The following is a 57,671-nucleotide window of genomic DNA, read 5'->3' on the forward strand; positions in this document are numbered from 1 at the left end:
AAGCGCTTTGCCGATCCGGAATGGAAGTCGAACCAGTTCTTCGATTTCGTGATGCAGCTCTATCTGCTCACGACCAAATGGGCGCAGGAGCTGGTGCGCGACGCCGAAGGGCTCGATCCGCACACCCGCCGCAAGGCCGACTTCTACGTCCAGCAGGTCACCAACGCGCTTTCGCCATCGAACTTCGTGCTGACCAATCCGGAGGTGCTGCGCGAGACGGTGGCGTCCAGCGGCGAGAACCTCGCGCGCGGCCTCAAGATGCTGGCCGAGGACATCGCGGCCGGCAAGGGCATGCTGAAGATCCGCCAGTCCAATCCGGACAATCTCGTCGTCGGCGTCAACATGGCGACGACGCCGGGCAAGGTGATCTACCAGAACGAGATGATGCAGCTGATCCAGTATTCGCCGACCACGGAGAAGGTGCTGCGCACCCCACTCCTGATCGTGCCGCCCTGGATCAACAAATTCTACATCCTCGATCTCAAGCCGGAGAAATCCTACATCAAGTGGTGCGTCGACCAGGGCATCACCGTATTCGTGATCTCATGGGTCAATCCCGACAAGCGGCTCGGCAACAAGGGCTGGGAAGACTACATGAAGGAAGGCCCGCTCACGGCGATGGACGTGATCGAGAGGGTCACCGGTGAGATGAAGGTCCACACCGCCGGCTATTGCGTCGGCGGCACGATGCTCGCGACCACGCTGGCCTGGCTCGCCGAGAAACGCCGCCAGCGCGTTGCATCGGCGACGTTCTTCGCGGCCCAGGTCGACTTCACCCACGCCGGCGATCTCCTCGTGTTCGTCGACGAGGAGCAGATCGCAGCGCTCGAGCACGACATGAAGACGGCCGGCGTGCTCGAAGGCTCGAAGATGGCGATGGCCTTCAACATGCTGCGCTCCAACGATCTGATCTGGTCCTACGTCGTCAGCAACTATTTGAAGGGCCAGCAGCCGAGCGCGTTCGACCTGTTGCACTGGAATTCCGATGCGACGCGCATGACCGCGTCGAACCATTCCTATTATTTGCGCAACTGCTATCTGGAGAACCGGCTGTCGACCGGCACGATGGTGCTCGACAACACCCTGCTCGATCTCTCCAAGGTCAAGGTCCCGGTCTACAACCTCGCCACCCGCGAGGACCACATCGCGCCGGCGGAATCGGTGCTGTACGGCTCGCAGTTCTTCGGCGGCCCGGTGAAATATGTGCTGTCGGGCTCCGGCCACATCGCCGGCGTGGTCAATCCGCCGGCCTCGAACAAATATCAGTACTGGACCAACGACAACATCAAGGACGTCAACGTCGCGCAATGGATGAAGGGCGCCGTCGAGCACAAGGGCTCGTGGTGGCCGGACTGGCGGCAATGGCTGGGTGCACTCGATCCGGAGGAGGTCCCGGCGCGCACGGTCGGCAGCGACGCCCTGCCCCCGATCGAAGACGCGCCCGGTAGCTATGTCACGGTCCGCGCATAGCGCATGATCCGGAAAAGTGCGAAGCGGTTTTCCGAAAGCGTCATGCGCAAACAAGGCATCCTTGCGCATGGCGCAATCTTGCGCGCTTTCGTATAGACTCGCTCTCACCACCGTGACGACAGAGGGGACCGAACTATGACGCGCGAATTGTTCTGGCTGACACTGACGGTGATCCTGACCGGTATCCTCTGGATCCCCTACATCATCAACCGCTGCCAGGTCCGCGGTCTTTCCGGGGCTATGGCCAACCCCTCGCGCAGTGACAAGCCGCAGGCCGAATGGGCCACCCGGCTGATGTTCGCGCACGACAACGCGGTCGAGAATCTCGTGATCTTCGCGCCGCTAGTGCTGATCCTGAATGCGATCGATTATTCCACCAAATGGACCGTGCTCGCCTGCACCGTCTATTTCTGGTCCCGCGTCGCGCATCTGATCGTCTACGCGCTCGGGATCCCGGTGTTCCGCACGCTCGCCTTCACCGTCGGCTTCCTCGCCCAGGCCGTGCTGGCGCTGGCGATCTTCGGGGGGGTTTAAGTTCGCCCGGATGCGGGCTCATGCATAGCGAAGGCGTACCTTCTGCACGCGCAGAACGCCCTTCTCGAATGGATCGCCGCTTAGCTGGCGCCGGCAGCTTTCAAGACTTCCGATGGATCAAGCCACCGGCTTGCGAACGACGAAATTGAGCATGTTGGCTGGCGTTTCATCGAAGCTCTGGATCACGTTGGTGTCGGATGACAGCGTGATCCACGGCCCCGCGCTGGCGTAGGCCGCCTCGAGCCACTCGGGCGACACATAGCTGTAGTAGCGGCCGAGGCTGTCGCGGCCGTCACCCTCACCCATCTTGTAGCTGGCGTAAAACACACCTGACGGCTTGAGCGCGCGATGGATCCGCTTGAGGATTCCGGCGAGCTCGTCGCGCGGGACGTGCAGCAGACAGGCGCTCGCCCAGACGCCGTCATAGGCCTGTTGCGCGTCGAGTTCGTCAAAGCGCATCGCCTCGACGGGATGCCCCAGCCGCTGCGACGCGATCTTCGCCATTTCGGGCGAGCCGTCGGTGGCGCACAGCGAAAAACCTTCCGCCAGCATCACCGCCGCATGATTGCCGGCGCCGCAGCCGAGTTCGAGGATTGCGCCCCCTCGCGGCAGCAAGGCGAGAAAGCCCGGCAGCCGCGTCGACGGCGCTTTCGCCCAGTCCGCATAGGACTGGGCGTTACTCCGATAGAATTGCAGCGTGGTTTCGTCCATGACTACATCCCACTTACGGAAACAGCGCGATCTGCTCCAGGCCCGCAGTCTCGGGGAAGCCGAACATCAGGTTCATGTTCTGGATCGCCTGTCCTGCCGACCCCTTCACCAGATTGTCGAGCACCGAGATCACGATAGCCCGGTTCTTGATGCGGTCCGGGAATACGCCGATCTGCACGTAGTTCGAACCGCGCACGTTCTGGGTCTGTGGCATCACGCCCTTGTTTGCGACATGGACGAACGGCTCGTTGCCGTAGGCCTTCTCCAGCGCTGTTCGCAAATCGTCCGGCGTCGCGCCGTTGAGCTTGACGTAGGACGTACAAAGCTCGCCCCGCGCCATCGGAATGAGATGTGGGGTGAAGTTGACGGTCACAGCGTGGCCAGCGGCAACCCCGATCTCCTGTTCGATCTCGGGCGCATGCCGGTGCGTGCCTACCGAGTAAGGTGACAGCCCCTCACCCACCTCGCTGAACAGCGTGCTCTGTTTCAGCCCGCGGCCGGCGCCGGTGACGCCCGATTTCGCGTCGATCACGAGGTCATCGACGTCGATCAGTTTTGCTTTCGCAAGCGGCACCAGCGCGAGCAGCGCAGCAGTTGGATAGCAGCCGGGACAGGCGACCAGCCGCGCCGACGCGATCTTCTCGCGATAGAATTCGGTGAGACCATAGACCGCTTCGCCTTGTAGTTCGAGCGCCCGGTGCTCATGGCCGTACCATTGCGCATAGGTGTTCTTGTCCCGCAGCCTGAAATCGGCGGACATGTCGAGGACCTTGATTTTGGGATTTGCCTCGAGGACCGCGGCGATGATTTCCTGCGTGGTGCCGTGCGGCAGCCCACAGAACACCGCGTCGAGCTTGCTCCAGTCGACCTTTTCCCATTCCACGAGTTTCGGCAGGTCCAGCATAAAGAAATGAGGAAACACGTCCCCCATCGACTTGCCGGCGTGGGTGTTGGCGGTGAGCGCGACGATCTCGGCATTCGGATGCCGCGCCAACAGGCGCACCGCATCGGCCCCGGTGTAACCAGAGGCGCCGAGAATGCCGATCTTCTTCGAGCTCATCACGCGTACCTTTCAGGCGTCATTCGATTGTCTTGCCGGGGTAGAAAGTTGCAGCGTCGCTTCGTCCACCAGACTGGCCTCGCGAGCAACGCTCGATCAGCTACTCCTCCGGCAGTCCCAGCATCAGGCGCATGTTCTGCACGGCCGCGCCTGATGCACCTTTGCCGAGATTGTCGAGCCGCGCGACCAGCACCGCCTGGTGATATTTGTCGCTGGCGAAGACGTAGAGCTCGAGCGTGTTGGTTTCGTTGAGCGCCTCCGGCTCGAGCCGGCCGCCCTTGGTCGCCTCGTTCTGCAGCGGCATCACCTTGACGTATTTTGAATCGGCATACCGCTTGGCCAGCGCGGCCTGAAGGTCGGCACCGCCAGGCTTGCCCGGCAGCGTGTCGAGCTGGAGCGGCACCGAGACCAGCATGCCCTGCCGGTAGTTGCCAACCGAGGGAATGAAGATCGGCCGCCGCGTCAGGTTCGAATAGAGTTGCATCTCCGGCAGATGCTTGTGCTCGAAGCCGAGACCGTAGAGCTCGAAGGACGGCGCACTGCCGTCTTCGAAGCTCGCGATCATCGATTTGCCGCCGCCGGAATAGCCACTCACGGCATTGACGGTGACGGGATAATCCTGCGGCAGCAGGCCGGCATCGACGATCGGCCGCAATAGCGCGATCGCGCCGGTCGGATAGCAGCCGGGATTGGAGACCTTTTTCGCGGCGTTGATCTTGCCGGCCTGATCCGGCGTCAGCTCGGGGAAGCCATAGGCCCAGTCGGGCGCGACCCGATAGGCGGTGGAGGCGTCCAGCACCTTCGGTGCGGAGGCGCCCATGCTGTCGACGAGAGCGACCGTCTCCCTGGCGGCATCGTCGGGCAGGCAGAGGATGACGAGATCCACCTCCTCCATCAGCGCCTTCTTGGCCGCGGGGTCCTTGCGCTTGTCGTCGGCGATGGTCTTCACCGCGACGTCGCCCTGGAGCTTCAGCCGCTCGTTGATGCCGAGCCCGGTGGTGCCGGAGCCGCCGTCGACGAAGACGGTTGCGGGCTTCTTCGCCGCGCTGGTGGTCGGGGCTTTGGTGGTGTCAGCGAGGCTCATGGCGCGCTCCCTTCGAGCATGTTCGTATCGTTTGCAAAAGCTTGCGGCCGGGCCTGCCGCATCAAATGTGCGATCTGCTTCGCATCGGCATCGCCGGCGCCAAGCGCATTGGCGATCGCCGTATAGTCGGCGTCCGATTTGTGCTGGTTCAGCTTGAAGCTGCCTTCGACCTCCTCAACCGTCATCACCAGACCCACGATCGCCTTCTTCATTGTCTCGAGCCGGCCCGCCGTCATCTTGCCTGATGTCCACGGCTTTTTCGGCAGCAACCAGTTCTCGAACTTGTCGCTGAGCGTGTCGATCTGCAGCGCCAGTTCGTCGTCCGATAGCAGCCGCACCGGCCCGCTCAGATGCACCGACTGGTAGAGCCAGGTCGGCACCTGATCGGGCGAGACGTACCAGTCCGGCGATACATAGGCATCGGGACCATTGACCGCGAGCAGCCAGGACGCATCACCGCCCGCAAGCTTTAGCAGCGGATTGTGACGGGCGACATGAAAGGCGGCCTGCGGCGTGCCGTCAGCGGCATAGGTCAGATAGAACGGCAGCGGGGACGCGACCGGCTTGCGACCATCGAAGGCGCACATGGTGCCGAAGCCGCGCTCCTCGGCGAATTTCAGGCTCGCGGCGCGGTCCTGCTTGAAAAAGGGTGGCGTGTACATCGTGGTCTCCTGCTGGGCCTCCTTGGGAAGCCGCCGGATCAGATCGCGCTGACAGGAGAGAAAATGCCGCGGACCGGATCCAGCGGCAAAGACGATGATCTCAAACGCGATCGACCGCCCAAACCGCTAAAGAGCGGCGGCGGCGACGGGCGAACAGAATGGTCGCAGCGTTGATCATGGCGCGCGGCTATAAGGCCAGATCCGGTTCCCGTCAAGGTTTCACGGCCTCAGAGGAGGCGCCAGATCCATTCCATCAGCTTCGCGATCACGTCGCCGAACAGCAGCAGCGCCGCGGACCAGACCAGTGCCGAGACGAAATTGGCGATCTGGAAGCTCCAATAAGGCATCTCGAAGATGCCGGCTGCGAGCGGCACCGAGGCGCGCAAGGGGCCGAAAAAGCGGCCGATGAAGATGCTGGGCACGCCCCAGCTCCGCACGAAGACCTCGCCCTTGGGCAGGAGCTCCGGATAGCGCGAGAGTGGCCACATCTGGGCGACGCTCTCCTTGTAGCGGTAGCCGAACCAGTAGGAGACCCAGTCACCCAGCGCCGCGCCAAGGCCGCCAGCGATCCAGACCGGAAAGAAGCTGATGCCGCTCACCCCGATCAGCGCACCGATCCCCACCAGCGCGCCCCAGGCCGGAACCAGCAGCGAGATGAAGGCAAGCGACTCCCCGAAGGCGAGCAGGAACACGATCGGCGCCGCCCAAGCCTGGTGAGCGCGCACGAAGTCGGCCAGGGCGTGCGCAAACTGCTCCATTCCAGATTAGCCTTCCGCCCTGTCTCAAGGTGCTGCTCGATGAAAAGGACTGGTAAGCCAAGGACTTGTGTGACATCAAGTCACAAAACCCGCCCCAAGGTCGGCCGGGACGTCAAATTGCCGGGAACAGGCGGGTCTGCGGCGTAAAATCGCCGGGATTGGCTCCCAACCACACGGCCCGACAGGCCGAGCTGTAACCTTTCCGAGTCAGAAGTGGCATAGTCGGCCTAACCGATTCGCCGCTCCTGCGGCCCTCAAAACGTATCAAGAAATATGTCCAAGCAGTTGAAAACCAAAGCGAAAGACGATCTGTTCGGCGCCAACGAGCCAAAGTCCCGTGCGTCCGCCGCCAAGACGGCCTCGCGGGGCAACGGGGAAGCCGATTACACGGCGGCCGACATCGAGGTGCTTGAAGGCCTGGAACCGGTGCGGCGCCGACCCGGCATGTATATCGGCGGCACCGATGAGAAAGCGCTGCATCACCTCTTCGCCGAAGTCATCGACAACTCCATGGACGAGGCGCTGGCCGGGCACGCGACCTTCATCGAGGTCGATCTGAGCGCGGACGGGTTCCTGACCGTGACCGACAACGGACGCGGCATCCCGATCGATCCGCATCCGAAATTCCCGAAGAAGTCGGCGCTCGAAGTCATCATGTGCACGCTGCATTCGGGTGGCAAATTCGACTCCAAGGTCTACGAGACCTCGGGCGGTCTGCACGGCGTCGGCATCTCCGTGGTGAACGCCCTCTCCTCGCGCCTCGAGGTCGAGGTCGCGCGCAGCCAAAAGCTCTACCGCATGACGTTCGAGCGCGGGCACCCCAAGGGCAAGCTCGAGGATCTCGGCAAGGTCAACAACCGCCGCGGCACGCGCGTGCGCTTCAAGCCCGATACCGACATTTTCGGCGCCAAGGCCTCGTTCAAGCCGCAGCGCCTGTTCAAGATGACGCGCTCGAAGGCGTATCTGTTCGGCGGCGTCGAAATCCGCTGGAACTGCGCGCCCGAGCTGCTCAAGGGCGTCGAGGACGTGCCGGCGGAGGCGACGTTCCACTTCCCCGGCGGTCTCAAGGACTATCTCGCTGCGGCGATCCACGCCGACACGCTGGTGCATCCCGACATCTTCTCCGGCAAGTCCGGCCGTAACGGTGCCCATGGCGCCTGCGAATGGGCGGTGGCGTGGACCGCCGATGCCGACGGTTTTCTCTCCTCCTACACCAACACCGTGCCGACGCCCGATGGAGGCACACATGAATCGGGTTTGCGCAGCGCGCTGCTGCGCGGCCTGAAGGATCACGCCGAGCGCGTCGGTCAGGGCAAGCGCGCCGCGTCCGTCACCTCCGAAGACGTGATGGTCGGCGCCGCCGTGATGCTCTCGGTGTTCGTGCGCGAGCCTGAATTCCAGGGCCAGACCAAGGACCGCCTCGCCACGGCAGAAGCGCAGCGCATCGTCGAACAGGCGATGAAGGATCCGTTCGACCATTGGCTGTCGGGCAATCCGAACATGGCCAACAGGCTGCTCGACTTCGTGATCGATCGCGCCGAGGAGCGGTTGCGCCGGCGCCAGGAAAAGGAGACTGCGCGCAAGAGTGCGGGCAAGAAGCTACGTCTGCCTGGCAAGCTCGCCGACTGCACCGATGCCGGCACCGAAGGCTCCGAGCTCTTCATCGTCGAGGGCGACTCGGCCGGCGGTAGCGCCAAGCAGGCGCGCGATCGCAAGACCCAGGCCGTGCTGCCGTTGCGCGGCAAGATCCTCAACGTCGCCTCCGCCGGCAAGGACAAGCTGACGGCCAACGCCCAGCTCTCCGATCTCGTGCAGGCGATCGGCTGCGGCCAGCTCTTGCATTATCGCGAAGAGGATTTGCGCTACCAGCGCATCATCATCATGACCGACGCCGACGTCGACGGCGCGCATATCGCTTCGCTGCTGATCACTTTCTTCTACCGGCAGATGCCGCGGCTGATCGACGAAGGGCACCTCTTCCTCGCGGTGCCGCCGCTCTACAAGCTGACCCACGGCACCAAATCGGTTTATGCCCGCGACGACAAGCACAAGGAAGAGCTGATCAAGAGCGCATTCAACGCCAACGCCAAGGTCGAGGTGAACCGCTTCAAGGGCCTCGGCGAGATGATGCCGGCGCAGCTCAAGGAAACCACCATGGATCCGAGCAAGCGAACGCTGCTCAAGGTGGTGCTGCTTGCCGACGATCGCGACACCACGGCGGATTCGGTGGAACGCTTGATGGGCACCAAGGCCGAGGCGCGTTTCGCGTTCATCTCGGACAAGGCCGAGTTTGCCAGCGAGGAACTGCTGGACGTCTGACCCGCCAGCCTCACGCTGCCGCGTCCCATCAAGAGCCCCGGTTTGACCGCCGGGGCCCTTTCGCTTGTGAGGACGACACTGCCTCCCCGACAACCTTACCGGTGGTCCGCCAGGACGCGGCTGATTCCCACCCTTCGCACTGCGACTCGGCCAACGACTCACGGGAACCAAAGCTGAGGCAGGATTGCCTCCATTCCGCACGAAGCCGATTTCGTTAACGAGAGGTTGCCAGATTCCAAGTTTACACCACCAGCATCCAACTCATTGATAGAATGTAGTTATTTTATGAAATAGCCCTCTCAAATCAGATCTCTGCCGATCGGCGTTTTCCGGCGAGTGTGCCTGCCCAGCAACAGCATTTCGGCCGGAAACGTCTATAGTCCGGGTATCAGATCACACGAACTTACAGCGCGCTCGCGCCGGCTACGACAGACCAAGGGTTGGGGATTTTAACATGAAGAAGACTTTGCTCGCTCTGACCGCGGTTGCGGCAATGACCGGTTCGGCCTCGGCCGCTGACCTTGCTGCCCGTCCCTACGTGAAGGCTCCGGTGCCCGCGCCGGTCGCCAACTGGACCGGCTTCTACATCTTCGGTGGCGCCGGGGGCGGCGTCTGGGATGCGGACTCCCACACCAACTTCGTTGGCGTTCCCGTGACGATCGATCAGCGTGTTGGCGGCGATGGCTGGTTTGGAACGGTCGGTGCCGGCTACGACTGGCAGTTCTCCGGCACCTGGGTGGCTGGCGTGTTCGCCGATGGTCAGTTCGGCAGCCTGCGCGGCAGCATCAACGATGAGTTTGCCGCGCTGACCGGCCGCATCAAGATGCAGGACGCTTGGGCCGCGGGTGTTCGCCTCGGCTATTTGGTTGCTCCGAACGTTCTCTCCTACGTCAATGGCGGTTACACTGGATCGCACTGGTCGGGCGCTGGTTTGACGAATCTCGCCGGGACGGCTTCGGGCTTCCACACCGACTCGTTCAACCGCAATGGCTGGTTCGTCGGCGGTGGCGTCGAAAACAATCTGAACATTTTCGGCATCACGGCGCCGGGCTGGTTCATGAAGACCGAATATCGTGCTGCCTACTACGATCGTAAGGACATTGCCGTCCGCACCGACGTCGGCAACGTCGTGACCACCGACTCCATCAGCTTCAAGCCCTTGGTGCAGACCATCAGCACCTCGCTGGTCTACCGCTTCAACTGGACCGGTCCGGTCGTCGCGAAGTACTGATCTGACCTCCCGTTCAGACGTCAAAGCCCCGGCATCGTCCGGGGCTTTTTCGTTGTGGGCCTGTCAACGGCCGACGCACGCCTCAGGTGTATGCATCGACGAGGCCGCGCTTCCACCACCGCCGATCGGCATCCCTGATCGCCTTCGGCTCGAGTGCTTGTCCAGAAGCATAGCCTCCTCCCCCGCACGCCGGCTTGTCCCGGCGCTGCCATTGTATCCGAACCGAAGCTACGGTTAGTGTGCGCTCAAGCCTTCGCGGCGGCGGCGATCCTTCGTCGTCGTGTCGCGACAGAAGCGGACTGATGGGAGGAATGCATGCGCAGATTTCTGCTGATCGCAGGCCTGTTTGCGACTGCCGTCGGGCTGCTCTGGATCGGACAGGGCACGGGCACGCTTGCCTGGCCCCGATCGAGCTTCATGGTCAACCAGCTGCAATGGGCCGGCTATGGCGCAGCCATGGCCGGCTTCGGGCTGGTGCTGATCTGGCAAAGCAACCAATAGAAGAAACCAAGGAATAAAAGCATGACATCCAGCCGGTTCGATCTTCGCGGCAAGGTCGCCGTCGTAACAGGAGGCAATGGCGGCATCGGGCTTGGCATGGCCCGCGGCCTTGCCGACGCCGGCGCCGACATCGCCGTGGTCGGACGCAACGAAGCCAAGTCCGCCGCCGCCGTGGCCGATCTCAGCCAGCGCGGCGTGAAGGCAATCGCCATCACCACCGACGTGACTGACAAGGCCGCCGTCGCTGCCATGATCGATCGCGTCGTCAGGGAGCTCGGCCGCATCGACGTCCTCATCAACAATGCCGGGATGAGCATCCGCAAGCCCCCGCACGAGCTCGAGCTCGATGAATGGAATAAGGTGATCGACACCAACCTCACCAGCGCCTTCGTGTGCTCGAAGCTGGCCTATCCGGCGCTGAAGGCATCCGGCAACGGCAAGGTGATCAATATCGGTTCGATGATGTCGATCTTCGGCGCGAGCTTCGCCACCGCCTATGCGGCGAGCAAGGGCGGCATCGTGCAATACACCCGCGCCTGCGCCAACGCCTGGGCGCCCGACAACATCCAGGTCAACGCCATCCTGCCGGGTTGGATCGACACCGACCTCACCCGCGGCGCACGGCAGCAAGTCTCGGGGCTGCACGAGCGCGTGCTGGCGCGCACGCCAGCGGGACGTTGGGGCGACATCGACGACTTCGCCGGCATCGCCGTATTCCTTGCCTCACCCGCCTCGAACTTCGTCACGGGCACCGCGATTCCCGTCGACGGCGGCTTCTCGGTGATGGCCTGATACGCTGCAGCTCATCGAAAAAGCCCCAGCGTGAGAGCTGGGGCTTTTGATGCAGTCCACGCGAAGAGATCAGTATCTCGCGACCACCGGTCCGCCGAAGCGGTAATTCACGCCCACGCGAGCGGCATCAACGACATGATTGAAGCGGTACGTCGCGGACTCGGCCGGGAAATTCACAGGGTCGAACATGGTCACATTCGAACGGCCAAGATCGACATGCAGATATTCGCCCCGCACCGTCCAGTTGGGCGCGAAGCCCCATTCGACGCCGGCGCCGGCAGCCCATCCGATCCGCGTGCTGCTGTCGCTGCCGAAAAAGCTACCCGCAGCGGCGGGCGTAAAGACATTGCTGATGTTTGTCCTGACGCCACCATAGGCAAGACCGCCTGTCGCGTAGAACAACGCCGGACCGGCCGTAACGCCGACACGGCCGCGGAGAGTCCCGAACCAGTCGATGTGATCCCGACCGGTCGAAACGCTCGGAAATACCGCCCCGCCCGGGAAGATGATGGTTGAGGTGCGACCGATATCCGCTCCCTGGATGTCGGCTTCCACACCAACCAGCCAGTTGGCCATCTGCCAATTGTAACCAACCTGGCCACCGCCAAATCCGCCTTCATGCTTGGCACCGAAGAAGGTCGGCGTGCCTCCGGCGGCAATCGCGCCTGCGAAGCCCGGAGTAGACGCCACCAGGCTTCCGGTAGACGAAGCGTCAAATGCCCAGCCGCCATTCACGCCAGCATACCAGCCGGTCCAGTTGTAGACCGGTGCTGGAGCCGGCAAAGCCGGCCTTGCCTTCACAGCCATATCAGCCGCAGAGGCAGCGCCCACGCTGGCAAGTGACAGGAGCGAAGCGGTGGTAAATGCCCACACGAAAAATCGTCTCATGACCCAATCCCCAATGCATAGAAACAATTGGTCATGAACGTAGCGAAAAAGCGGGGCGCGGCCAGATGGAAAAGCCGTCGGATATGGATACGCATTCACTTTTCACGCGCAAGTTGCACGTGGGCCACACACATATGTAAGATGTACTTCCCTAATGTAGAAGGATACGCATCATAATTCTGATGTCGGAATAGCTTTGAGCGGCTCGCTTCACGCCGTCGTTCGCGTGAATCGTGAATAAGAGAAGCCCCGGGCTCGGTACCCGGGGCTTTTGAGTTTGGCAGTGATTTTTTTGTATGTGCTTGGTCGTTCGCTGCTCAGTAGCGACCGATGACCGGCGCGTCGAACTTGTAGCTCGCGCGCACGACGGCCCACTGGATGTCACGCGGCTTGGCATCGAAGGTGTAATTGCCCGCCGTGCCGCCGAGCTGATAGGTCTGGCTGCCGAAGGCCGCGTAGTTGTATTCGAGGCCGACGATCCAGTTGCGGGTGATGCCGTATTCCCAGCCGGCGCCGACGGTCCAGCCATTGGCCCAGTGAGTCTGTCCGCCCGTACCCGCTACGACCGGGTCGGTGACCGAGAGCCGGTTGTTGACCCCCGCATAGCCGCCCTTGATGTAGAAGAGGTTGTTCTGCACGGCAAAGCCGGCACGACCGACGACCGTCGCCAGCACATTGGCCCGCCAGGAGAACACGTCGTTCGCCGGGGGGAACGCGGTGTTCACGACCGTACCCTTGTTGTCGAGGCCGGAGATCGTGCCTTCCATGCCGAACACAAAGTTGTTGGCCTGCCAGTTGTAGCCGATCTGCGCGCCCCCGATGACGCCCGAGTTGCGTTGACGATAGCCTTCTCCCGGTAGCAAATCGCCGAACGCCGCGCCGGTCCCGTTGTTGATGAACTGCTCGTTGGTCCATGCGCCACCGATGTGGCCGCCGACATAGAAGCCGGTCCAGTTGAACAGCGGCTCGACATAGGCGGGCGCCTTCGTGTAGCGCGCAGCGAGATCGGCGGCGGAAGCCGCGCCGGTCGAAACCAGAGCCGTCGTGCAGGCGAAGGCGGCAATCAATTTCTTACGCATGGTACACCCCGTGTCCTTTGATGGGCGCACGGTCACAGACGGCTCTTACTAAAATTGAAATCAACACGGTTAACGTGACAAGATCGACACGGGATGGTCCGTGAATCCGTTTGTGCTGTTGCACGTGCGCAACGCGCTGCGCGCGCTTTAACGCAGCGTTATCCCTAGCGATGTCTTGCGCTACGATGGCGGCGCGACCTTCGACTGCACGTGCTCGGGCCGAACGCCGAGCGCAAGCAGGCGCGCCGGAATGCCCTGGAGCCAGGGCAGCGCGGTGATGAGGCGCAAGATCAAGGGCACCTTCAGCGGCCGGTTGCCCGGCTGCAAGGCGCCGCTGATGATGTTGTTCTGCATGATGACCTGCATTCGCTGCGTCATCTTCACCGGGAACTCTCGCCGGCGTCGCACCGCATCGAGCTCGTTCTCCGATGGACAACCGTGCTGCATCTTGTCGGCCAGCAGGTTTGCGGTCGCGACCGCGTCCTGCACGGCGAGATTGACGCCGACGCCGCCGACTGGCGACATCGCGTGCGCGGCATCGCCGATGAGAAGCAGGCCCGGCAATGTCCAGCGCGTCAGGCGGTTGATCGCGACGGTGAGCAGCTTGATGTCGTCAAAGCTCTTCACTTCAGCGATGCCGGATCGAAGGATCGGCGCCATGCGCACGACGTCGTCGAGCAGCGCCTGCAGTCCCCTCGCCTTCACCGCATCAAATTGCCCCTTGGCGATGACATAGGCGCATTGCCAATAATCGCCGCGGTCGAAGGTGATCATCATCTTGCCGGGCTCGATCCGCGCGAACACTCTCTCCGTCTCGTCGGGTCTGCGGCCAGCGCGGAACCACAGCACGTCCATTGGCGCGCCGATCTCCTCGACCTTAAGGCCGGCGCGCTCGCGCACCGTCGAATGCCGGCCGTCGCAGGCAATGGTGAGATCGGCTGCGATGTCGATGATGCCCTCGGGCGTCTTCGCCCGCACGCCGGTCACCGTCTCACCGCGGCGGATCAGATCGACGGCCTCCGTGCTCATCATCACCTTGAGCGAGGTAAAGCGCTTGCCGGCCTCGCGCAGAAAATTCAGGAAGTCCCATTGCGGCATGAAGGCGATGAAGGGGTACTTGGTATGAAGCCGGCTAAGATCGGCGACGCGCACCGGCGTGCCGCCGAACAGGCCATCCATCTTCTGCAAGCGCTGATGCGGTAGCTTCAGGAAGCCGTCGATCAGGCCGAGCTCGTCCATCACCTGAAGCGTCGAGGGATGCACGGTGTCGCCGCGGAAGTCGCGGAAGAAATCCGCATGCTTCTCCAGCACCACGACGTCGATGCCGGCGCGGCCCAGGAGATAGCCGAGCATCATGCCCGCTGGCCCGCCGCCGACGATGCAGCAGCGGACTTTCATGGTCCGGTTCGGTTGGTCGGATGTCATTGCAGACGCGATCCGCGATGTGAATATCGATCAAGCTATGCCGGACGATACTAGCGCGATTCAGGCCGAAGGCAGTCTCAATTTGCAGGGAAAGGCCCAACGCGGTTTCCAGCAGCAAACAAGCGTCCGACGAGAAAGGCCTGCAGAACGCGGGCCTCTCCTCAAACGGGATCTGACTATTTCTGGTCCTCGTTGCTGGTCCCGGTGCCCGGACTGCCGATCGGCAACCCGTTGGGTGCGTGACCGACGCCCATGTTTCGCTCGGCTTGCGCTGCTGCCGGCGTCTTGGCATTCGCGGTCGGGGGCTGAACATTCGGATTGGGTTGGCCGATGTTGGTGTTGATGTTGGCCCCCGTGGTGGCGTCATGCGTTCCCATCCCTGAGGGAGCCGACGGCCCAGAGTTGGCGCTGCTGGATGATGAGCCCGCTCCGACACCCGAGTTGGCCGCAGATCCCGCGCTGGCGCCGCCGGTACCTGTGCCGGCCGCTGCGCCTGCACCCGCACCTGCGCCTGCACCTCCGCTGCCTCCGGCACCACCGCCGCCTTGGGCAAAGGCCGCCGTCGAAAGTGCCGCACAAGCGATCGTCACGAGGATGGATTTGCGGATCATGAATCGTCTCCCTGGTTTGACAGACAATCCAAGTCAGGTCAGCAGGAGTTGTTCCGTCTTCTGCTCATCGCGCCGCGGCCGACGAAGACCTCAATTATTGCTGCGGTTCGCGCTGCGAAAGCTCTTGATCTCCGAGACGCTGCCGTCGCGATAGGTCAGCTCCACCGAGACGAACTGCGTAGCCGGGGCGAGTTTCATGTAGAGCGGCATGCCGGCGCTGATCGCGCTGGGATCGCGCATGTCGCAAGCGGGCATCTTCAGCACCTGGTTGGGCACAGCGGTATCGATGCCGATGCGCACCTCGCGGATGGCGCAGCGGTAGGACACGAGGTGGGTGTAGTAGACCAGCAGCCCATTGAACTCGCGGAACGACAGCCAGCTCGTCGAGGTCATGTCGAGGATCTTGCGCTGGTCGCGGATCAGCGCGGCCTCGGGATCGAACCTGATCGGGAACGGCCCCTGCATGTCGCCGGACTGATCGACATAGCGGACCTCGATGGTGCCGGCTTGCGCATCCGACGGCAATTCGATCGACGGGTTCGGCATCCGCTTGCGCGTGCGCGGATCGAGCGTGTCGATGAAACCGGTCTCGCGGAAATCGCCCTTACCGGCCATGCGCCAGGAAATGCCGAGCGTCGGGTCGGCGAAGGAGAACACCACGCTCCAGCCGCCATTGTGCCGCGAGAAGCTCGCGATCGGCGCGTTGGTGGTCTCCTCCTTCGGCAAGTGCGGCACCGACACCGGCGGCAGCGCCGCGAGCTTCTGCGGCGGCGGATCGTCCGCGCGCGCGGCGGCATCCTTGGCGAGGCCGCTGAGGAACACGTCGTCGACCATCTGGTCGAAATAGACCGGCACCTGCTTGTGCTTCACGGTATCGGCCATCTCACTGACGGCGCGGCGGGTGCGCTGCGCCACCTGCACGAGGTTCTCGCCAGGCTTGAGCAGCTCCCTGGCGAAGGTGCGCGTGAACACCGAATTGGGATTGGCGTCGTCGTTGGAGAGGCGATCGAGCGCGGTCTGGCGGGGACCTGCCGAAAACACCGAGAACACGCCTTCCGGCAGTTGCGTCATCGGCGCGAGCCCGCCGCCGCCGGCGACCGCGCGGGTTCCTTTGCGCTCGAACGGATTGTTGCGGCAAGCGTCGAACACCAGGATCGAGGTCCGCGCCTTCTTGTTCTGAAGGCGCTCGACGATGCGGTCGGCCAGGATGGAGGCATCGCGCACGAGCTCTTCCTGCCCTTCCGTCGCCGCCGGAACGTCGGTCGGCAGCAGATAGTTCTGGCCGGCGATCTCGAAACCGTGGCCGGCATAGAAGAAGAACGCGGTGTCGCCGGGCTCGATCGCCCTGTCGAAGGCGAGCAGCGTCTCGGAGAATTGCTGCCGGTTCTGGTTCTCGGCGAGCATCACCGAGAAGCCGAGCTGCTTCAGCGTATCGCCCATGGTGCGGGCGTCGTTGACCGCCTTGAGCAGCTTCGGCACGTTCCTGTAGTCGTTATTGCCGATGACGAGCGCGACGCGCTTCTCGGCATGCGCGGGAAGCGCGAGGCCGCTCAGGCCCACTGCCAGGCCAAGTGCCGCCAGAATTCTGAAAAGCCGACGCGTCATTGAAATATTCCCGCTGCAAGAACGGCCCCACGCCGGTCCCCTCGAACGGTCGTTCATGGCAAACCCGGCCGTTGATGTGATAGTCGGCCCAGCCATATCGACGGTTCAAGGGCCTTGGTCCCCGATTCCATCATCGGCCCTATGGCAGATTCCGTCGGAATCTGCTTTTTCTTGGGCATTCCGTTGAAGGGGGCTGCCGTGTATCGCTGGTGCACCGACGAGGTCGAGCCGCACGACCGCTTCGACTATTGGCGCGAGGTGCGCGCCAAGGGATTGTTCGGCGTCACCGCCGAGCTCGCGCGCGAACGCCGCGCCGACTTCTTCGGCGAATTCTCGCTGCGCCAGCTTGGCGGCGCCGGCCTCGTCGAGCTGAAGGCCTCACCCTACACCGTCGAGCGCAGCGCATCCGACATCGCCTCCGCGCCGGGCGACGCTATCTGCGTCTACCAGCAGCTCGGCAGCGGCGGTTGGTTCGGCGGCATGCGCGGCAGCGACTTCGCGATCGCAAACGGCAGCTTCGCCACCAGCCATACCGACTTGCCCTATCGCACCGCGCCGCTGGGCGCAGGCGGCTTCCATTTGCGGATCCTGAAGATCCCGGTGAGCAGCATCCCGGCCCAGGACAAACGCTTGCGCGAGCTTGCACCGCGGACCTTTGACGATCCCACCCTGGCGCCGCTGCTCGGCGCCTGCTTCGCCGATTTCGGTGAGGCCGCGGCGGATGGCGGCGCTGCCGATGCGACCTCCCTGGTCCAGGCACTCGCCCATCTGGCGCTGATCGAGCGCGGCATCCTGCGGCCCGGCAGCCGCCGCGGACAGGCCGCGCTGCGGATCGCCCGCCACTCGCAGGCCCGGCGCCTGATCGCGCGCCACCTGCAAGACCCCAAGCTCGCGCCGACCACGGTGGCCGACCTGCTCGGCATTTCCGTGCGCCACCTGCACATGCTGTTCGAGACGGCGGAGAAGAGCTTCTCGCAGACCGTGACCGACGAGCGCCTGAAACAGAGCCGCCGCCTGATGCGCGAGGCCCCGGAGCGGCTGATCGCCGACATCGCGACCTCCTGCGGCTTCGAGAGCCTGGCAACCTACTACCGCGTGTTCAACGCCGCCTATGGCATGGCCCCCGGCGACTTCCGGGCCCAGGATCGGGAGGGGCATTAGCCGCCGTTTGCCGGCTCCGCCAAGCCCGCTGGGTTCGGCGGAAAACCTCAACCGCGCCCGCTATTTGGGCAAAAACCTCAGGCTTTTTAGGGTCTTCCCGCGCCCGCTCCATTGACTTTGGCGGATTCCCGCCTATGTTCCGGGGCGACGCGGCTCAGATCGAAGACCGATTCCCGAGCCTGGCGCTTTGTTCGCGTGAGTCAGCACCCCCAGCTTCTTTGAGAGCGCGCCGTTTCGGGGTGGAACGCGACAGCCTTATTACCCTCGATTCCGAACGGCGGTTTCGACCAGAGGCTCAATGTCCTTTTCAAATCTCGGACTGTCCGAAAAAGTCCTCGCCGCAGTGGCGGCCACCGGTTACACCAACCCCACCCCCATTCAGGAACAGGCGATCCCCCACGTCCTCGCACGCAAGGACGTGCTCGGCATCGCCCAGACCGGCACCGGCAAGACCGCGGCCTTCGTGCTGCCGATGCTCACCATCCTCGAAAAGGGCCGAGCCCGGGCGCGCATGCCGCGCACGCTGATCCTCGAGCCGACCCGCGAGCTCGCGGCGCAAGTGAAGGAAAACTTCGACCGTTACGGCGCCGGCCAGAAACTCAACGTCGCGCTTCTGATCGGCGGCGTCTCCTTCGGCGATCAGGATGCCAAGCTGATGCGCGGCGTCGACGTGCTGATCGCAACGCCGGGCCGCCTGCTCGACCACACCGAGCGCGGTGGCCTCCTGCTCACCGGCGTCGAGCTGCTCGTCATCGACGAAGCCGACCGCATGCTGGACATGGGCTTCATCCCCGACATCGAGCGCATCTGCAAGCTCGTCCCCTTTACGCGGCAGACGCTGTTCTTCACCGCGACCATGCCGCCCGAGATCCGGCGCATCACCGAGGCCTTCCTGCACAATCCGCAGAAGGTCGAAGTCTCCCGGCCCGCCACCACCGCCGTGACTGTCACCCAGGCCCAGGTGCCCGCCGGACGCGAGGCGCACGAGAAGCGCGAGCTGCTCCGCCGCCTGCTGCGCGAGGCCAAGGACCTCAAGAACGCGATCATCTTCTGCAACCGCAAGCGTGAAGTCGCCATCGTCCACAAATCGCTTCAGAAGCACGGCTTCAGCGTCGGCGCCCTGCACGGCGACATGGACCAGCCGGCCCGCATGGCCGCGCTGGATCAGTTCCGCAAGGGCGAGCTGCCGCTGCTGGTGGCCTCCGACGTCGCCGCCCGCGGCCTCGACATTCCCGAGGTCAGCCACGTCTTCAATTTCGACGTCCCCCATCACGCCGACGACTACGTTCACCGCATCGGCCGCACCGGCCGCGCCGGCCGCACCGGCACCGCGATCTCGATCGTGACGCCGCTCGACCAGAAATCGATGGCGGCGATCGAGAAGCTGATCGGCCAGAGCATTCCGCGCGCCGAGGGCGACTACGAAGTCCACGCTGAGGTCGCCGACGGGACCGAGCGTCCGCGCGAGCAGCGCGGCCGTGAACGTTCACGCGGCGGACGCGGCAAGCCGCAGCGCGGCGAGCGGCGCGGTCACGACCGTGAGCGCAGCCACGAGCCGCGCGAGGCGCGACAGCCGTCCGAAGCAAGGCATCGTCCCGAAGAGAAGCGCGGATCCGAGCCGCGTCACGGCGCACGTCCGCAGGCCAATGCGTCGCACGTGCCGTCGATCGGCCGTCCCGAGCCGCGCCGGCAGCGCGAGGTCGACACCGAGCCGGGCGATCACTCACACCTGCCGGCATTTCTGCTGCGGCCGGTCCGCTCCCCCGCCGGCGCCTGAAGCGCGGACGCGCTCCAGGTTTCGGTTGCAAAAATACTGCTCCACACTTTTTTAGACGGTCCGTGAACGTATATTTACGGGGTGTTCACGATCGTCCGTTAGCCTATGAACATAATTTAAGCATTGCTGCGGTCGCGGGCGCACCGACCGCTGTGGGGTATGTCCGTGGTCAAGGTTCTCGACGAACACGAACGCACGATGGCGTTCGCCGAGGTAGCGCTCGGTCAGATCCGATCGCTTCGGCAGACGGCAATTCCCCGCAACTACGAGATCTGGTACGTCTACGCCACCGGCTACAACGCACCGCTCAACAAGATCATCAACGAGACGCTGGCGCGCAACGGCAAGCTGACCGAAGCCGATCTCGAGCAGATCTACGAGACCTATCTCTCCCACATCAAGACCACCGACCGCATCGACAAAGTCGGCGCGCGCGTCATCGGCGAGATCGACGACGTGATGAAGGTCCTCGGCGATGCGCTCGGGATGAGTGGCGCCTACGACGCCAGCCTGTCGGGTGCGACCGAGAAACTGTCGTCAGCCAAGAGCCGCGACCAGATCAAGGCGATCGTGGAGACGCTGCTGCGTTCGACCAGCGAGATGCGCGAGGCCAACAAGGCGCTGGAAGGTCGCCTGACGCTGTCGAAGAACGAGATCAGCAATCTCCAGCAGAGCCTGGAGGCGATCCGCGCCGAGAGCCTGACCGATCCGCTCACCGGCCTCGGCAACCGCAAATATTTCGACCGCATGGTCGGCATGGCCGTGCAGAGCGCGCTCGCCTCCGGCGAGCCGCTGTCGCTGCTGCTGTTCGACATCGATCATTTCAAGTCGTTCAACGATTCCTACGGCCATCTCACCGGCGACCAGGTGCTGCGGCTGGTCGGCTTGTCGCTGAAGCAGACCATCAAGGGCCAGGACATCACGGCGCGCTATGGCGGCGAGGAATTCGCGGTCGTGCTGCCCAACACCGCGCTGCGCCAGGCGCTCACGGTGGCCGATCACATCCGCCGCGCGGTGATGGCGAAGGAATTGAAGAAGAAGTCGACCGGCGAGATCCTCGGCCGCGTCACCATCTCCGTCGGCGTCTCCCTGCTCAAGCAGGGCGACGACACCGACGCGCTGATCGAGCGCGCCGATGCCTGCCTCTACGCCGCCAAGCGCAACGGCCGCAACCGCGTGATCTGCGAAGTCGATCCGGAATACGCGGTCGAGACGCACAACCGGGTGGCGTGAGGAAAGCGCGTCCTTCAGATGGCGACTGTAGGGTGGGTAAAGGCGCACAGCGCCGTGCCCACCATCTCTCCACGAGCAGCAGCCTAACGGTGGGCACGCTTCGCTTTGCCCACCCTACGTGCCGTCTTCTTGGCCGGCCGTTTCTTCGTGGCAAGCTTCTTCGGCGCGGCCTTCTTCCCCTTCGGCCGCTTCTTCACCTTGGCGCGCTGGGCGGCGGCGAGTGCTGCCCTCGCCCATTGCGCCAGCTCCTCGGAATCGTCGAACAGCCGCGCCGGCAGCTCCCAATAGGAGTTCACCAGCACGGTCTTTGCGCTGGTCGAATATTGAAACGGCTTTGAGCCTTCCGCCTCGAAATTCGGGATCGTGACCTCGTCAGCGCGGAAGAACAGCCCGGCGCGCAAGGACAGCGCGAAGTTGATCCCGTCGGCGGAGATGCCGTAGCCGGAAAACATTTTCCGGATGGTGACGGGGCCGAAATCGGCAAACAGGTCGATCAGGAATTCGCGGTCCATGGCCCAACTCTCTCTCCACCGTCGTCCTGGCGAAAGCCAGGACCCATTACCCCAGGGAGTAGTTTATCGAAGAGTAAAAGTTACGCCACGCGGTACGGATACCTCCCACGATCGGGCATCACGCGGTATGGGTCCTGGCTTCCGCCAGGACCACAGCGGTGGGGGTTGCGAAAGCCGGGCTTACCCCTCAACCTTCGCCGGCCGCAGCTCGACCGACTCGCCGCAGCCGCAGGCGGAGACCTGGTTGGGGTTGTTGAAGACGAACTGGGCCTGCATCTTGTCGGCCTTGTAGTCCATCTCGGTGCCGAGCAGGAACAGCACGGCCTTGGGATCGACCAGGATCTTGACGCCCTTGTCCTCGACGACCTCGTCGGTCGGGCGGATCTCGTGGGCGTATTCGACGGTGTAGGATTGGCCGGCGCAGCCGCCGTTCTTCACGCCGACGCGCAGGCCGACGATTTCGGAGTCCGCGCGCTGGGTCAGCTCGGTGATCCGCTGTGCGGCGGCATCCGTCAGCCGCATCACCTGCGGGCGCGGCCGCCGGGCCTTTGGTGTCGAAGCTGGTGTCGCCTGGGTCATGTTATCTATGTGGTCCGTTGCGAAGCGAATTCAATGCGAGCCGTCACCACATGTTCAGCACGAGGCGGGCCTCGTCGCTCATGCGCTCGGGCGACCACGGCGGTTCCCAGACGACCTTGACGTCGACCACGCCGACGCCGGGAACGCTGGCGACCGCGTTCTCGACCATGGTCGGCAGCTCGCCGGCGGCCGGACAGTTCGGCGTCGTCAGCGTCATCAGCACGTCGACCGAGCGGTCGTCCTTGATCTCGACCTTATAGATGAGCCCGAGCTCATAAATGTCGGCCGGGATTTCCGGATCGAACACGGTCTTGAGGCCCGCGATGATCTCGGTGGTCAAGCGCTCGGTCTCCTCCGGCGGCAACGCCGAATGGGTCTCCATCGGATTGGCTTTGACGTCGGCCATGTCACTCATGCGAACAAATCCCGCGCTTTCAGAAGCGCCTGTGTCAGATGATCGACTTCTTCCCGCGTATTATACATGCCGAACGAGGCCCGGCAGGTGGCGGTGACGTTGAACCGCTCTAAAAGCGGCATCACGCAATGGGTGCCGGCGCGCACCGCGATGCCCTGGCGATCGATCACGGTGGCGACATCGTGGGGATGCGCGCCCTTGAGCTCGAAGGAGATCACCGGCCCCTTGCCGCGCGCGGTACCGATCAGCCGCAGAGCGTTGATCTCGCGGAGCCGGTCCTGGGCGTAGGTGACGAGATCGTGCTCGTGCGCGGCGATGCGCTCCTTGCCGATCGAATTGACGTAATCGATGGCGGCACCGAGGCCGATCGCTTCGACGATGGGCGGGGTGCCGGCTTCGAACTTGTGCGGCGGATCGCCATAGGTGACCCAGTCCTTCGCAACCTCGCGGATCATCTCGCCGCCGCCGTTGAACGGCCGCATCGCGACAAGGTGCTCGTGCTTGGCATAGAGCGCGCCGATGCCGGTCGGGCCATAAATCTTGTGGCCGGTGAACGCGTAGAAATCGCAGTCGAGATCCTGCACGTCGACGGGCAGATGCACCGCGCCCTGCGCACCATCGACCAGCACGGGAATGCCGCGATCGTGGGCCAGCCGCACGACCTCCTTGATCGGAACGAATGTTCCGAGCGCGTTCGACATCTGGGTGATGGCGACAAGCTTGGTCTTCGGCGTCAGCAGCTTCTCGAACTCGTCGATCAGGAAATTGCCTTCGTCATCGACGGGCGCCCATTTGATCACCGCGCCGTGGCGTTCCCTGAGGAAATGCCAGGGCACGATGTTGGAATGGTGCTCCATGATCGAGAGGACGATCTCGTCGCCCTGCTTGATGTTCGGCTCGCCCCAGGACGACGCCACGAGGTTGATGGCCTCGGTGACGTTGCGGGTGAAGATGATCTCCTCTGTGCGGCGAGCGTTGACGAACTGCGCGACTTTTGCTCGCGCGCCCTCATAGGCTTCCGTCGCCGCATTGGCGAGATAATGTAGGCCGCGATGCACGTTGGCGTATTCGCTGGTATAGGCCTGCGTCATGCGGTCGAGCACCGCGCTGGGCTTCTGCGCCGAGGCGGCGTTGTCGAGATAGACCAGCGGCTTGCCGTAGACCTGCATGGCGAGCGCCGGAAAATCCTGGCGAACGCGCGCAACGTCGTAGGCGCCATTCTTGAGGGCCGGATGCGTGCTCATGACCGCCGCTCCAGCCAGCGCTCGGCGATGCCGATCACGTACTCGCGCAGGCTGTCGTCGGCGATCTGCTCGATCGCCTCGCCGACGAAGGCCTGGATCAGCAGCGCCTGGGCCTGCTTCTCCGGTAGACCGCGCGCCTTCAGATAGAACAACAGGCTCTCGTCCAGCGCACCGGCGGTGGCGCCATGGCCGCAGGAGACGTCGTCGGCGAAAATCTCGAGCTCGGGCTTGTTGTCGGCCTCGGCTTCATCCGAGAGCAGCAGCGCGCGGGTCATCATCTTGCCGTCGGTCTTCTGCGCGTCGGGACGAACGATGATGCGGCCCTGGAACACCGAATGACCCCGGTCGTCGATCACGGCGCGGAAAGTCTCGCGGCTGACGCAGTTCGGCACGGCATGGTCGACCAGCAACGTGGTGTCGCCATGCTCGGTCTTCTGCAACAGGTTTACGCCGTTAGCCGAGAGCTCGCTGCCCTCGCCCGCCAGCGTGATGAAGCCCTGCAAGCGGCTGACGGCAGCGCCAGTCGTCATGTTGAAGAAGTTGAGCTTCACATTGGCGCCGACCGTGACGAACTGCGAGGTGACGTTCACCGCGTCCGGCGCATCGTCCATCAGGCGAATATGTGCAACATCGGCGCCGTCGCCAACCGTCACGAGCACGGCATCGTTGACCTGGTAGGCCTTGGCGCCGGCCGCAACGAAGCTTTCGACGATGGTGGCGCGAACGCCCTTCCCGATCGCAACCTGCGAACGGGTGAAGGTCGACGTGGAAGCTGCGGTTGCGATGTGGATGATCTGGATCGGCGCGGACAGCTGCGCGCCATCAGCGATCGACAGCACGACGCCGTCGGTTGTCATGGCGGCGTTCAGCGCGATCACGGCATCGGTGGACGCAGTAGTGAGGAGGCCGGCATCCTTCTCCAGCGTCTCCCGCAGCGTCTTGAGGCTCGCCTCGGAGCCGAGCGCCTTCACGTCGGACAGATCCGCCGCAAACACGCCGTCGACCAGCACCAGCTTGCGGGCGCCCGCGATCGCATGCGCCTTCACCGCGTCCGCGGCGCGCTTCAACGCGGCCGAATCGGGCGCCGCTGCCAGCGGCAGCACCTCACCGACCAGCGCACGCAGATCGGTGTACTTCCATTCCTCGATCCGGCGGTGCGGCAGGCCGAGACGCTCATAAGTCTCGAACGCCTCGCGGCGTGCCGCGATCACAGAGGGCGAACCCGGCAAGCGGCCTTCAGCGCTGGCGAAGAGATCGCTCACCGCGCGGCCGTTCCCGGTCTTTGCCACAGCAACGTTCATCTCCAAAATTCCTTACGCGGCATCCTCGAACTGGGTGTAGCCGGAAGCTTCCAGCTCCAGCGCCAGTTCCTTGTCACCGCTCTTCACGACACGGCCCTTCGACATCACGTGCACGAAATCGGGCACGATGTAGTTGAGCAGCCGCTGATAATGGGTGATGACGACCATCGCGCGCCCCGGCGAGCGCAGCGCGTTGACGCCGTCGGCCGCGATGCGCAGCGCGTCGATGTCGAGGCCGGAATCCATCTCGTCGAGGATGCACAGGCTGGGCTCGAACAGCGCCATCTGGAGCACCTCGTTGCGCTTCTTCTCGCCGCCGGAGAAGCCGACATTGACGCCACGCTTGAGCATGTCCTGCGGGATGTTCAGCGACTTCGAGACCTCGCGGACCTTCTTCAGAAATTCCGGCACCATCAGTTCGCTCTCGCCGCGCGCCTTGCGCTGGGCATTCAGTGCGGTGCGGAGGAAGTTCATGGTGGTGACACCGGGAATCTCGACCGGATACTGGAAAGCCAGGAACACGCCCTTGGCGGCGCGCTCGTCGGGATCCATCTCCAGGAGGTCCTCGCCCCTAAACAGGATTTGGCCGTCGGTGACCTCATAGCCGGGCTTGCCGGCGATGACATGAGAGAGCGTCGACTTGCCGGAGCCGTTCGGCCCCATGATCGCGTGCACCTCGCCCTCGTTCACGGTCAGCGACAGCCCGTGGAGGATCTCACGCTCCTCGACACGAACCTTGAGGTCTTTCACTTCAAGCAAAGCCATTTTGGTGTCCAGTCTATTCAAATGAGGCATGGAGCGCCGAGGCGCACCGCGAGGGTCGGTGTTAACCGACCGACCCTTCAAGCGAGATCGAGATCAGCTTCTGCGCTTCCACCGCGAATTCCATCGGCAGCTGCTGCAGCACATCCTTGACGAAGCCGTTGACGACGAGGCCGACGGCCTCTTCCTGCGAGAGGCCGCGCTGGATGCAGTAGAACAGCACGTCCTCCGAGATCTTCGACGTCGTCGCCTCGTGCTCGAACGTCGCGGACGAGTTCTTCGCCTCGATGTACGGCACGGTGTGCGCGCCGCATTTGTCGCCGATCAACAAGGAATCGCAGGCGGTGAAGTTGCGCGCCCCTAGCGCTTTGCGGTGCGCGGTGACGAGGCCGCGATAGGTGTTCTGCGATTTGCCGGCGGCGATGCCCTTGGAGATGATGCGGCTCGACGTGTTCTTGCCGAGATGAATCATCTTGGTGCCGCTATCGACCTGCTGGAAGCCGTTCGAGATCGCGATCGAGTAGAACTCACCACGCGAGTTGTCGCCGCGCAGGATGCAGCTCGGATATTTCCAGGTGATCGCCGAACCCGTTTCGACCTGGGTCCAGGAGATCTTGGAATGGTTGCCGCGGCAGTCGCCACGCTTGGTGACGAAATTGTAGATGCCGCCCTTGCCTTCCGAATTGCCGGGATACCAGTTCTGCACCGTCGAATATTTGATCTCGGCGTCATCGAGCGCGACGAGCTCGACCACGGCGGCATGCAGCTGATTCTCGTCGCGCTGCGGCGCGGTGCAGCCCTCGAGATAGGAGACGTAGGAGCCCTTGTCCGCGATGATCAGCGTGCGCTCGAACTGGCCGGTGTTGCGCTCGTTGATGCGGAAATAGGTCGACAGCTCCATCGGGCAGCGCACCCCCGGCGGCACGTAGACGAACGAGCCGTCGGAGAACACCGCCGAGTTCAGCGTCGCGTAGAAATTGTCCGAGGTCGGAACCACGGAGCCGAGATATTTCTGCACCAGTTCAGGGTGCTCGCGGATCGCCTCCGAGATCGGCATGAAGATCACGCCGGCCTTCTTCAGCTCCTCCTTGAAGGTGGTCGCAACCGAGACCGAATCGAAGACAGCATCGACCGCGATCTTGCGGCGGGCCGGATCTTCCTCGCCCACCTTGGGCTCGACGCCTTCGAGCATGGCGACTTCCCGCAAGGGAATGCCGAGCTTCTCGTAGGTCTTCAGGATCTCCGGATCGATCTCGTCGAGCGAGGTGACCATCTTCTTCGGCTTCGGCGCCGCGTAATAGTAGATGTCCTGGAAGTCGATCTTGGGATATTCGACGCGCGCCCAGGTCGGCTCGGTCATGGTCAGCCAGCGCCGATAGGCTTCCAGCCGCCACTGGAGCATCCAGGCGGGTTCATTCTTTTTCTGCGAGATGAACTTTACGATCTCTTCCGAGAGCCCCTTTGGGGCCTTCTCGGAGTCGATCAGGGTCTCAAACCCATAACGATACTGGTCGACGTCGATGCGCTTCACGCGCTCGACCGTCTCTTGTACGGCTGGCATTCCATCCTCCGCTCGCGGTTTCAAGGACCGCGGTGGATCAAACTCGGACGAGTATTCCGTCTATTACGATGTTTTTTGGCGGAAAGCACGTACCTAGAACCATTCAAGCCGTGTTTCGTCGCCTAGCCCTTAAGTAGGTTATTACCGAGCTTTCGCCAAGCCTCTAACGCTCGATTGATCTCCTCGAGTTCCGTGGACCAGCCAAGACTGAGGCGCACCGCTCCCTGGGCCACAATGGGATCGTACCCCATGGCCGAAAGCACGTGGGACGGCTGGACCTTTCCCGATGAGCAGGCTGAACCTGACGACACGGCGACGCCTGCGAGGTCAAAGCCGATCACAGCGGTCTCGGCCTTCAGGCCTGGCGTGGTGAAAAGGACGGTATTTGGCAACCGCTCGACGTTGTCCGCAAAGACCATCACCCCGGCAACGGCGCGAAGGCCATTTTCCAAATGATCCCTGAGGGTTGCCATTCGCTTCGCATCCTCCGGCAGAGCCTGAAGCGCCGCCTTGATCGCCGCGCCAAAGCCGGCAATCCCAGCGACATTCTCGGTGCCCGCCCGGCGGTTGAGCTCCTGCCCGCCCCCACGCAGAACCGGCTCCAGGCCGGCGAGCCCTTCCGCCACCACAAGCGCGCCAACGCCCTTCGGGCCGCCGATCTTGTGCGCAGAAAAGGTCGCAAGGTCTGCGCCCACAGTCTTGATATCGAATGGAATTTTGCCGAGCGCCTGAATCGCATCGACGTGCAGAAGGCCGCCGGCCTCGTGAACGATCCGCGCCGCCTCCGCGACCGGCTGGAGCGCGCCCGTCTCGTTGTTGGCAGCCATGATGGAGGCCAGCGCTGGCGGACCGCCACCGAGCTGGTCCCTCAGATCCTCGAGGTCGACCACACCGGAGCGCGATACCCGAATCTGTCCGATCTTGTCCGCCGGGAACCGGCCGCCCGCCAGCACCGAGGCATGCTCGACTGCGGAGACCAGCAGTCGCTCGACGGGGCCGCCCGTCGGCCCCCGCAGGCCGGGCGATAGCGCCAGCCCGTTGGCTTCGGTTCCGGCTGAGGTGAAGATGACGTTCCGCGGTAGCGCACCTGCGGCGGTGGCCAGCGTGGCACGGGCCTCCTCGACCAGGCGCCGTGCCTCCCTGCCCTCGGCATGGACCGAGGATGGATTGCCGATCAGGTCGTATGCAGCCAGCATCGCAGCCCTCGCCTGAGCGCGGAGCGGCGTGGTCGCGTTCCAATCGAGATAGACCCGGGTCGGCATTGAGTAAGATATTACCTCAAATCAAAGGGGCATTTCCGTCGTCCCGACATGGGCCGCGGACAGGCACTTGGCAACCATGATTCCGAATGATGCGGTCGCGGTGACGCGACCATGACACGCTAACGTCTTGAACCCGTTGGGCGATGTTCAAGATGCTTGCTTTTTGACCCTGTGCCTATGTTAGAACGCGCACCGTCAGTCACCGCGCGCCGTCAGCGCATCACCGCACGACGCGCCCTCTCACTCTTCATTGCGCTTTCGTCGACATCTGCCGATGAAGCCACAATCGGTTGATTGCCGAGGTCGCCTCCAGGAAATCAATCAAGAGATCATCGATGCCCGAAGTCATTTTTACCGGCCCTGCCGGCCGTCTCGAAGGCCGCTACCATCCGGCCAAGCAGAAGAACGCGCCGATCGCGATGATCCTGCATCCGCATCCGCAGTTCCACGGCACGATGAACCATCAGATCGTGTACCAGTGCTACTACGCCTTTGCACATCGCGGCTTCTCCGTGCTGCGCTTCAACTTCCGCGGCGTCGGCCGTAGCCAGGGCTCGTTCGACCATGGCACCGGCGAGTTGTCGGATGCGGCCGCAGCGCTCGATTGGGCGCAGACCATCAATCCCGAAGCGCGCGCCTGCTGGGTCGCCGGCTTCTCCTTCGGCGCCTGGATCGGCATGCAGCTCCTGATGCGCCGCCCGGAGGTCGAAGGCTTCATCTCGATCGCGCCGCCTGCCAATCTCTACGACTTCTCGTTCCTTGCGCCCTGCCCGTCCTCGGGCCTGATCGTGCATGGCGAGAAGGATGCGGTGGTGCCGCCCAAGGACGTCAACACGCTGGTCGAGAAGCTGAAGACGCAGAAGGGCATCGTGATCGACCAACAGGTCATTCCCGGCGCCAATCACTTCTTCGACGCCAAGCTCGAGCCGCTGATGGAGACCATCACGGCTTATCTCGACATGCGCCTCGCCAACGTGCGCTGAGGCCCTATAGCGCTAAGGTCCCGTAGCCCGGATGGAGCGCAAGCGAAATCCGGGAAACTCCATCCGCAGACACAGGGCCCCGGATTGCGCTTCCGTTCCATCCGGGCTACGGGACTGAGTTCGCCGCTCAAGCCAGCTTGAGTGCGACGATCCCCGTCAGCACAAGCGCGATGCCCGCAAGCTTCACCGCGCTCAAGGTTTCGCCGAACAGAACGACACCCAGCAGGAACGTACCGGCCGCGCCAATGCCGGTCCACACCGAATAGGCAACGCCGACCTCGAGCACCTTCAAGGCACGCCCGAGCAGGAAGACGAAGGCGGCGAGCAGCACCAGCGAGGCGAGGCTCCAGCCTGCGCGCGTGTAACCTTCCGCATATTTCATCGAGATCGCCCAGCCGACATCGAGCGCGCCGGCTATCACCAGCATGAGCCAGGCCGTGGACTGCGACATTGGCGTCGCCTCAGGCCGCGAGCTTCAAGAGATGCGCATCGTGCCGCACCAGGAAGGCGCGCAGCAATTGCGGATAGTCCGCGCCGACCGCAGAGCGCACGCTCGGACGCTTCGCGAGCTCGGCCCGCCACCCGCGGACCTTGGGCAGATCGCTGAAGATGCGAAGCTCGGTCAATTCATCGAACACGTCGAAATAGCGGAAGACCGGGGCGAACACCGCATCGACGAGGCTGAATGTCTCGCCCGCGAAATACGGCCCTGCGCCAAGCGCAGCTTCCACGCGCGCGAATTTGGCCGCGAGCGCCTGGCGCTTGCTCTCGAATGTCGCCGGATCGGTCGTCGTCTCCAGCCCCCAGAGGTCGCCAAGGATCGCCGAGCCGAACTCCATCCAGGCGCGGTGCTCGGCACGTTTCAGCGCATCCGCCGGATGCAGCTTCGCGCCTGTTTGCGTGTCTTCGATGTACTCGCAGATCACGTTGCTCTCGAACAACGCAACCTCGCTCTTGTCGGTCGCAACCACCAGCACCGGCACCTTGCCGAGCGGCGATAGCTTCAGGAACCATTCGGGCTTGTTGGCCAGATCGATATCGATCCGCTCGAACGGCACGCCCTTCTCCTTGAGCGCGATGACGGCACGCTGCACGTAGGGACAAAGCTTGTGGCTGATCAGTTTGAGCGAAGCGGTCATGGTGGCGATCTCGGCGGTTAAATGCAACTGCATCTATATAGATGCAATTGCATTAACTCGTCAAGGTCGATGCATCTGCATCAACTGCCTGTGACTTCAGGGCCGTGCGATCACCCCGCCCGTCATCGGCATCGGCACGCCCGTGGTCGCCGGATAGGACAGCGGCAGGCCCTTCAGTCCGCGGGCGGCGAGGAAGCCGAAGGCCTGCGCCTCGATGGCGTCGGAGGCCCAGCCGAGCGTTTCGGCGGCCTCGACGGTGGCCGAGCCTACCCGCTCGCGCAGCATCCGCAGCATGGTGAGGTTGCGAGCCCCGCCGCCGCAGACGATCCAGCTGCGCGGCCGCCGCGGCAGCAATGGAATGACCCGGGCGATCGCCGTCGCGGTAAAGGCGGTCAGCGTCGCGGCGCCGTCGGCCGGCGGCATGTCGCCGAGCTTCAGCGCAGCAAAATCATTGCGGTCGAGCGACTTTGGCGGCGGAGCTGCAAAGAACGGCAGCTCCAGTGCGCGCGCGATCCAGGCCTCATCAGCCTTGCCGAGCGCGGCGAATTTTCCTTCGGCATCGAACGCCTGGTTCATGGTGCGGTACATGAAGTCGTCGAGCAGCGCATTGCCGGGTCCGGTGTCGCAGGCGATCAGCGTGTCGTTACCGTCGATATAGGTGATGTTGGAGACGCCGCCGATATTGACCACGACAATCGGCCCCTCGCGCTCGAGCGAATTGGCCAGCGCCCGATGGTAAACCGGCACGAACGGCGCGCCCTGCCCGCCGGCCTCGACGTCGGCGGCGCGGAAATCATGCACGACTGGGATATGGATCGCCTTGGCCAGCGCCGGCCCATCGCCGATCTGCACCGTCAACCGCTTTTCGGGCCTGTGCAGCACGGTCTGGCCGTGGAAGCCGACGATGTCGATGTCCTCCGGCCTCATCCGGTTCTGCGCGACGAAAGTGGCGACCGCCTCGGCATGGGCCCGCGTCACCACGCGCTCGGCCTCGGCCAGGATCCCCGGCCGAGCATCGCGTTGGGACAGGTGCACGGCCTCGCTCAGCGCCTGGCGCAGCAGGTTGCGCTCAGCGGGACTATAGGGCCGGTAGCCGGTCGGCCCGAACGCCTTCACCTGCTTACCGTCGGTTTCGATCAGCGCGACATCCACACCGTCCAGCGAGGTGCCGCTCATCAAACCGAGTGCCGTCAACATCATGGATCAGCGTCCTCAAAAGACCTGCCCTGGCATGCCGATCTTGTGCCAGAGGGACACATCTTATAATGCCACAGCGCCAAGTGGCGGGTGGCAATCGAGTTCCCATGCAAGACTCTTAAATTGCCCCCAAAACAGTAAACCAAGAATTGTCAGGCACGCCGACAGATGACTGCATTTAAATCGGATTTCCTCAATACCCTGCAGGAACGTGGATTCATCCACCAGTGCTCCGATTTCGAGGGGCTGGACGCGCTCGCCGCCAAGGGTGAGGCGACCACCTATGTCGGCTACGATTGCACCGCCCCCTCGCTGCATATCGGCAACTATCTGACCATGATGATGCTGCACTGGCTCCAGCAGTCGGGCAACAAGCCGATCACGCTGATGGGCGGCGGTACCACGATGGTGGGCGATCCCTCCGGCAAGGACGAGACGCGCGCGATGCGCACCGTCGCCGAGATCGAGGCCAACAAGGCCTCGATCCGCGGCGTGTTCGCAAAGGTGCTGCGCTATGGCGAGGGCAAGAGCGACGCGGTCATGCTCGACAATGCGGAGTGGCTGACCAAGCTGAACTGGATCGAGATGTTGCGCGACGTCGGCCGGCATTTCTCGGTCAACCGCATGCTGACCATGGACTCCGTGCGGCTGCGCCTCGAGCGCGAGCAGGAGATGAGCTTCATCGAGTTCAACTACATGGTCTGCCAGGCCTACGACTTCGTCGAGCTCGCCAAGCGCACCGGCTGCCGTCTCCAGATGGGTGGCTCCGACCAGTGGGGCAACATCATCATGGGCGTCGATCTCGGCCGCCGCATGGGCACGCACCAGCTGTTCGCGCTGACGACGCCGCTGCTGACGACCGCGTCAGGGGCCAAGATGGGCAAGACGGCGCAAGGCGCGGTCTGGCTCAACGCCGACCAGTTCTCGCCGTATGATTTCTGGCAGTACTGGCGCAACACCGAGGATGCCGACGTCGGCAAATTCCTGAAGCTGTTCACGACGCTGCCGATGGCTGAGATCAAGAAGCTCGAAGCGCTCGGCGGCTCCGAGATCAACGAGGCCAAGAAGGTGCTCGCGACCGAAGCGACCGCGCTGCTGCACGGTCGCGACGCTGCCAACGAGGCAGCCGAAACTGCGCGCCGCACCTTCGAGGAAGGTGCGCTCGCCGAAACCCTGCCGACGGTGGAAATTCCGCGTGGCGAGCTCGATGCAGGTTTCGGCGTGCTCAACGCCTTCGTTAAGGCGGGCTTGGTTGCCTCCAACGGCGAAGCCCGGCGCCAGATCAAGGGCGGCGGCCTGCGCATCAACGACGCGCCGGTCACCGACGAGAAGATGGCGCTGTCAGGAGCAAATCTGACGCCGGAGGGCGTGATCAAGCTGTCGTTCGGCAAGAAGAAGCACGTCCTCATCAAGCCTGCATAGGCGTATGAGCTTTTCGCTGCTTGTCAGGGCGCGCCGAAGCGCGCTCCCTGACCGGCAATGGACCAGAACACGCCCAGGGAAACCAACAGGGAAACGAACAGGGATGGCGTTGCGGTAACGCCGCAAGGCGCCGTGCGCATCGCGCTCACCGTGCTCGCGCTCTGCTTCACACTGGCTGTGCTGGGCCGCGGGCTCGGCGACAGTTTTACGGTGTTCCTGAAGCCGATCTCCGAGAGCTTCGGCTGGGACCGCGCGCAGATCGTCTCGGTCTATTCGCTGACCTGGCTCGCCAGCGGTCTCACCGCGCCCTTCGTCGGACGCCTGTTCGATCATTCCGGACCGCGCCTCGTCTATGCGCTCGGGCTGCTGTTGCTCGGCGCTGCGTTCCTAATCGCGGCGCACGCACAGCACCTGTGGCAATTCCAGCTCTCGGTCGGCCTCTGCGTCGGTATCGGCATTGCCTTCATCGGCATCGTACCGAACTCGATCCTGCTTGGCCGTTGGTTCGGGCCCCGCCTGCCGACTGCGATGTCGGTGGTCTATTCGGCGATGGGCGGCGGCGTGCTGGCACTGCTGCCGGCCTCGCAGCTTCTGATCGATCACATCGGCTGGCGCGGCACCTACCAGCTGTTCGGCTTCGCGGCTCTGGGCCTGCTGGTGCCGCTCATGCTGCTGCCGTGGCGGCTGTTCGCTGCCGGCTCGCCGCATGTCGTGAAGAAGACCGATCCTGATTTCGTGGACAACGGCTGGACGCTTCTCGGTGCCATGCGGCACCACGCATTCTGGGCGCTGTTCTCGACCTTCTTCTTCACCGCGGTCGGCATGTATGCGATCGCCGCACAGATCGTGGCCTATCTGATCGACGCCGGCTTTCCGCCGCTCCAGGCCGCGACCGCCTGGGGCTTCTCCGGCGTCGTGCTGGTGTTCGGCATGTTGGGAGTCTCCGCCCTCGACGGGCTGATCGGGCGCCGCCCGTCGGTGCTGCTGAGCTACGCGATCTCGATCCTCGGCATCTTCCTGCTCTGGCTCTTGCAGTATGATCCAAACATCATCCTGCTCAGCGGTTTCGTCGTCTGCTTCGGCAGCATGATGGGCTCGCGCGGCCCGCTGATCAGCGCCACCGCGATGAGAATCTTCCAGGGTAAACGCGTCGGCACCATCTACGGTACCATCTCGATCGGCAGCGGCCTCGGCTCGGCATTCGGCTCCTGGAGCGGCGGCCTGATTCATGATGCAACCCACGGCTACAATGCAGTGCTCGCCTTCGCACTTGCGAGCGTGGTGCTCGGGATGATTCCGTTCCTGGTTGTGCCCGCCTTGCGGCGGTAGGTTTCTCAGGGGTAACTTGAGTTCATTGGCGTCACCGGACAATTACGGGTGGGCATGACGCAAACACGAGCAAATAATTCGGATCGAACGCGAGCCTGCGGTGTTTTGTCTGACATGACGAAAATGTCAGAGCGGAATTCATCCTGGGTGGCTTGCGAGGCCGAACCGAATGCGGTCCAAGTCGCAGCATTGGGTCACAGCATTGGATGGAGGGCAAACCAATGAACTTTCCTTATCTCACCCGCTTTGAACCGGTTCTCCTGAGCCTGTTCCGCTTCATCACCGGCCTGTTGCTGTTCCAGTACGGTATCGCCAAGCTGTTCAAGTTTCCGGTGCTCCCGTACTTCGCGAACATCCCGCCGATCATCTACGCGGCCGGTACGCTCGAGCTTGTGCTCGGAGCGCTCCTGATGCTCGGCCTGTTTACCCGCCTCTCGGCTTTCATTCTCTCGGGTGAAATGGCCTTCGCCTACTTCATGGGCCACATGTTCAAGGGCGAAGCGCCGGTGTTCCTGCCGCTGCTCAACGGCGGCACCGCCGCGATCCTGTTCTGCTTCGCCTGTCTCTACCTCTCGGCAGCCGGCGGCGGCACGGTCAGCGTCGATGCGGCGATGGGCAAGGAAAGCGAATCGACCGGCGGCGCCTACGCGCGGCGCTGACCCGCGCAATTGGCGTGCAAGTAACGGATGGCGCCGGCAGCTTCGCCGGTGTCATCTACCGCGAGCCCAGCACGTTCCAGATCAGGACGAGGGCCGCCACGAGCAGCACGGACATGATGATGCGGTGAACGAATCGATTCATCGCCGTCCCGGCCAGACTCGGTCACAACCAAAATCCAGCATCAATCCTCTCCGCGATCTGACGCGCCATGCGCAGGCGAAGCGCGTTGCGCCTGCACATTTGCGCATGCGGCCGCGTGCGCGGCAGCGCGTCGCACGCGTCCGTTCATGATTGGTAAGAACTTCATGCTACCGACGCGTGCAATAACAACCATTCCATAGGGGCCGCGATGCAGCTGCTGAGTCATCGCAAGATCCGCACCAAGCTCGCCAGCATGGTCTGCCTCGCGGCGCTTACGGTCACGGCCATCATTGGGGTATCGGCCGTGCTCAGCAAGAGCCGCATGATGGAGGACCGCGTCCAGCAGATGCGGACCGCGGTGGAGCTCCTCTATAACTACGCGCAATCGCTCCAGGACGAGGTGACGGCCGGCAAGCTCACGCAAGCCGAGGCCAAAAGCTCGTTCCACCAGCGCGGCCGACGCATGAGCTTCAATGGCGGCCAGGGCTACCCGGTGGTCTATAATCAGGACACCTCCCTGGTCGTGAATGGCGCCAATCAGCAGCTCGAAGGCAAGATCACCGGCGCCAAGGATTCCAACGGCTTGCTGATCGCCGACGCCATCATCAAGGCCGGCAGCGAGACCGCGCAGGGCGGCGTGACCTCGTATCTCTATCCCCGCCCCGGCCAGACCGAGCCGGTCCGCAAGACCGTGTTCGCGCGCAAATTCGCGCCCTGGAACGTGACGATCAGCTACGGACTCTATGTCGACGACATCGACGCCGACGTGCGCGCGCTGACGCTGGAGCTGGCCGCCGTCGGCATCGGCCTGATGCTGCTGATGGCGACGCTGTCCTGGCTGATCGCCCGTGCTCGGCGCGCTCGACCGCCAGAAGAACCGCATGCAGGAGATTTCCGAAGGTGCCATCGACAAGGTGGTCGAGGAGACCGGCCGCGGCGACGAGATCGGCCGCATGGCCGAGACGCTCGAAGTGCTGCGGCAAACCGCGCTGACGGCACGCACCCTGGAAGCTGAGCAGGTCGCCACCAAGGCCCGCAGCGAGCAGGAGAAGCGCGATGCCTTGATCGCGCTTGCCGACCGCTTCGATGCCTCCGTCGGCCAGCTCGTCGGCCTGATGGCTTCGGGCTCCGGCGAACTCGAGGCCACCGCCAAGTCGATGTCGTCCACCGCCGAAGGCACCAACCGCCGCGCTGCCGTGGTCGGCTCGGCCGCCACCGAGGCCAGCCAGCGCGTCCAGACGGTTGCGGCTGCCGCCGAAGAGCTCTCCTCCTCGATCACCGAGATCAGCCGTCAGGTCGCGCAGTCTGCCGAGGTCACCGGACGCGCGGTGGACAGTGCCCGCCGCACCGACACCATCGTGCGCGCGCTGTCCGATGGTGCCCAGCAGATCGAGCATGTCGCCGAGCTGATCTCCAGCATCGCGGCACAGACCAATCTGCTCGCGCTCAACGCCACCATCGAGGCCGCACGCGCGGGCGAAGCCGGTCGCGGCTTCGCCGTCGTCGCATCCGAGGTGAAGTCGCTCGCGAGCCAGACCGCGGAAGCCACCCGCGAGATCGGCGACAAGATCGCCCAGATCCAGGGCGCGACCAAGGAAGCGGTGGAGGCGATCGGCGGCATCACCGCCACCATCGAGGAGGTCAGCCGCATCGCCACCTCGATAGGCGCTGCCATCGAGGAGCAAGGCGCCGCCACCGCCGAGATAGCCCGTAGCGTCTCGCAGACCGCGGAGGCGACCAAGGAGGTCACCACCAATATCGGCGGCGTCAGCACGGCTGCGAACGGGACCGGCAATGCCGCCGGCATGGTGCTCGCGGCGGCCTCGAGCCTCTCCAAGCAGGCCGAACAGCTCTCCGGCGAAGTCGGCACGTTCCTGGCCGGCGTGCGCGCGGCGTAGGCGACGGGGCGTAGTCCAGAGCAGGCGATCGATTGAGCCGCGGGTTTCTTAAACCTCTCCCGCTTGCGGGAGAGGTCGGCGCGAAGCGCCGGGTGAGGGCTTCTCCTCATTGGGAATCTCGCTGCGGAGACACCCTCTCCCCAGCCCTCTCCCGCAAGCGGGAGAGGGAGCGCACCTTATGTCGTGTGGCTGTAATCGAACCGCTTCTATCGCCGCGCGAGGCTGCAGCCGCTCGACAGCTGGCGCGTCGATCCGGTCGAGCCGTCGTTCGACTGCGACGGGAATTCGTCGAACGGCGAGTTCTGCTTGCCGGTGTTGAATTCGAAGATCTTGCGGAACAGGCCCGGTGCCATCGCCGAGATCGGATTGACGCGCATCACGGGCGCGGCCGGCGTGCCGACAACCTCGTAGGTCACGCCGATCAGCCCCTCGTTGTTGCCGCCGCCGAGGAAGATGCCGAACAGCGGGATCTGGCCGAAGATGTTGTTGACGCCATACATCGGCACGAAGGTGCCGCTCATGCAGACCTGGTTGCCGGGATAGTCGATCGAGCCCTCGATAGTGGCGCCGATCATCGGTCCCTTGACCACGCCGTCGCGGATCGTGAGCGCGCCGTTCTGCCGTGTGAACTCGGCGCGGAGCGCGCTGAAGGAGACGCCGTTGCCGGTGCCGTTGGGCGCGCCGGCAGCGACGCGTTCGAGCTGCGCCTCGCCCTTCACCGTGAAGTCGCGCACGTTGATGAGACCCTCGCGCGACGTGTTCGGCTCGGACGTCGGCGGCTCCATCGCCACCACCATCTGGCCGCCAACCGCCTTGGTGTAGGTGTCGGTGAAGCGCAGCAGCGCGCCGGCGTCGTTGGTCTGGAGGTAGATCACCTCGCGATTGCCTTGCGCGCGGCCGCCGCGCAGGTCGGCCGCAACAGGCGTATCGCGACCGATCTTGCCGCTCAGCGTAAATGCTTTGATGGCGCCATTGCGTTTCGACATCTTCGCGTCGACGCTGCGCATCGCCTCGCCGTTGAAGCCCGCGACGGCGCCGAGCTTCACGTCGATGTCGAAATCGACGTTCTTCATCTTGTTCTTGCCGTCGTCCTTGGAATTGCCTGAGATCGCCGACTTCAGAAAGCCGCGGCCGTCAAAGACGTCGCCGCGCATGGTGCCGCGTAGCACGCCGTCCTGACCGCGCTCGGCCTTCAATGAGGTCTTGTCGCCGTCAGTCGGCGAATAGGTTGGGAAATTCACGTTCATGAGGTCGCCGTTCGCATCGACCTCGAGCGAGCCCTTGATCGAGGCGCCGCCGCCTTCGATGACGATATCTTCCAGGCGCGTCGATTGCGCCGTCGGCACCACCTTGAAGCTGGCTTTCCCCGACTTGCCCGGCAGCTTGACCCAGCCGGGCAGGATGTTGTCGAGTTTGACCGAGGTCAGGTCAGCCTCGACGCCGAGCTTCGTGGTCTGGTCCGCGCCGCTCGCGATCTTGCCCGACAGCTTGATCGGCAACGATCCGCTGACGGCGGGGCTCAGATCGAATCCGAGACGCGCGCGGCTGGCATCGTCTAGCGTCGCCTGCAATCTGACGTCCGCATCGCCTTCAGTCGGCTTGCGATAATCGATCGAGGCAGCTTGTCCGTTGATCTTGACGTCGCCCTTGACCTGATAGCCCTGGTTGCTCGCGACGATCTTGAGGTTGTTGGCCTCAAGCTTCTGGTTCATCACCAGCTTGTCGGCGGCAAAGCCGTTGAGATCGGCGGTCACGGCATAGGTGGTGTCGGCCTTGGTCAGCTCGCCCTTGACCGGCATGCCGAGCTGGATATTCGCCGAGAACGTCCCCTTGCTGGTGTTGGGATCGACGACGGTCGACGATAGATCGCTCAGGCGATCATTGGCGAGCATTTCGGCCGCAGCGGGAACGGGTCCCTCGACGCGGAACTTCGTGCGCGACGGCGACGGCTTGGGCGCCATGTCCGGCACTTCGAAGGTGAAGTCGGAGATCGTGATCTTGCGGCCGGCGGGGGTATCGGCAATGCCCTGGGCGATATTCACGGTCGCGGTGCGCCCGGTCACCCGCGCCTTCAGATCGGCATCGTGCACAACCGGCATACCGTCCACGGGACGGACTGCGACGCCGCTGGCGACGATGTTGACCGACAGGCCGTCGTCGGGAATCGGCGGGCCCTTGCGCGGCAGGTTCTTCGTCGGCGAATTGATGCCGATCTCGATGCGCTGGAGCGTGCCACGCTCGATCCGCTCGATCACCCATTCACGCAGCTCGGGAACGATCAATGTGGGCCACATCCGCTTCAGCGCGGAGGCCGACATCGGCGTTCCCGCAAAGCCGAGCGTCAGCCGCGGCTCACCGGAATAGTCGATGGCACCGGTGCCGGCGACGCCGATCTCGCCATTGCTGATATCGGCCTGCGTCAGCAAGAGACGCTTGTGGTCGGTGTCGAAACGGAAGCCGATCGCAATCCGGTTGAAGACGAGCGGCGGCTCGTTGTCGATGCCACCCAGCAGGATCGAGCCGCCACTGAAGCCGAGCTGCCAATCATTGGTAGCGCCGTTCGGTGGCTCGAGATGCCCCAGCAGCGTCAGGCGGTTGGCGCCAGAGAGAACCTTGAACGGTGCGACCAGCACCCGCCGGTTCGCGTCCCACTCGACGTTGATCTCGGCCTGATCGATCGCCATCGGATAATCGGGCGTGTCGGTATCGATGATGTTGCCGGCGCCGACCGCGATCTTGCCACGGAAGAAGGTCGGCACGCCGTCGCGGCCGAGCTCGCCTTTCAGCTCGCCCGTCAGCGGCAGGTCAGCGGTATAGGTGAGATCCTTGACCCGCAGCGCCAACAGGATGTTGGAGGTCGAGACCTTGTCGGCGCGGATATCGACCGAGCGCACGCCGTTCTCGACCGGCCCGATCGTGGCGCGCAGCATCCACGGACGCGCGCCCTCCTCGCCGAGGCTAAGCGTAACGCCGCCACGGCTCGGCCGGCGCAGGCTCAGCGTGATGTTCTCGAACGACCATTTGCTACCACGCTGCTGGTCGTCGACGATCAGATTGCCGTTCTTCAGACCGATCTCGTTGAGGTTCTGACCGTCGAGGCCGGTCATGCTCAGACTGTCGAGCCAGTCGAGGCCCTGCAGAATTCCGCTCTGTGCGGTCGCCTGAGGCGCGGCCTGGGACGCGTCCGGGCTCGCAGGCTGAGTGGCGAATGGCGGCGGTGGGACGCCATTGCGCGGGAATGTCGGCGGCAGGCCCGCCTCTTTCTTGGAGGCCACGCCGGTAGCCAGCGGCTTTGCGGTGTCGCCGGCCGAGACCGTGACGGTGCCGTCAGGCGCGATGCGGATCGCAAGCTCGGCATCGACGAGATTGAGGCTTTCGGCGCGCAGATGCCCCATCAGGAGACCCGCACCCGATAGCTTCACCTCGGCCTTCGGCGCACTGGCGACAATGGCGTGATCGCGGTCGCGGACGATGATGTCACGGATGCGGACGGCGATACGGACCCGCCCCGCCCGCTCGATCTGCGTGCCGCCCACCTCCACGGTGTTGCCGTGGCCGATATTGTCCTCGATGGCGGCTGCCAGCCATGGCGTTGCAATGTCGAGATTGATGGGACCCGCGCCGAGCCGCCACCACAGCGCGCCGAAACAGCCGACGAAAATGACGATGAGGGCACTGACGACAATGGCAAAGCGCATCAGCCATCGACCGCCGCCCAGCCAGCGGTGCAACGACCTGAATCCGTCACCGAAACGATGGAAGCCCGAATTGGAGCGCGACAGCAGCCGGCGCGCGCGATGGCCCGCCGCCTCCTCCTGATCCGGATCCCAATCGGCGTCGTCCCATTCCTGCGGCTGTGGTTGACCGCCGCGCCGATCGAAGTCCCGGTTGTAGTCCTGGGGCGACTTATTCCTTGCCATTGCCTCTCGATACAGGCGCCCATCATAGGATTGAGCGCCGCCGGGACCGCAGCCGTCGATGGGGAGCGAAGACCCCCGCGCCGGCACTGCCGCCATACCTCGAATATTCCTGCTGTTCGTCATTTCGCCCCGGGAGCGCGTTCAACGAGCAGTGGGGTGGTGCGTGGAATTCCTTGTAACCATACTCCGGCGTCGTCAGACTTGCCCAGCCGAGGGCGCGATTCCGGCACACCGGACGAGAGCTGCAATACCGCTTTGGTTGACCTGCCGAAAGCGACGAAAGGAAGGCGTATGTCCAAGAAATCCCAAAAGAAATCGTCCAAAACGCCCTCCGGCAGTCCGACGGCTAAAAAGAAGCCCGTGAAAACGCGGGCAACGACTCAAACAAGGTCCGCGAAAACACAGCGGACGCCGGCGAGCAAATCAACCAAGACAGTAGCAAAAGCAGGATCACATAAGGCCCCATCGAAACAGTTGAATTCCTCCAAATCGCTCGGGGCGGCGAAGGCCGCCTTGACCGAGGGTCAGAAGGCTCCCGCCTTCCGCCTGCCCCGCGACGGCGGCGACGTGGTCACGCTTACGGACTACGCCGGCCAAAAGCTCGTGCTGTTCTTCTATCCCCGGGCCGACACGCCCGGCTGTACCAGGGAGGCCATCGATTTCACCCGGCTGGCGGACGCCTTTACGGCTGCCGGCACCGCCGTGCTCGGTATCTCCGCCGATCCGTTAAAGGCCCAGGAGAAGTTCCGCGACAAGCACAAGCTCGCCATGCCCCTCATCTCGGATGAGACGCACGAGATGCTGGAGGCCTATGGCGCCTGGGGCGAAAAGTCCATGTATGGCAAGCGCTTCCTTGGAATTCTTCGCACCACGGTACTGGTCGGGGGCGATGGCAGAGTGGCCAGGATTTGGCGCAATGTCCGGGTCGACGGCCATGCCGATGAGGTGCTGGCAGCGGCAAGAAGTCTTTAACCAGTCCTTTAAATTCGAATGTTCCCGTTTCCGGAAAATTAACCATGACCGGCCCAGATTGCTGCGGCAATTAGGCCGTTACGGACTCATCCGACCGGCGCGGGAGTGCCGATGTCGAAAAGTTCTGCCCACTACTCGCAGTACCCCCAACATCATCCTCACGACCACGGAAGGGCCTTCCATCGCCGTCCTACCGCCGCCGCAACGGCGGTCGCGATTCCCCTTCCCACCACCGACGACGCCTACACCATCGTCCATGCCGGCAAGCAGGTCCGCTTCGGACCCGTGGTGTTCTGGATCGTGGTCGGCACGGTGGTGCTGCTCGGGCTGTGGTCGGCCGCGACCGCCACCTATTTCGCCTTTCGCGACGACGTCCTGACCCGGCTGATCGCCCGCCAGGCCGAGATGCAGTACGCCTATGAGGACCGTATCGCCGAGCTGCGGGCCAAGGTCGACCGCACCACCAGCCGGCAGCTGCTCGACCAGGAGCAGTTCGACCAGAAGCTCGACCAGATCATGAAGCGCCAGACGGCGCTGGAGTCCCGGGCTACGGCGCTCGGCGCCATGCCCGACGTGACCGGATCGATCCCGCGCTCGACACCGCAGCGTGGTGACGCCGGCCAGAACGCAACGCAGGGCACGCCCAAGCCGTCGCCGATCAGCGACACCGTGATCTTCGTGGCCCCGCCGGATCGCGAAGCGCGGCTCGAATCGCGTGCGCCGACCGTCGCGACGCCGCCGACCAGCCAATTCGCCAAGAACCAAGGCTTCGACAACGTCCTGGTCCGGCTCACGACCTCGCTTGATCAGGTCGAGCGGCGCCAGATGGCGGCGCTCAATGCCGTCGAGGAAGGCATGGATTCACGCATGCGCCGGATGCGCGGCGTCGTCAGCGATCTCGGCCTCAACCTCGCCAGTCTCGAAGCCGCCGTACCGCGAACCGCGATGGGCGGGCCTTTCGTACCCGTCAAATTGACGCCGAACGCCGGGCCGTTCGAGAAGCAGCTCTACCGCCTCAACACCACGCGCACCGAGTTGGACCGCCTCAATCGCACGCTGGCGCTGGTGCCCTATCGCAAGCCCGTCATCGGCGAGGTCGAATTCACCTCCGGCTTCGGCGTGCGCAGCGATCCGTTCCTCGGCCGGCCCGCGATGCATACCGGGCTCGACTTCCGCGCCGCCACCGGCGATCCCGTTCGCGTCACCGCCAACGGCAAGGTGGTTTCCGCCGGCTGGTCCGGCGGCTACGGCCGCATGGTCGAGGTCGACCACGGCAACGGGCTTTCGACCCGCTATGGCCATCTCTCCGAGATCAACGTCAGGGTCGGCGAGGTCGTGAAGATCGGCCAGGTGGTCGGTCTCGTCGGCTCGACCGGCCGTTCCACTGGTCCGCATTTGCACTATGAGACCCGCATCGAGGGCGAAGCAGTCGATCCGCAGAAATTTTTGCGTGCGGGCGTGCGGCTCAGCGCGGGCTAAGCCTCGATCTTCAGCCGCGACTACTGGCCGCGCTCGTTGCCGAGATCAACGTCAGGGTCGGCGAGGTCGTGAAGATCGGCCAGGTGGTCGGTCTCGTCGGCTCGACCGGCCGTTCCACTGGTCCGCATTTGCACTATGAGACCCGCATCGAGGGCGAAGCAGTCGATCCGCAGAAATTTTTGCGTGCGGGCGTGCGGCTCAGCGCGGGCTAAGCCTCGATCTTCAGCCGCGACTACTGGCCGCGCTCGTTGCCGACCTCGCCGGTGATGACGTCGCCGAACAGCTCCCAGGCCTGCCCGTTGAACCGCATCAGTTGCATCTGCTCGATCGGGAAATAGTCGTCGGGCGAGGTGTTGACCATGATGCCCGGCAGCATCAGGTCGGTGTGGAAGTTCTTCAGGTTGGCGGCCTGCTTCATGACGTTCTCGCGGGTGAGATTGTCGCCGCACTGCTTCAGGACCTGGGCCATCGCCTCGGCCTGAACATAGCCATAGACGTTGTTGGAGTTGGTCTTGTCGCCGTCAGGATAATACTTGTCCATGAACGCGCGCCAGCTAATCACGGCCGGGTCCTTATCCCAGGTCGGATCGGTTGGATCCTTCAAGTAGATCGTCGAGATGATGTCCTTGGAATAGTCGAGCCCGGCGGGCTTGAGCACCGAAGCGACCGAGGTCGCGGTGTTGGCCAGGAAGAACTTTGGTTTCCAGCCGAGCTCACCCACTTTCCGGATCGCCTGCGCCGAGCCTTTCGGCGCGGCCCAGGAGAAGAAGATGTCGGCGCCGGAATCATGCAGCGCCACGATCTGCGAGTCGATCGAGGGGTCGCTGACCTCATAGGATTTATCGGCGATGATCATGCTCGCCTTGTCGCCGAGCCCGTCCTTCAGGCCCTTGAACTGGTCTTTGCCGGCGTCGTCGTTCTGCCAGAACACCGCGATCTTGCCATTCGGAAAGTTGTCGCGGATGTACTTTGCGTAGATCCGACCCTCGCTCTGGTAGTTCGGCTGGAAACCCATGGTCCACGGGAAATTCTTGGGATCGCCGAACTTGGTGCCGCCCGAGGCGACGAAGAGCTGCGGCACCTTCTTCGCGTTCATGTACTTCATGATCGCGGAGTTCGAGGGCGTGCCGAGCGGCTGGAAGATCAGGAGGACCTCGTCGCTCTCGACCAGCTTGCGCGCCTGCTCGATCGCCTTCGGCGGCGAATAGGCATCGTCATAGCTGATGAAGTTGATCTTGCGGCCGTTGATGCCGCCCTGGTCGTTGATCATCCGGAAGAAGGCCGCTTCGGTTTTGCCGATCACGCCATAGGACGACGCCGGCCCGCTATAGGGCATGATGTTGCCGATTTTGATTTCGGTGTCGGAAGCGCCGGGGTCGTATCTCTTCTGCGCCAGGGCCGGTGCCGCGGCGAGCGCTCCGGCAACAAGCATGGCGAGGGCGGCGAGATTCTTGCGACGACCCGGCATTGGTCTCTCCCCTATGTTTTGTAGTCTTGTTTTGCTGGAAGTGTCGCAAGCGGGCTTGCCGCTGGCAAGCGTCGCGATTTTCCGCGAGGTGAAACGATGGATCGGGAACTTACGCGACGCGACACAGCAAACCGAGCACGCGCCCGTCGATCACGAGCAACGCGCTGCCGATGACGATTGCGCCCGCGATCTCGCGCATCGAGATCGGCTCGCCCAGCACCAGCCATCCCAGAAGAATGGCGGTGACGGGAATGAGCAGCGTCACCATCATGACATTGCTCGCGCCCGAGCGCCGCAGGATCTGAAAGAAGACGATGTAGGCGAGCGCCGTCGACAGGCCGGCAAGGCCAAGCACCGCAAGCCAGGTTGTGAGGCTCGGCATCGGAACGCGCCACGGCTGTTCCACCACACCGGCGACGGCCGCCATCATCACTGTCGACGCCATCAGTTGAAACGTCGCCGTGCCCAGCGGAGCTGCGTCCTTCAACAATCGCCGCGCCGCCAGCGCCGCAAAGGCATAGCTCAATGCGCCGCCGAGGCAGAGCAGGATGCCGAGCCCCTGCCCCGGCCTTGTCTCGAAACCCCATCCGCGCAGGATGATCACGCCGGCAAGGCCCAGCGCCACCCCGGCCATGCGACGCATCTGCAAGGTCTCGTCGCCTGCCGCCGCCATCACCACCACAGTGAACAGCGGCGTGGTCGCATTCAGGATCGAGGCCAGCCCGCTCGGAATGAAGGTCTGGCCGATCACGATGAGCGAGAACGGAATGACGTTGTTGAGCAGCCCGATCGCGACGAACGGCCTCCAGCCTGTGGCGCCCTTGGGAAGACCGATGCCCTGCGCGCGCAGCAGCGGAAGCAGGATAGCAGCGCCAAGCGCAACGCGCAGGAATACCAGCGTCAGCGGCGGCAATTCCCGTAAGCCTGCGCCATTGAAGAAGAACGAGCCACCCCAGAGCACCGACAGCACGGCGAGGAGCGACCAATCGCGCGCATCGATCCGGTTATCGTTGGGTGGCATGGCGTCTCACCTCGGCGGCCGAGCCATCGCCTAGAACGCTGCGGTGGACAGTGCCACCCGATTTCCGATGAAGCACCGGCTTACAAAACCGGTGCTCGGAATGAATGGAGCGGCCAAGGCGGCCCCATGTTGATACACCCGCCTACGAGAATTTCTTCGGCCGCGATACCAGCTCGATCATCCGGCCTTCATCATCGTCGGGCATCACGGCCTTCGCCTGCGCATAGGCCTCGACAGCGGCGCGTGCGACCAGCGGCTTATCAGCCAGCAGACTCTCGGCGAGCTCCACCGCATAGGCGGCATCCTTGTGCCGCAGCGCCGCCGTGAAGGTCGCGACGCCGAAGTCGCGAGCGACCATGCGCTTGGAGTGGCGCTGCACCTGTGGGCTTGCGGCGACGCCCGCCTGGATCGACTCCAGCACGAGGTTCATGTCGAGCCCGGCCTGCTCGGCGATCGCAAGCCCCTCGGCAAGGCCGGCGATCTGGATCGCGCCCAAGAGATTGTTGATGAGCTTGTAGACCGTGCCGGTGCCGACCGCGCCGAAATGGCGGATGGTTGAGCCGATTGGGTCGAGATAAGGCCGCGCGCGCTCGAGATCGGCCGCATTGGCACCAACCAGCAGCGTCAGCTTTCCGCTAGCGGCCGCATCGGGCAATCCGGTCACGGGGCAGTCGATGTAAATGAGCCCGCGCGCGTTCAGCTCGCGGCCCATCTCGCGGGCATGGTCATAGGAGACGGTCGAGCATTCGATGCCGATGGTGCCGGCCTTCGCGGTCTTGGCCGCGCCCTTGGGCCCGAGCCAGACCGCACGCGAGGCCTCGTCATCGGCGACCATGGTCACGACCGCATCGGCATCGATCGCGGCGTCCTCAGGCGAGGTCGCCCATTGCGCGCCGCGGGCGATCAGGTCTTCCGCTTTGGCCTTGCTGCGATTCCACAGCGTCACCGTGAAACCGGCATCGAGATAGCGGCCGGCCATGCCGTGCCCCATCCGCCCAAGCCCGATGAAGGCGACGCGGGCCATGATCAATCCACGTCCTCGATGTCGCCGCTGGTGGTGCCGAAGGCGCGCTGCGCCAGCGTCGCGGCCATGAAGTCGTCGAGCTCGCCATTGAGCACGCCGGATGTGTCCGAGGTCTGCACCCCCGTGCGCAAATCCTTCACCATCTGGTAGGGCTGCAGCACGTACGAGCGGATCTGGTGGCCCCAGCCGATATCGGTCTTGGCAGCCTGGTCGGCGGCCGCCTTCTCCTCGCGCTTCTTCAGTTCGATCTCGTAAAGGCGAGCACGCAGCATGTCCCAGGCCTGCGCGCGGTTCTTGTGTTGGGAGCGGCCGGCCTGACAGACCACCGCGACACCAGTCGGAATATGCGTCAGGCGCACCGCGGATTCGGTCTTGTTGACGTGCTGACCGCCGGCACCGCCCGAACGCATGGTGTCGGTGCGGACGTCGGACTCCTTGATGTCGATCTTGATGCTGTCGTCGATGACGGGGAATACCTGCACGCTCGAGAACGAGGTGTGCCGCCGCGCGTTGGAGTCGAACGGCGAGATGCGCACCAGGCGATGCACACCCGCTTCGGTCTTCAGCCAGCCATAGGCGTTGTGGCCGGAAACCTGGATGGTCGCCGACTTGATGCCGGCCTCTTCACCCTCGGATTCTTCCAGAAATTCGACCTTGAAGCCGTGGGTTTCGGCCCAGCGCGTGTACATGCGCAAGAGCATCTGCGCCCAGTCCTGGCTTTCGGTGCCGCCAGCGCCGGCATGGACTTCGAGATAGGAATCGAAGCGGTCGGCCTCGCCCGACAGCAGCGCCTCGAGTTCACGCCGCGCCACCTCCTTCTTGAGGTTCTTCAGCGCGGCTTCGGCCTCGGCAACGACACCGTCATCGCCCTCGGCCTCGCCGAGCTCGATCATGCCGATATCGTCTTCGAGCTCCTGCTCGACCTTGCCGATGCCCGACAGCGCATCCTCGAGCGAGGTGCGCTCCTGCATCAGTTTCTGGGCTTTCTGGGGATCGTTCCAGAGATCGGGATCTTCTGCGAGCTTGTTCAGCTCAGCGAGGCGCGCCGTCGATTTCTCGACGTCAAAGATGCCTCCTCAGCAGCCCGACTGACTGCTTGATCTCTTCTACCAACCGCTCGATTTCGGCACGCATGTCGTTCTCTGATGTCGCGGAATTGTTCCGGGTTCGATTGCAACGGGATGTAACGGCGGCGGCGCCAAAGCGCAACCGCCCGCTCCCTCAAACGTCAGCGTTATCCGCTAAAGCATGATCCGGAAAAGTGCGCAGCGGCTTTCCGAAAAGATCATGCTCGAACAACAACCTAAAGCGCGATGACGATCCTAATCTCGTCGCGCTTTAGTACAGCCCGCCGGTGCCCGGCCGCATGAAGAAGCCGGAATCCGGCTGCTGCTGCTGCGACGCCGGCATGCGCCCGTCGGCATCGGCCACGCCGATGACCGAATAATTATCCGGCGGCGCCGTGCCCGGCTTGAAGGCTTCGAGGATGGTTCCGCCGGTCTCGCCGGGACCTGCGCGCATGCCGGTCTTGGAGACAACGCGCACGAGCTTGATGCCGGCCGGCACCTTGAACGGAACGGCGGGCTTGTCGGCGAGCGCAAGCTTGAGGAAATCGCGCGCGATGGGAGCTGCCAGATGGCCGCCGGTCGCGGCATTGCCTTTGCCGAGCGGGCGCGGCTTGTCGTAGCCCATATAGATGGCGACGGCGACGTCGGGCGAGAAGCCGACGAACCAGGCGTCCTTGGCCTCGTTGGTGGTGCCGGTCTTACCGGCGATCGGCTTGCCGACTTCCTTGACCACGGTCGCGGTACCGGCCTGCACCACGCCTTCCATCAGCTCGGTGATCTGATAGGCGGTCATGGAATCCAGCACCTGCTCACGGCGGTCGATCAGCTGCGGCTCGGCCTGATTCTTCCAGCCGCCCGGCGCGTCGCAGCCGCGGCATTCGCGCTGGTCGTGCTTGAAGATGGTGCGGCCGTAGCGGTCCTGGATGCGGTCGATCAAGGTCGGCTTCACCCGGCGGCCGCCATTGGCGAGCATCGAGTAAGCCGTGACCATGCGCATCGCCGTCGTTTCGCCAGCGCCGAGCGCGTAGGACAGATAGTTCGGCAGCTCGTCATAGACGCCGAAGCGGCGGGCATATTCGCCGATCAAGGGCATGCCGATGTCCTGCGCGAGGCGCACCGTCACGGTGTTCAGCGACTGCCGCAGCGCGTTGCGCAGCGTCACCGGTCCCTGGAACTTGCCCGAGGAGAAGTTTTCAGGCCGCCACACGCCGGCGCCCTGGCCCTGATCGATTTCGATCGGCGCGTCGAGTACCACGGTCGACGGCGTATAGCCGTTGTCGAGCGCGGCCGAATAGACGATCGGCTTGAACGACGAACCCGGCTGCCGATAGGCCTGCGTGGCGCGATTGAACTGGCTCTGGTCGAACGAGAAGCCGCCGACCATCGCGAGCACGCGGCCGGTCCAGGGATCCATCACCACCATCGCGCCCGACACTTCGGGGATCTGACGCAGCCGGTACTGGCCCTCGACGGGCTGACCGTCCTTGTAGAGCGGATCGGCATAAATGACGTCGCCGGGCTGGAGCACCTGCGACACCGCCGTCGGCGTCTTGCCCCTTGTGCCGCCCTGCGTGGCCCGCGCCCAGCGCACGCCGTCGACCGTGACGATGCCTGTCTCGCGCTGCTTGCTGATGGCACCGCCCAGCTCGCGGCTCGGCTGGAAGCCGATGCGCGCCGACTGGTCGCTGGTTTCCAGCACCACCGCCATGCGCCATGGCGAGATGTCGGAGAGCGATTTGATCTCGGCGAGCTTCACGCCCCAGTCGCCCGAAATATCGAGCTTGCTCATGGCACCGCGATAGCCCTGCTGCTCGTCATAGTTCACGAGGCCGGCAACCATGGTCTTGCGCGCCATGACCTGGATCTTCGGATCGAGCGTGGTGCGGACAGAGAGGCCGCCCTCATACAGCTTCTTCTCGCCATAGCGCTCGAAGATGTCGCGGCGGACTTCCTCGGCGAAATATTCGCCGGCGAAAGTGTGGGCCCCGTTGGAGCGGCTGGTGACGGCGAGCGGCTCCTTGCGCGCCTTCTCGGCGTCGGCCTGCTTGATCCAGCCGTTCTCCTGGAGACGGTCGATCACATAGTTGCGGCGCTCGATGGCGCGGTCGCGGTTGCGCACCGGATGCAGGGTCGCCGGCATCTTCGGCAGCGCGGCCAGATAAGCGGCTTCCGCAACGGTGAGCTCGTTCACTGACTTATCGAAATAGACCAGCGACGCCGCCGCGATGCCGTAGGCGCCGAGGCCGAGATAGATTTCGTTCAGATACAGCTCGAGGATCTTGTCCTTCGAGTAGGTCTTCTCGATGCGCATCGCCAGCAAGGCTTCTTTGATCTTGCGCGCGAAGGAGACCTCGTTGGTCAGAAGGAAGTTCTTGGCGACCTGCTGGGTGATGGTGGAGGCGCCTTGCGGACGCCGATTCGAGCCGTAGTTCTGGATGTAAAGCAGACCGGCGCGCGCCATGCCGGTGTAGTCGATGCCGCCATGCTCGTAGAAATTCTTGTCCTCGGCCGCCAGGAACGCGTTGATCACGAGCTTGGGCACGGCCTGGATCGGCAGATACAGCCGCCGCTCCTTGGCGTATTCGCCGAGCAGCGAACCGTCGACCGCGTGCACGCGGGTCATCACCGGCGGCTCGTAATCCTGAAGCTGAGAGTAGTCCGGCAAGTCCTTGGAGAAATGCCAGATCAGGCCTGCCACGGCCCCGACACCGACAAGGAACACCACTGTTCCCGCGGCGAACAGGAAGCCCATGAACCGCACCAGCAAGCGCATTATGTGTTTATCCGTTCAAACTCTGGATCAGCCCAGTATCAGCCCCTTGGCACCCCAAACAGGGGCCAACCCTTACGTCACGAATTCACCGGCTTACGCAATCACATCAGTGCCGGATTTTAGACGCCTGCCGAGCGGGATTCTCTCTCCGATTCCGGAACCCCCTGCGGCATTTTTATAAAGCGCCCGCTGTGGCCAAACTAGGGCTTTTGCGGCGGGACGGAAAAACCCTTTCAGTTCGAAGACCCCCGGTCGTCAATTTGACGATCCCCACGTCGTCAATTTGACGATCCCCGGGTCGTCAATTTGACGATCCCGCCGTGGCCATCCGCTTGGCCAAAAACCCGTCGATCGCCTGCGCCATGGACCCCACGGCGCGGGAGCGCCAGCCCTCGGAGACCAGGTGCTCGAGGTCGCCCTTGTTCGAGACATAGCCGATCTCGACCAGCACCGAGGGCACGTCGGGCGCCTTCAGGACCCGGAAGCCGGCCGACTTCAGGGGATGCTTGTGCATCCGCACCGTTGACTTCATTTCCCCCATCAGCAGACGGGCAAAACGATTTGAAAAGGTGCGGGTTTCCCGCTGCGTGAGGTCGATCAATATGTCGGCGACGTCGGTCGGCTCCTCCGCGAGGTTGAAGCCAGCAATCGCGTCCGCCCGGTTCTCGGCGTCCGCCAGCCGCTGGGCCTCGGCGTCGGAGGCCTTATCGGAGAGCGTGTAGATGGTCGCGCCCTGCGCATCGCCCTCGGCACGTGGCAGCGCATCGGCATGAATCGAGACGAACAAAGCGGCCTTGAGGTTGCGGGCGATCTTGGTCCGGTCATTGAGGGGAATGAAGGTATCGTCGTCCCGCGTCATGACCACGCGGTATTTGCCGGCCTTTTCCAGTCTATCGCGTAGCGCCAGCCCAAAGGCCAGGACGAGGTTCTTCTCGCTCTCGCCGCTCGACTGCGTACCGTTATCGATACCGCCATGGCCGGGATCAATCACGACCACCGGACGGCCATCGGCCTTCTGCTGCGCGGTATCCGGGGTCGCCGTAGTGGGAAACGTGGCAGGCGGCGCCTCGGCGATCGCGGGCCTCAGCTCGGGACGGTTTTCGGGGGCGAGCGAGGGCACAAAGGCGGCGCGGTCGACCTCTTCCAGCTCGAGCACGAGACGGGCCGGCTGGCCATTGGCGGCGTCGACCACGTAGGAATTGGCGATCTTCGCCGGCCCGGTCAGGTCGAACACGATTCGCGAGCCGCCGGGCATGACGAGCCCGTAGCGGAAGGCCTTGACCAGCCCCCGCCCCCCGCTGCCGGTACCGGCGGGCAGCTGAAAATTGACTTGCGGCACATCCACCACCACGCGGTAGGGGTCGGCGAGCGTGACGGCACGAAAGGTAACGGTCTGGTCGATGTCGAGGATGAAGCGGGTCTGCTTGCCGTCGCCAGCCAGACGGGCTGCCGAAGCGGTGGGAAAATTCGCGACCGCAACAGAGGGTTGTGGCTGGCTTTCCGCTGCGCTCAGGCGCGAGGAATCGGCATATGGCAATGCTGCGGCGCACAGCAGCGCGCATCCCAGCAAAACCCTTTGATTTGTGCGGCTCGCCACCGAATTCCGTGCCTCCGAGCAGCCTCTTTAACGCAATAGAACCACAGGGTTAAACGATCCTTAATGACGGATGTGCGAAACTCGCTGACTGTGACCGCCGTGCGACGCTCCCTTGCACGGATGGCTCATTCCTCGTATGTACGGACTGCTGACGGCCGATATTCCCGGTTGTGTCGCATCAGCCTCCCGGTGCAGCGCCGGAACTCTCAAGGTTTGGGAATTCCAGCGTTTTCCGTTCCCCCTCTAAGACCAGCGCGGTGCGCGGCAACGAGATGGAGCGGGTCAAGCTCCGGCGGCGGACGGTCCTGGGTTACCACTCACGTTACCCGGGCGGTTCTGACAGCGACGTAACCCATTAAGCCGGTCTCTTGATCCCAAGGGACCGGTTCGTGATCCCCCAAGGCGAGCGCGCTCGCGCCATGCCTGGCCAGCAGCAACTGATTGAGGGGCGGCCTCGCCGCCCAATGTTTCATACGGGCCGACGCTTGATGCGCCAGACTGTGCCGACGAATTCTAAAGGACCATTCGCGACGCTGCGGATTGAAAATTCCGCGCGCCACATTGGTCCTGAAGCTTCCGGTTCGGCAAGGCGCGAGAGACGGCGTTTCGGCCTTCCCCTCACCCCCGAATCAGGTGGACCGTCGCGTCACCCGGCGGCGCGATACGCGCCCACGGTGAATCGCGCCCGCCGCCGCCAAGAGTTAAGACATGCCCAACAAGATGTTGATCGATGCCACCCACCCGGAAGAGACCCGGGTCGTCGTGGTCCGCGGCAATCGCGTCGAAGAGTTTGACTTCGAGACCGCACAACGCAAGCAACTGCGCGGGAATATCTACCTCGCCAAGGTCACCAGGGTCGAACCCTCGCTCCAAGCCGCTTTCGTCGAATATGGCGGCAACCGCCACGGCTTCCTCGCATTCAGCGAAATCCATCCCGATTACTACCAGATCCCGGTCGCCGACCGGCAGGCGCTGATCGAGGCCGAGGAACAGGCTCATCGCGAGGCCGAGGAAGAGAGCGAGAACCGCTCCCACGGCCGCCGCCGCTCGCGCCACCGCAACGCCCGTCGCCGCGGCCACGGCGAACGCGTCCGCAGCGACATCGTCGAAGGCCTCGAGGCCGGCGCCGACCCCGCGGCCCAGCCGGTCGAGGGCGAGGCCCTGCCGGCGCAGACTGAAGGCGCTTCGCACGAAGGCGAGCACCTGCACGCCGATGCCGAGCATCATGGCGAGTACGACGGCCACGATCATCACGAAGACGATCATGGCGATCATCAGCCCCATGATGACGATCACCAACACGCCCACGCTGATGACGACCAGGGTGATCACGGCGAGCACGATCATCACGACCATGATCAAGCCGACGAGACGCCCGCGCCTGTCGCGGCCGTCGGCGCCGAGCCCGTGGTTGCGGCCGAGACCGTTGCCGAGCCGCAGGAGGCCGTTGCCCCCGAAGCCCACGCCGAGGCTTTCGCCGAAGCGGTAGCTGTCGCCGCTGAACCAGCCGATGCCGTTTACGCCGCCGACGCGGCGCATGCCAAGGCCGCGGAAGTGACGGCTGACGAAGAGGACGAGGACGAGGACGGCGAGGAAGCCGAAGAGGAACTCGTCGAATCCGTCGGCGGCGACGACGTGCTGGAGGAAGTGCCGGAGCGCACCTTCCGCCCGCGCCGCCAGTACAAGATCCAGGAGGTCATCAAGCGCCGCCAGGTGATGCTGGTGCAGGTCGTCAAGGAAGAGCGCGGCAACAAAGGCGCTGCGCTGACGACCTATCTGTCGCTCGCCGGCCGCTATGCCGTCTTGATGCCCAACACTGCGCGCGGCGGCGGCATCAGCCGCAAGATTACCAGCGCCCAGGACCGGTCGCGCCTGAAGGAAGTGGTGCAGGATCTCGACGTGCCCGAGGGCATGGGCATCATCCTGCGCACCGCCGGCGCTGCCCGCACCAAGCCCGAGATCAAGCGCGACTTCGAATATCTGATCCGGATGTGGGAGACGGTGCGCGACCTGACGCTGAAGTCGCAGGCCCCGACCCTCGTCTACGAGGAAGGCTCGTTGATCAAGCGCTCGCTGCGCGACCTCTACAACAAGGAGATCGACGAGATCCAGGTGGCCGGCGAATCCGGCTACCGCGAAGCGCGCGACTTCATGAAGATGCTGATGCCCGCCAATGTCAGCGCGGTGAAGCAGTATCGCGACGGCCAGCCGCTATTCTCGCGGATGGGTGTCGAGAGCCAGCTGGATGCGATGTTCTCGCCGACCGTACAGCTTCGCTCCGGCGGCTATATCGTCATCAACCAGACCGAAGCGCTGGTCTCGATCGACGTCAACTCGGGACGATCGACCCGCGAGCACCATATCGAGGACACCGCGCTCAAGACCAATCTGGAGGCTGCCGAAGAGGTCGCCCGTCAGCTCCGCCTGCGCGACCTCGCCGGCCTGATCGTCATCGACTTCATCGACATGGACGAGAAGCGCAACAACCGTGCGGTCGAGCGCAAGCTGTCTGATTGCCTCAGGCAGGATCGCGCGCGCATCCAGGTCGGACGCATCTCGCATTTCGGCCTGCTGGAAATGTCGCGCCAGCGCATTCGCGCCAGCGTGCTGGAGAGTTCGACCGATCCCTGCCCGCATTGCGGCGGCACCGGTCATGTCCGCTCGGTCTCCTCGGTGGCGCTCCAGTTGCTGCGCGGCCTCGAAGAGATCCTGATGAAGGGCGCGACCCACAATCTCGTGGTTCGCACCCGCACCGACGTCGCGCTCTACGTGCTGAACCACAAGCGCGGTCATCTGCGTGATCTCGAGAACGGCTTCAAGGTCACGCTGTCGGTCATCGCCGATCAGTCCGTCAGCGGACCTCAGGCTTACGTTATCGACCGCGGCGAGCAGGTGCATACGCTGGAAGCTGCCAAGGCGCTGCTTGCGGCGCAGGCGGCTGCGAGCCCGCCGCCCCTGGTCGAAGACGCCTATGAGGACGAGGAGTTCGATGCGGAGCTGGAATCCGAGATCGAGTCCGAGGAGACCGAAGGGCTCGCCGAGGAGCAGGCCGCCGGTGAGGCAGCCCCCGAGCAGGACGGCCAGCGCCGCAAGCGCCGCCGCCGCCGCCGCGGCCGTGGCGGCCAGCGCGACGGCGAGTTGCGCGAGGATAACGCACCCACGCTTCCTGAGGCCGCTATGGCCGCCGGCGAAGCCGAAGAGGATTCAGAGTCCGAGCAGGATGGCGAGGAAGGCGAGGAACAGGCCGCCCGCGGCGAGCAGCAGGGCGGCGGTGAGCGCCGACGTCGGCGTGGTCGCCGCGGTGGACGCCGTCGGCGCGGTGGCGCCGAGGAAGGTCTTGCCGGCTCCATCGGCGACGAGCTCGCTGCCAATGCGCCGCCGGAGGCGACCGACGCAGTCGCCGATTTCGACAGCTTTGGCAACGAGGCCGCGCCCTCGATTGCACAGGGCGAACACATCGCCGAACCACAGGCGGCGCAGCCTGAACCGCGCGCCGACGTGCAGAGTGAGGCGCCGCCCCGGCCGGAGCCGGCTCCCGTCACGGCGACCGCAGCGCCGGTCGAAGAGCCCGTCGACGACAAGGCCGCGCGACGCCGCTCCACCGTCCGGGAAAAGGTGAGCTTCCTGCTGCACAGCCAGCCCGAACCCGCGACACCGGTTGCGCAGCCGACCGAACCGGTTGCTGCGCCCGCGCCAGCAGCTGAGCCCGCACCGCAAGCCGCAAACGAACCTCCGGCCGCCCCGCGCCGTGCCGGCTGGTGGTCGCGCCGCTTCGGTGGCGGCGAATAAAGCCGAATATCGAATGCAAAACGCCCGGCACAGCCGGGCGTTTTTGTTTGGGCGCTCTCTTGCTCGCACGACGGCGTAGTTCGTCGTCACCAAGCGAAGCGGCGTGATCTGGCGGAGCTGGAGAGAATCTCCAAAACGCAAAAACTCGGTGGCAGCGCGCCCAACCGAGTGTCCGGTGTGCTAGATCGTCTTCACGATTTGAAAGGGGATTGGCATTTGTCAGAGCTTTGCGATTCCAGTGCCGTCGAACTGCGCCGCCTGCTGGCCACCCGGGCGATCTCGCCCGTCGAGCTGCTGGAGTCCTGTCTGTCGCGGATCGCCGCCATCAATCCGGCCGTTAACGCCGTCGTGACGCTGGACGTATCAGGCGCACGCGCCGCGGCCAAGGAGGCCGAGGCCGCCATCCTGCGCGGCGAGGATCGTGGCGCCCTGCATGGGCTCCCCGTTCTCATCAAGGACACCCAGGACACGGCCGGGCTGCGCAGCACCTATGGCAGCCCGCTGCTCAGAGATAACGTCCCGGCGGCCGACCAGGGCTCGATCGCGCGGCTGCGTGCAGCCGGCGCCATCATCTTCGGCAAGACCAACACGCCGGAATGGGCCGCGGGCGGCAACACCCGCAACCCCGTGTTCGGCGCAACCGGCAATCCGTTCGATCCGATGCGCTCGGCGGCCGGCTCATCCGGCGGCTCGGCGGTGGCGCTCGCCTGCGGCATGGCTCCGCTCGCTTCCGGCTCGGACACGGGCGGCTCCTTGCGCAATCCGGCGGGCTACGCCGGCATTGTCGGCATGCGTCCGTCCTACGGCCTCGTGGCCAGCGAGAAGCGCGCGTTCGGCTGGTCCAATCTGTCGACCGACGGGCCGATGGCGCGCAATGTCGCCGACACCGCGCTGATGCTGTCGGTGATGGCGAGTGACGATGCGCGCGATCCGCTTGCCTATACGCTGCCCGGCGAGCCGTTGCGCGGCTGCGCCGAGCGCTGGGCCGCGCCGCGTCCCGCCGAGCTCGGCAAGCTGCGCCTCGCCTTCACCGAGGACTTTGGCTTCGCCCCGACCGAGCAGGCGATCCGGCGCGTGTTCCGGCAGCGCGTTGGCAAGCTTGCACCGCTCTTCGCCGCATGCCGCGAAGCGACGCCGGATTGCGCCGGCGCAGACGACGCCTTCGCCGTGCTGCGCGCGGGCATGTTCCTGGCGACGCACGGCAAGAACTACAAGGAGCGTCCCGAGATGCTCGGCCCCAATGTCCGCGCCAATG

Annotated in this window: 45 protein-coding genes and 2 pseudogenes (2 of these 47 only partly in view); 19 read left to right on the plus strand and 28 right to left on the minus strand. The window is 64.1% G+C overall.

What is annotated here, in order from left to right; translation table 11 throughout:
* A protein-coding gene (locus XH85_RS25965) for a PHA/PHB synthase family protein (protein WP_128934072.1) crosses the window boundary here: on the plus strand, window positions 1–1,470 show its 3' portion. Its footprint begins 351 nt before the window's first position; the window shows 1,470 of its 1,821 coding nt (coding positions 352–1,821); its start codon lies beyond the left edge, outside the window; its stop codon occupies window positions 1,468–1,470.
* A gap of 135 nt (window positions 1,471–1,605) precedes the next feature.
* Window positions 1,606–2,004, plus strand: a complete 399-nt coding sequence (locus XH85_RS25970; protein WP_128934073.1) for an MAPEG family protein — start codon at window positions 1,606–1,608, stop codon at window positions 2,002–2,004.
* A gap of 117 nt (window positions 2,005–2,121) precedes the next feature.
* On the opposite strand, the gene XH85_RS25975 is transcribed toward XH85_RS25970, so the two are convergent.
* The 5 genes from XH85_RS25975 to XH85_RS25995 form a co-directional block, all read right to left on the minus strand.
* The gene (locus XH85_RS25975) at window positions 2,122–2,715 is read right to left on the minus strand and encodes a class I SAM-dependent methyltransferase (RefSeq protein ID WP_128934074.1); all 594 of its coding nucleotides are present in this window, start codon (window positions 2,713–2,715) and stop codon (window positions 2,122–2,124) included.
* 13 nt (window positions 2,716–2,728) lie between these two features.
* Window positions 2,729–3,775, minus strand: a complete 1,047-nt coding sequence (argC, locus tag XH85_RS25980) for an N-acetyl-gamma-glutamyl-phosphate reductase (RefSeq protein ID WP_128934075.1) — start codon at window positions 3,773–3,775, stop codon at window positions 2,729–2,731.
* A 100-nt stretch (window positions 3,776–3,875) separates the two neighbouring features.
* Window positions 3,876–4,859: an N-acetyl-gamma-glutamyl-phosphate reductase gene (gene argC, locus XH85_RS25985; protein WP_128934076.1), complete on the minus strand. Its 984-nt coding sequence runs from the start codon at window positions 4,857–4,859 to the stop codon at window positions 3,876–3,878.
* Window positions 4,856–5,521 (minus strand): FMN-binding negative transcriptional regulator, encoded by a 666-nt coding sequence (locus XH85_RS25990; RefSeq protein WP_128934077.1) that lies wholly within the window; start codon window positions 5,519–5,521, stop codon window positions 4,856–4,858. Before XH85_RS25990 ends, argC (XH85_RS25985) begins: the two co-directional genes overlap by 4 nt.
* Before the next feature lie 227 nt (window positions 5,522–5,748).
* A complete protein-coding gene (locus tag XH85_RS25995) occupies window positions 5,749–6,279 on the minus strand; it encodes a DedA family protein (RefSeq protein WP_128934078.1) in 531 nt (176 codons plus the stop codon).
* A 273-nt stretch (window positions 6,280–6,552) separates the two neighbouring features.
* On the opposite strand from XH85_RS25995, the gene parE reads away from it, so the two are divergent.
* From parE to XH85_RS26015, 4 genes are all read left to right on the plus strand, one after another.
* A complete protein-coding gene (parE, locus tag XH85_RS26000) occupies window positions 6,553–8,598 on the plus strand; it encodes a DNA topoisomerase IV subunit B (RefSeq protein ID WP_128934079.1) in 2,046 nt (681 codons plus the stop codon).
* Between the two features lie 454 nt (window positions 8,599–9,052).
* The gene (locus XH85_RS26005) at window positions 9,053–9,829 is read left to right on the plus strand and encodes an outer membrane protein (protein WP_128934080.1); all 777 of its coding nucleotides are present in this window, start codon (window positions 9,053–9,055) and stop codon (window positions 9,827–9,829) included.
* 315 nt (window positions 9,830–10,144) lie between these two features.
* Window positions 10,145–10,330 (plus strand): hypothetical protein, encoded by a 186-nt coding sequence (locus tag XH85_RS26010; protein ID WP_091888160.1) that lies wholly within the window; start codon window positions 10,145–10,147, stop codon window positions 10,328–10,330.
* A gap of 21 nt (window positions 10,331–10,351) precedes the next feature.
* On the plus strand, window positions 10,352–11,122 hold the full coding sequence (locus XH85_RS26015; protein ID WP_128934081.1) for an SDR family NAD(P)-dependent oxidoreductase: 771 nt from the start codon (window positions 10,352–10,354) through the stop codon (window positions 11,120–11,122).
* Window positions 11,123–11,191: 69 nt separating this feature from the next.
* Here XH85_RS26015 and XH85_RS26020 read toward each other — a convergent pair whose 3' ends face one another.
* The 5 genes from XH85_RS26020 to XH85_RS26045 all read right to left on the minus strand — a co-directional run bounded on the left by XH85_RS26020 (window position 11,192) and on the right by XH85_RS26045 (window position 16,730).
* Complete coding sequence (locus XH85_RS26020; protein ID WP_128934082.1) at window positions 11,192–12,010, minus strand: outer membrane protein; 819 nt, start codon at window positions 12,008–12,010, stop codon at window positions 11,192–11,194.
* Between the two features lie 317 nt (window positions 12,011–12,327).
* On the minus strand, window positions 12,328–13,089 hold the full coding sequence (locus XH85_RS26025) for an outer membrane protein (RefSeq protein WP_128934083.1): 762 nt from the start codon (window positions 13,087–13,089) through the stop codon (window positions 12,328–12,330).
* A 180-nt stretch (window positions 13,090–13,269) separates the two neighbouring features.
* The gene (locus tag XH85_RS26030; RefSeq protein ID WP_208758055.1) at window positions 13,270–14,514 is read right to left on the minus strand and encodes an FAD-dependent oxidoreductase; all 1,245 of its coding nucleotides are present in this window, start codon (window positions 14,512–14,514) and stop codon (window positions 13,270–13,272) included.
* Between the two features lie 176 nt (window positions 14,515–14,690).
* On the minus strand, window positions 14,691–15,125 hold the full coding sequence (locus tag XH85_RS45375) for a hypothetical protein (RefSeq protein ID WP_164940849.1): 435 nt from the start codon (window positions 15,123–15,125) through the stop codon (window positions 14,691–14,693).
* Window positions 15,126–15,215: 90 nt separating this feature from the next.
* Window positions 15,216–16,730, minus strand: coding sequence for a caspase family protein (locus tag XH85_RS26045; protein WP_128934086.1), 1,515 nt, complete (start codon window positions 16,728–16,730; stop codon window positions 15,216–15,218).
* Between the two features lie 198 nt (window positions 16,731–16,928).
* On the opposite strand from XH85_RS26045, the gene XH85_RS26050 reads away from it, so the two are divergent.
* From XH85_RS26050 to XH85_RS26060, 3 genes are all read left to right on the plus strand, one after another.
* Window positions 16,929–17,891, plus strand: coding sequence for a helix-turn-helix transcriptional regulator (locus XH85_RS26050; RefSeq protein WP_128937426.1), 963 nt, complete (start codon window positions 16,929–16,931; stop codon window positions 17,889–17,891).
* A gap of 298 nt (window positions 17,892–18,189) precedes the next feature.
* Entirely contained in the window at window positions 18,190–19,668 is a 1,479-nt protein-coding gene (locus XH85_RS26055; RefSeq protein ID WP_128934087.1) for a DEAD/DEAH box helicase, read from the plus strand.
* A gap of 165 nt (window positions 19,669–19,833) precedes the next feature.
* Complete coding sequence (locus XH85_RS26060; protein WP_128934088.1) at window positions 19,834–20,901, plus strand: GGDEF domain-containing protein; 1,068 nt, start codon at window positions 19,834–19,836, stop codon at window positions 20,899–20,901.
* 83 nt (window positions 20,902–20,984) lie between these two features.
* On the opposite strand, the gene XH85_RS26065 is transcribed toward XH85_RS26060, so the two are convergent.
* From XH85_RS26065 to XH85_RS26105, 8 genes are all read right to left on the minus strand, one after another.
* Window positions 20,985–21,413, minus strand: coding sequence for a TfoX/Sxy family protein (locus XH85_RS26065; RefSeq protein WP_128934089.1), 429 nt, complete (start codon window positions 21,411–21,413; stop codon window positions 20,985–20,987).
* 180 nt (window positions 21,414–21,593) lie between these two features.
* Window positions 21,594–21,992 (minus strand): HesB/IscA family protein, encoded by a 399-nt coding sequence (locus XH85_RS26075; protein ID WP_128934090.1) that lies wholly within the window; start codon window positions 21,990–21,992, stop codon window positions 21,594–21,596.
* A 43-nt stretch (window positions 21,993–22,035) separates the two neighbouring features.
* On the minus strand, window positions 22,036–22,407 hold the full coding sequence (locus XH85_RS26080; RefSeq protein ID WP_091887959.1) for an SUF system Fe-S cluster assembly protein: 372 nt from the start codon (window positions 22,405–22,407) through the stop codon (window positions 22,036–22,038).
* Window positions 22,404–23,651: a cysteine desulfurase gene (locus XH85_RS26085; RefSeq protein ID WP_128934091.1), complete on the minus strand. Its 1,248-nt coding sequence runs from the start codon at window positions 23,649–23,651 to the stop codon at window positions 22,404–22,406. The genes XH85_RS26080 and XH85_RS26085 overlap by 4 nt, the downstream gene beginning before the upstream one ends.
* Window positions 23,648–24,952, minus strand: coding sequence for a Fe-S cluster assembly protein SufD (sufD, locus tag XH85_RS26090; RefSeq protein ID WP_128934092.1), 1,305 nt, complete (start codon window positions 24,950–24,952; stop codon window positions 23,648–23,650). Before sufD ends, XH85_RS26085 begins: the two co-directional genes overlap by 4 nt.
* Before the next feature lie 12 nt (window positions 24,953–24,964).
* Window positions 24,965–25,717, minus strand: coding sequence for a Fe-S cluster assembly ATPase SufC (gene sufC / locus XH85_RS26095; protein WP_164940337.1), 753 nt, complete (start codon window positions 25,715–25,717; stop codon window positions 24,965–24,967).
* Window positions 25,718–25,778: 61 nt separating this feature from the next.
* Window positions 25,779–27,275 carry a Fe-S cluster assembly protein SufB gene (gene sufB / locus XH85_RS26100; RefSeq protein ID WP_128934094.1) on the minus strand — a complete coding sequence of 499 codons (1,497 nt, stop codon included), beginning with the start codon at window positions 27,273–27,275 and terminating at the stop codon, window positions 25,779–25,781.
* A 122-nt stretch (window positions 27,276–27,397) separates the two neighbouring features.
* Entirely contained in the window at window positions 27,398–28,537 is a 1,140-nt protein-coding gene (locus tag XH85_RS26105) for a cysteine desulfurase family protein (RefSeq protein ID WP_128934095.1), read from the minus strand.
* Window positions 28,538–28,872: 335 nt separating this feature from the next.
* Here XH85_RS26105 and XH85_RS26110 point away from each other — a divergent pair, with 335 nt between their 5' ends.
* Window positions 28,873–29,520 (plus strand): alpha/beta hydrolase, encoded by a 648-nt coding sequence (locus XH85_RS26110; RefSeq protein ID WP_014495555.1) that lies wholly within the window; start codon window positions 28,873–28,875, stop codon window positions 29,518–29,520.
* A 127-nt stretch (window positions 29,521–29,647) separates the two neighbouring features.
* Here the strand turns inward: XH85_RS26110 and XH85_RS26115 are convergent, their stop codons facing one another.
* From XH85_RS26115 to XH85_RS26125, 3 genes are all read right to left on the minus strand, one after another.
* Window positions 29,648–29,971 carry a DMT family transporter gene (locus XH85_RS26115; RefSeq protein WP_128934096.1) on the minus strand — a complete coding sequence of 108 codons (324 nt, stop codon included), beginning with the start codon at window positions 29,969–29,971 and terminating at the stop codon, window positions 29,648–29,650.
* A gap of 10 nt (window positions 29,972–29,981) precedes the next feature.
* Window positions 29,982–30,659, minus strand: coding sequence for a glutathione S-transferase family protein (locus tag XH85_RS26120; protein WP_128934097.1), 678 nt, complete (start codon window positions 30,657–30,659; stop codon window positions 29,982–29,984).
* A 96-nt stretch (window positions 30,660–30,755) separates the two neighbouring features.
* Window positions 30,756–31,859 (minus strand): anhydro-N-acetylmuramic acid kinase, encoded by a 1,104-nt coding sequence (locus tag XH85_RS26125; RefSeq protein ID WP_128934098.1) that lies wholly within the window; start codon window positions 31,857–31,859, stop codon window positions 30,756–30,758.
* A 165-nt stretch (window positions 31,860–32,024) separates the two neighbouring features.
* On the opposite strand from XH85_RS26125, the gene tyrS reads away from it, so the two are divergent.
* The 4 genes and pseudogenes from tyrS to XH85_RS26145 all read left to right on the plus strand — a co-directional run bounded on the left by tyrS (window position 32,025) and on the right by XH85_RS26145 (window position 37,306).
* Complete coding sequence (gene tyrS, locus XH85_RS26130; protein WP_128934099.1) at window positions 32,025–33,278, plus strand: tyrosine--tRNA ligase; 1,254 nt, start codon at window positions 32,025–32,027, stop codon at window positions 33,276–33,278.
* Between the two features lie 57 nt (window positions 33,279–33,335).
* Complete coding sequence (locus XH85_RS26135) at window positions 33,336–34,607, plus strand: MFS transporter (RefSeq protein WP_128934100.1); 1,272 nt, start codon at window positions 33,336–33,338, stop codon at window positions 34,605–34,607.
* Between the two features lie 221 nt (window positions 34,608–34,828).
* Window positions 34,829–35,266: a DoxX family protein gene (locus tag XH85_RS26140; RefSeq protein ID WP_164940400.1), complete on the plus strand. Its 438-nt coding sequence runs from the start codon at window positions 34,829–34,831 to the stop codon at window positions 35,264–35,266.
* A gap of 350 nt (window positions 35,267–35,616) precedes the next feature.
* A pseudogene (locus XH85_RS26145) lies at window positions 35,617–37,306 on the plus strand (methyl-accepting chemotaxis protein).
* Window positions 37,307–37,512: 206 nt separating this feature from the next.
* On the opposite strand, the gene XH85_RS26150 reads toward XH85_RS26145, so the two are convergent.
* Window positions 37,513–41,322, minus strand: coding sequence for a DUF3971 domain-containing protein (locus XH85_RS26150; RefSeq protein WP_164940850.1), 3,810 nt, complete (start codon window positions 41,320–41,322; stop codon window positions 37,513–37,515).
* Window positions 41,323–41,517: 195 nt separating this feature from the next.
* Between XH85_RS26150 and XH85_RS26155 the strand changes: the two genes are divergently transcribed.
* The 3 genes and pseudogenes from XH85_RS26155 to XH85_RS26165 form a co-directional block, all read left to right on the plus strand.
* Window positions 41,518–42,198, plus strand: a complete 681-nt coding sequence (locus tag XH85_RS26155; RefSeq protein ID WP_128934103.1) for a peroxiredoxin family protein — start codon at window positions 41,518–41,520, stop codon at window positions 42,196–42,198.
* Between the two features lie 111 nt (window positions 42,199–42,309).
* Window positions 42,310–43,677: a M23 family metallopeptidase gene (locus XH85_RS26160; protein WP_208758057.1), complete on the plus strand. Its 1,368-nt coding sequence runs from the start codon at window positions 42,310–42,312 to the stop codon at window positions 43,675–43,677.
* A 35-nt stretch (window positions 43,678–43,712) separates the two neighbouring features.
* Window positions 43,713–43,889 (plus strand): annotated as a pseudogene (locus tag XH85_RS26165) (M23 family metallopeptidase); the annotation flags it as partial.
* A gap of 20 nt (window positions 43,890–43,909) precedes the next feature.
* Here XH85_RS26165 and XH85_RS26170 read toward each other — a convergent pair.
* The 6 genes from XH85_RS26170 to XH85_RS26195 form a co-directional block, all read right to left on the minus strand.
* Complete coding sequence (locus XH85_RS26170) at window positions 43,910–45,145, minus strand: ABC transporter substrate-binding protein (protein ID WP_128934105.1); 1,236 nt, start codon at window positions 45,143–45,145, stop codon at window positions 43,910–43,912.
* Between the two features lie 109 nt (window positions 45,146–45,254).
* Window positions 45,255–46,166 (minus strand): DMT family transporter, encoded by a 912-nt coding sequence (locus XH85_RS26175; RefSeq protein ID WP_128934106.1) that lies wholly within the window; start codon window positions 46,164–46,166, stop codon window positions 45,255–45,257.
* Window positions 46,167–46,308: 142 nt separating this feature from the next.
* A complete protein-coding gene (locus tag XH85_RS26180; RefSeq protein WP_245474272.1) occupies window positions 46,309–47,292 on the minus strand; it encodes an NAD(P)-dependent oxidoreductase in 984 nt (327 codons plus the stop codon).
* Window positions 47,193–48,324, minus strand: a protein-coding gene (gene prfB / locus XH85_RS26185; RefSeq protein WP_128934108.1) for a peptide chain release factor 2 whose coding sequence is annotated in 2 segments (ribosomal slippage) — window positions 47,193–48,254 and window positions 48,256–48,324 — 1,131 coding nt in all. Because the reading frame shifts where the segments join, the coding sequence is not laid out codon by codon here. Before prfB ends, XH85_RS26180 begins: the two co-directional genes overlap by 100 nt.
* Before the next feature lie 204 nt (window positions 48,325–48,528).
* On the minus strand, window positions 48,529–51,030 hold the full coding sequence (locus tag XH85_RS26190; protein ID WP_091888011.1) for a penicillin-binding protein 1A: 2,502 nt from the start codon (window positions 51,028–51,030) through the stop codon (window positions 48,529–48,531).
* Between the two features lie 301 nt (window positions 51,031–51,331).
* The gene (locus XH85_RS26195; RefSeq protein ID WP_128934109.1) at window positions 51,332–52,627 is read right to left on the minus strand and encodes an N-acetylmuramoyl-L-alanine amidase; all 1,296 of its coding nucleotides are present in this window, start codon (window positions 52,625–52,627) and stop codon (window positions 51,332–51,334) included.
* A 708-nt stretch (window positions 52,628–53,335) separates the two neighbouring features.
* Between XH85_RS26195 and XH85_RS26200 the strand changes: the two genes are divergently transcribed.
* A complete protein-coding gene (locus XH85_RS26200) occupies window positions 53,336–56,416 on the plus strand; it encodes an Rne/Rng family ribonuclease (protein ID WP_128934110.1) in 3,081 nt (1,026 codons plus the stop codon).
* Window positions 56,417–56,632: 216 nt separating this feature from the next.
* A protein-coding gene (locus XH85_RS26205; protein WP_128934111.1) for an amidase crosses the window boundary here: on the plus strand, window positions 56,633–57,671 show its 5' portion. It continues 458 nt past the right edge of the window; the window shows 1,039 of its 1,497 coding nt (coding positions 1–1,039); the start codon lies at window positions 56,633–56,635; the stop codon falls past the right edge of the window.

This window comes from Bradyrhizobium zhanjiangense, assembly GCF_004114935.1.
Taxonomy (GTDB): domain Bacteria; phylum Pseudomonadota; class Alphaproteobacteria; order Rhizobiales; family Xanthobacteraceae; genus Bradyrhizobium; species Bradyrhizobium zhanjiangense.

Bases quoted from the DNA above. Each gene is read 5' to 3' on its own strand.
- XH85_RS26200 (WP_128934110.1), top strand. From the start codon at position 53,336: ATGCCCAACAAGATGTTGATCGATGCCACCCACCCGGAAGAGACCCGG.
- XH85_RS26030 (WP_208758055.1), bottom strand. From the start codon at position 14,514: ATGACATCCGACCAACCGAACCGGACCATGAAAGTCCGCTGCTGCATC.
- XH85_RS25970 (WP_128934073.1), top strand. From the start codon at position 1,606: ATGACGCGCGAATTGTTCTGGCTGACACTGACGGTGATCCTGACCGGT.
- XH85_RS26190 (WP_091888011.1), bottom strand. From the start codon at position 51,030: ATGCGCTTGCTGGTGCGGTTCATGGGCTTCCTGTTCGCCGCGGGAACA.
- XH85_RS26020 (WP_128934082.1), bottom strand. From the start codon at position 12,010: ATGAGACGATTTTTCGTGTGGGCATTTACCACCGCTTCGCTCCTGTCA.
- XH85_RS26015 (WP_128934081.1), top strand. From the start codon at position 10,352: ATGACATCCAGCCGGTTCGATCTTCGCGGCAAGGTCGCCGTCGTAACA.
- XH85_RS25990 (WP_128934077.1), bottom strand. From the start codon at position 5,521: ATGTACACGCCACCCTTTTTCAAGCAGGACCGCGCCGCGAGCCTGAAA.
- tyrS (WP_128934099.1), top strand. From the start codon at position 32,025: ATGACTGCATTTAAATCGGATTTCCTCAATACCCTGCAGGAACGTGGA.
- XH85_RS26055 (WP_128934087.1), top strand. From the start codon at position 18,190: ATGTCCTTTTCAAATCTCGGACTGTCCGAAAAAGTCCTCGCCGCAGTG.
- XH85_RS26160 (WP_208758057.1), top strand. From the start codon at position 42,310: ATGTCGAAAAGTTCTGCCCACTACTCGCAGTACCCCCAACATCATCCT.
- XH85_RS26065 (WP_128934089.1), bottom strand. From the start codon at position 21,413: ATGGACCGCGAATTCCTGATCGACCTGTTTGCCGATTTCGGCCCCGTC.
- XH85_RS26075 (WP_128934090.1), bottom strand. From the start codon at position 21,992: ATGACCCAGGCGACACCAGCTTCGACACCAAAGGCCCGGCGGCCGCGC.
- XH85_RS26080 (WP_091887959.1), bottom strand. From the start codon at position 22,407: ATGAGTGACATGGCCGACGTCAAAGCCAATCCGATGGAGACCCATTCG.
- XH85_RS26045 (WP_128934086.1), bottom strand. From the start codon at position 16,730: ATGACGCGTCGGCTTTTCAGAATTCTGGCGGCACTTGGCCTGGCAGTG.
- XH85_RS26125 (WP_128934098.1), bottom strand. From the start codon at position 31,859: ATGATGTTGACGGCACTCGGTTTGATGAGCGGCACCTCGCTGGACGGT.
- argC (WP_128934076.1), bottom strand. From the start codon at position 4,859: ATGAGCCTCGCTGACACCACCAAAGCCCCGACCACCAGCGCGGCGAAG.
- XH85_RS26140 (WP_164940400.1), top strand. From the start codon at position 34,829: ATGAACTTTCCTTATCTCACCCGCTTTGAACCGGTTCTCCTGAGCCTG.
- XH85_RS25975 (WP_128934074.1), bottom strand. From the start codon at position 2,715: ATGGACGAAACCACGCTGCAATTCTATCGGAGTAACGCCCAGTCCTAT.
- XH85_RS26135 (WP_128934100.1), top strand. From the start codon at position 33,336: ATGGACCAGAACACGCCCAGGGAAACCAACAGGGAAACGAACAGGGAT.
- XH85_RS26120 (WP_128934097.1), bottom strand. From the start codon at position 30,659: ATGACCGCTTCGCTCAAACTGATCAGCCACAAGCTTTGTCCCTACGTG.
- XH85_RS26085 (WP_128934091.1), bottom strand. From the start codon at position 23,651: ATGAGCACGCATCCGGCCCTCAAGAATGGCGCCTACGACGTTGCGCGC.
- XH85_RS26115 (WP_128934096.1), bottom strand. From the start codon at position 29,971: ATGTCGCAGTCCACGGCCTGGCTCATGCTGGTGATAGCCGGCGCGCTC.
- XH85_RS45375 (WP_164940849.1), bottom strand. From the start codon at position 15,125: ATGATCCGCAAATCCATCCTCGTGACGATCGCTTGTGCGGCACTTTCG.
- parE (WP_128934079.1), top strand. From the start codon at position 6,553: ATGTCCAAGCAGTTGAAAACCAAAGCGAAAGACGATCTGTTCGGCGCC.
- sufD (WP_128934092.1), bottom strand. From the start codon at position 24,952: ATGAACGTTGCTGTGGCAAAGACCGGGAACGGCCGCGCGGTGAGCGAT.
- XH85_RS26010 (WP_091888160.1), top strand. From the start codon at position 10,145: ATGCGCAGATTTCTGCTGATCGCAGGCCTGTTTGCGACTGCCGTCGGG.
- XH85_RS26155 (WP_128934103.1), top strand. From the start codon at position 41,518: ATGTCCAAGAAATCCCAAAAGAAATCGTCCAAAACGCCCTCCGGCAGT.
- XH85_RS26105 (WP_128934095.1), bottom strand. From the start codon at position 28,537: ATGCCGACCCGGGTCTATCTCGATTGGAACGCGACCACGCCGCTCCGC.
- sufC (WP_164940337.1), bottom strand. From the start codon at position 25,717: ATGGCTTTGCTTGAAGTGAAAGACCTCAAGGTTCGTGTCGAGGAGCGT.
- XH85_RS26150 (WP_164940850.1), bottom strand. From the start codon at position 41,322: ATGGCGGCAGTGCCGGCGCGGGGGTCTTCGCTCCCCATCGACGGCTGC.
- XH85_RS26110 (WP_014495555.1), top strand. From the start codon at position 28,873: ATGCCCGAAGTCATTTTTACCGGCCCTGCCGGCCGTCTCGAAGGCCGC.
- XH85_RS26005 (WP_128934080.1), top strand. From the start codon at position 9,053: ATGAAGAAGACTTTGCTCGCTCTGACCGCGGTTGCGGCAATGACCGGT.
- XH85_RS26170 (WP_128934105.1), bottom strand. From the start codon at position 45,145: ATGCCGGGTCGTCGCAAGAATCTCGCCGCCCTCGCCATGCTTGTTGCC.
- XH85_RS25995 (WP_128934078.1), bottom strand. From the start codon at position 6,279: ATGGAGCAGTTTGCGCACGCCCTGGCCGACTTCGTGCGCGCTCACCAG.
- argC (WP_128934075.1), bottom strand. From the start codon at position 3,775: ATGAGCTCGAAGAAGATCGGCATTCTCGGCGCCTCTGGTTACACCGGG.
- XH85_RS26025 (WP_128934083.1), bottom strand. From the start codon at position 13,089: ATGCGTAAGAAATTGATTGCCGCCTTCGCCTGCACGACGGCTCTGGTT.
- XH85_RS26175 (WP_128934106.1), bottom strand. From the start codon at position 46,166: ATGCCACCCAACGATAACCGGATCGATGCGCGCGATTGGTCGCTCCTC.
- sufB (WP_128934094.1), bottom strand. From the start codon at position 27,275: ATGCCAGCCGTACAAGAGACGGTCGAGCGCGTGAAGCGCATCGACGTC.